The sequence below is a fragment of the Streptomyces sp. NPDC001858 genome, assembly GCF_053594615.1.
Map to the genome: position 1 here is coordinate 1 of NZ_JBSFEV010000048.1, position 55,692 is coordinate 55,692.

The window sequence follows — 55,692 nt, forward strand, 5'->3', positions numbered from 1 at the left end:
CCCGCGCCCCTGGCTGGGCTGCAGCCCACCCAGGGGCGCGGGGAACTGCGCGACCGGCCACAGTCCACCCGCACCCGACAACGCACCGTAGCCCGGTTCAACCCGCGGAGCGTTTCGCCGGGCCGCCGTTTCATTGAGGGGGAGCCGGCGGCCCGGCGAACCTCTTGCGAGGCGCTCCAGTCAATCGGCCGGAAACGCTCAGCGACAGCGCGCGCACGCTACGAATGCGGGCACTCGGTTCACACCCCGTGTGAAGACGCACCCATTACGCTGTCGGCACCGAGGCACCGGGGGGCACCCATGCAGCCCAACACTCTGCTCGACGCGATCCTGGACGAGGCGGGCATCTCGCATGCGGGTCTGGCCGCCCATGTCAACCAGGCCGGTCGGGTCCGCGGACTCGCCCTGCGGTACGAGCACACGGCGGTCGCCCGGTGGCTGAAAGGTCAGCGGCCGCGCGGGCAGGTGCCCGACCTGATCTGTGAGGTGCTCGCGGCGCGGCTGCACCGGCCGGTCACCCTCGACGACATCGGCCTGGGCGTCCCGGGCGAGCCGTCCTCCCCGCACGGCACCTCGCTCTCCGGCTTCGTCGAGCGGGCCACCGCCCTGTGGCGCTCCGACGAGCAGCAGCGCCCGCACGTCCTGGGCGCGCCCGCCGTCACCGGCACCCCGGCCGTGATGCCGGTGTGGGAGTGGGAGAACCCGCCGGAGGACGTGGACGTCTCCCGCGGCGGCCGGCATCGCGTGACCTCCGCCGACATCGACATGCTGCGCGCCGCCCGCGCCCACTACGAGCAGATGTACCGCAAGGCGGGCGGCATCGCGACCCGCAGCCGGGTCGTCGGCTTCCTCAACGCCGAGGCGGCCCCCCTGCTGCGCGGCAGCTACACCGACGAGACGGGCCGTCAACTGCACCGCGCCACCGGCGGGTTGGTGGCGGTCGCCGGGATCTGCGCCTACGACTCCGATGCGCACGGGCTGGCCCAGCGGTACTTCCATCAGGCGCTGCGGCTGGCAAAGGCCAGTGGGGACCGTGGACTTGGCGCGTATGTCATCGCCCTCCTCGTCAACCAGTCGTTGTTCATGCGGGAGTACCGGCAGGCCGTCGCCTTCGCGGAGGCGGCGTTGCGGGCGGCGGGCAAGCACATCACGCCCGCCCTCGCCTCCGACCTCTACGCGATGCAGGCCAAGGCGTACGCCCACCTCGGCGACGGCACGAGCGCCCTGTCGTGCATCCGGCGGGCCGAGACGGCCGCCGAACGCATCCTGCGCGGGCGGGAACCCGACGAGACCGGCTATGTCCAGCCGGGCCTGGTCAACGTCCAGGTGGCGGAGGCGCTGCTCAGCCTGGGCGACCTCACCGCCGCCGCGGAGCACGCCGTGGCCGCCGTCGGCACCCCGGCGCACGATCGCGGGCGGGTGCACCGGCTGGCCATGCTCAGCACGATCGAACTGCGTCAGGGCAACGCCGACAAAGCGGTGGTCACCGCGGTGCGGATGGCCGAACAGGCGCGCGGAATGGAGTCCCAGCGCCTGCGGGACAGACTGCGCGCGGTGCGCGAGCACCTGGTGCGCAGCGACTGTGCCGGCACCGCCGAGGCCGCCGAACTCATCGACGGAGCGCTGCGGGTGCCGTTGTAGACGCCGATGCTGCATAGTTCCTGCTGCGATATTGCCACTTACTCGACGGAAGGTGGCAGAACCGTGCAGTGGACGAAACAGAACGAACAAACTGTGTATGAAAACCGCTGGTTCAGCGTCAACCTGGCAGATGTGGAGCTGCCGGACGGCCGGCATCTGGACCACTTCCTGATCCGGCTGAGGCCCGTCGCGGTGGCGACCGTCGTGAACGCGGCCAACGAGGTACTCCTGCTGTGGCGACACCGTTTCATCACCGACAGCTGGGGGTGGGAACTCGCGGCGGGCGTGGTCGAGGACGGCGAGGACGTCGCCCGCGCGGCCGCCAGGGAACTCGAGGAGGAGACCGGCTGGCGACCGGGGCTGCTGCACCATCTGATGAGCGTGGAGCCGTCCAACGGGCTCACCGACGCCGTCCACCACATCTACTGGTCGGACCACGGCGAGTACGTGGGACATCCGGTGGACGACTTCGAGTCGGACCGCCGGGAGTGGGTCCCGCTCAAGCTCGTTCCCGACCTGGTCGCCCGGGGGGAGGTCCCGGCCGCCAACATGGCGGCCGCGTTGATGCTGCTGCATCACCTCAGGCTCGGCTGAAGGCCTGCCAGATCGTCACGATCAGTGCGCCGACGGCGGTGAGCGCGGCGATGGCCGGCAGCGGCCAGCGCGCGTGCTCCAACGTCACGATGCGGGGCTTGAGTTCGTCGAGCTCCTTGGCGGTCTCCTCGGTACGGTGCGTCAGCAGGGCGAGCCCGCCCTCGACTCGGGCGTACGCGACGTCGAGCCGGCGTCGTAACTCCGCGAGTTCTCCATGGACGACGGGATGCTCGGGATCGGCGGTCACGTGTCCGCTCCTTTCCGTAGTCGTCTCACATCCCTTGTAGGTGCACGATGAGTGAACTCGCCTGGTGAGCCGGTGGGGAGAGTGTGCGCGGGGCATATGCGGGCCCGGTGTGCACACGGCGTGCGAACACGGCGGGCCCGGCGCGTCCGAAGAGCGCCGGGCCCGTGCCGTTCACTGCCGGTGAGCGGTCTGAGAGTGAGCAGGACGTGCCGGTGAGCAGTGCCTGCCGGTGATCAGTACGTATAGAAGCCCGAGCCGGTCTTGCGGCCCAGCCGGCCCGCGTCCACCATGCGCTGGAGCAGCGGGGGAGCGGCGTACAGCGGCTCCTTGTACTCCTCGTACATCGAGAACGCGACCGACGCGACCGTGTCCAGGCCGATCAGGTCGGACAGCTTCAGCGGGCCCATCGGGTGGGCGCAGCCCATCTCCATGCCGTTGTCGATGTCCTCGCGGCTGGCGATGCCCGTCTCGAACATCCGGATCGCGGAGAGCAGATAGGGGATCAGCAGCGCGTTGACCACGAAGCCGGAGCGGTCCTGGGCCCGGATCGCGTGCTTGCCCAGCACCTTCTCGGCGAACAGCTGCGCCCGCCCGAGCGTGCCCTCGGAGGTGGTCAGCGCCGGGATCAGCTCGACGAGCTGCTGCACCGGGGCCGGGTTGAAGAAGTGGATGCCGACGACCTGGTCGGGCCGCGAGGTGGCGACCGCGAGCTTCACCAGCGGGATGGAGGAGGTGTTGGAGGCCAGGATCGCGTCCCGGCGGGTCACGACCTGGTCGAGGACCTGGAAGATCTCGGTCTTGACCTGCTCGTTCTCGACCACGGCCTCGACCACCAGATCGCGGTCGGCGAACTCGCCGAGATCCGTGGTGAAGCTGAGCCGCGCCAGCGTCGCGTCCCGCTCCTGCTCGGAGATCTTGCCGCGCTCGGCGGCCTTGGCCAGCGAGTTGAACAGCCGGGTCCGGCCGAACTCCAGGGCCTCGCCGGTGGTCTCGGCGACCTTCACGTCGAGTCCGGCGCGCGCGCAGACCTCGGCGATGCCCGCCCCCATCTGGCCGCAGCCGACCACTCCGACCCGCTCGATGTCGGTCACATCGTCCCTTTCGCCGCGCTGACTGAAGCTGACTGAAGTTGCCCGTCGCAGGTCCGCCGGATCCCGGTCGGCCTGCTCCGATCGTGCACGTTACTAGCAAGTATCGATGATCGATCGCCGGGGTGGGGGCATGCTGGGCCCCGAAACGATCCGTGACCGAGCGGATCCGCGGAGTATGTGGGGATGTGTGTGATGGGGCGACTGTCCCGGCGGGCCTTCGCACTGGCAGCGCTGTCGGCGTTCACCACGACGGGGGCGGCGCCCGCGCGCCCGGGGGCCGCGCCCCCGGGGCAGCGGCGCGCGACGACCGAGATGCGGGGGATGTGGCTGGCGACCGTCGGCAACCGCGACTGGCCCTCCCGGTCCGGCCTGAGCGCCGCGGCGCAGCGCGCCGAGCTGATCGCCTGGCTCGATCTGGCGGTGAGCAAGCGGCTCAACACGGTGGTCTTCCAGGTGCGGCCCACGGCCGACGCGCTGTGGCCCTCGCCCTACGAGCCGTGGTCCCAGGTGCTGACCGGCACCCAGGGCAGGTCACCGGGCTGGGACCCGCTGGGCACGGCCGTCGCGGAGGCCCATGCGCGCGGGCTGCAGCTGCACGCCTGGTTCAACCCGTACCGGGTCGCGACCCACGACGACCCGACGAAGCTCATCGCCACCCACCCCGCGCGCGTGCACCCGGACTGGGTGGTGTCGTTCGGCGGGAAGCTCTACTACAACCCCGGGCTGCCCGAGGTCCGCGCCTTCGTGCAGGACGCGATCCTCGACGCGGTGCGGAAGTACCCGGTGGACGCCGTGCACTTCGACGACTACTTCTACCCGTACCCGGTGGCCGGCCAGACCTTCGACGACGCGGCGGCGTACGACGCGCACGGCGGCGCCTTCCCCAACCGGGCCGCCTGGCGGCGCGACAACATCGACAAGCTGGTGCTGGAGACGGCCACCCGGATCAAGGCCACCCGGCCCGAGACCCAGTTCGGGATCAGCCCCTTCGGGGTGTGGCGCAACGCCTCCACCGACGCGAAGGGCTCGGACACCAAGGCGCTGCAGTCGTACGACGACATCCACGCCGACACCCGCAAGTGGGTGCGGGAGGGCTGGCTCGACTACATCGTCCCGCAGCTGTATTGGAACATCGGGCTCTCGGCCGCCGACTACGCCAAGCTCGTGCCCTGGTGGGCGGGGGTGGCCAAGGGCAGCCGCACCCGGCTGTACATCGGCGAGGCCCTCTACCGGGCCGGCGACCCGGCGCAGTCCGCGGCCTGGCAGGACCCGGCCGAACTGACCGACCACGTAGAGCTGGCCGCCGCCCACCCGGAGGTGCGCGGGCATGTCTACTTCGCGGCGAAGGACGTGCGCACGGACCGCATCGGGGCGATGGCACAGGTCATCGCCGACCACTACCAACAGCCCGCGGAGCCCCCGCGCTGATTGCGGTTCGGCAGCGCCCCTTCAGGGGCGCGGGGCGCTGACATTTGCGGCTCCGCCGCGCGGGCGCGACCAGCCACGACGGCGCCGCAGCAGAGCGACGACCGACGGCACATCGCGGCACCTCCAGCGGAGCGCCTAGCGTCGTTCCTCGGTCGCCTTGTGGCGGATCTCGGTGTCCGGGCCGGGAGAGCACACGCCCACATGCCCGTCCTCGAAGCGGACGCGGTACGGCGGGTTGCCGCCCTGGCCCAGTACCTCGACGATCTCGCCGACCTTGTCGTGTTGGCCGACCACCCTGCCGTGCTGGACAAGCTGGTCGCCCGTGGTTGCGCGCATCTGTGGGCCTCCTCACGGTCCGGATACGGCCGAACGGTCCGGATACGGCCGATGTACGGCGAGCCTAGCCACGCGCCCGCTGCGTGACGACGATGCAGAGGAGCACGGCCGCGGCGGTCAGCGGAGCGGCGGGTGTGAGGTGCTCGCCCAGCAGCAGCACCGACCACACCAGTGTGAGCAGCGGCTGGGCCAACTGCAACTGGCTGGCCCTGGGAATGCCGATCGCCGCCATGCCCCGGTACCAGACGACCAGGCCGAGGAACTGCGAGCCGACCGCGACCCACAGCAGCCCGGCCACGCTGTGCGCGGTCAGGTGGACGCTCTCATGGGCCAGGGCGAGCGCGGCGGCGGGGAGGGTGAGCGGCAGACAGCACACCAGCGCCCACCCGATGACCTGCCAGCCCGGCATGACCCGGGCCAGCCGGCCGCCCTCGGTGTAGCCGGCCGCGCACACCAGCAGCGCCCCGAACAGATACAGGTCGGCGCCGCTCAGGGCCCCGCCGCTCTGCTGCACGGTGAAGGCGGCCACGGCGACCGCGCCGGCCAGCGCCGCCGCCCAGAAGGTGCGGGAGGGGCGGGCGCCCATGCGCAGGGCGGACAGCAGCGCGGTGGTCAGCGGCAGCAGTCCGACCACCACGGCGGCGTGCGAGGTCGTCGACGTCCGCAACGCGAGCGTGGTGAGCAGGGGGAAGCCGACGACGACCCCCGCGGCCACCACGGCGAGCCCCGGCCAGTGCCGCCGGGCGGGCAGCGGCACCCGGAGGGCGAGCAGACACCCGCCCGCGATCAGGGCGGCCAGCACGCTGCGGACGGCGACCAGCGTCCAGGGGCCGAAGCCCTCCAGCCCCCAGGCGGTGGCGGGGAAGGTGAGGGAGAAGGCGACGACGCCCAGGGCGGCCTGGAGCACGCCGAGCCGACCCGGCTGCGGGTTCGCCGGCTGCGGGTGCGCAGGCCGCGGGTTCGCCGACTGCGGGTTCGCCGGCCGCGGGGTGCTGACCGCTATCGCCGGGCGTGCAGTAGCGCTACTCTGTGTCTTCATGCAAGAGCGTAGCAGTGTGGGCGAACTGGCAGAACAGCTGCGACGAGAGGTCGACCGCTACTCTCCCGGTGGAAAGCTGCCGTCGAGTCGGGCTCTGGTCGAACGGTTCCGGGTGAGTCCGGTGACCGTCTCGCGGGCGCTGGCGCAGCTGGCCGCCGAGGGGCTGGTGGTCACCCGGCCCGGCGCCGGCGCCTTCCGGGCCCGGCCGCCGCGCGCGAGCGCCGCCCCCGTCGGGGACACCTCCTGGCAGGAGGTCGCGCTCAGCGCGGACGGCTCCGGCGACTTCGTCCCGCGCTCGGTGGACGCCTCCGGGGTGACGGTGTCGCTGGCGGCCCCGCCGCCCGGCGTGATCGAGTTCAACGGCGGCTACCTCCACCCCTCGCTCCAGCCGGAGCGGGCGATGGCCGCCGCCCTGGCCCGGGCCGGACGGCGCCCCGGGGCCTGGGGACGGCCGCCCATGGAGGGCCTGCCGGAGCTGCGGGAGTGGTTCGCGCGCACCATCGGCGGCTCGGTCACCGCGGCCGAGGTGCTGGTCAGCGCGGGCGGCCAGGCGGCGCTGACCACCGCCCTGCGCGCCCTCGCCCCGCCCGGCGCACCGGTCCTCGTCGAGTCGCCGACCTACCCCGGGATGCTCGCCATCGCCCGATCGGCGGGACTGCGCCCGGTTCCGGTCCCGGTCGACGCGGACGGGGTCAAGCCCGAGCTGCTCGCCGACGCGTTCCGGGCCACCGGCGCCCGGGCCTTCGTCTGCCAGCCCCTGTTCCAGAACCCGACCGGGGCCGTCCTGGCCGCCGGCCGGCGCGGCGAGGTGCTGCGCATTGCGCGGGAGGCGGGCGCCTTCGTCGTCGAGGACGACTTCGTGCGCCGGCTCGCCCACGAGGACGCCGGTCAGCTGCCGCGTCCGCTCGCCGCCGAGGACCCGGACGGTGTCGTCGTGCACGTCGGCTCGCTGACCAAGGCGACCTCGCCGAGCTTCCGGGTCAGCGCCCTGGCCGCCCGCGGCCCGGTCCTGGACCGCCTGCGGGCCATCCAGGTCGTCGACACCTTCTTCGTGCCCCGCCCGCTCCAGGAAGCGGCGCTGGAACTCGTCGGCTCGCCCGCCTGGCCGCGCCATCTGCGGGCCGTGGCCGCCGAGCTGCGGGTCCGGCGGGACGCGATGGCCGCCGCGCTGCGGCTGCGGCTGCCCGAACTCGCCCTCCCGCACATCCCGTCCGGCGGCTACCACCTCTGGCTGCGGCTGCCCGACGGCGCGGACGACTCCGTGTTCACGGCCGCGGCCTTGCGCGCGGGCGTCGCCCTCACCCCCGGCCGCCCCTACTTCAGCGCCGAGCCCCCGGCCGCCCATGTACGGCTGAGCTTCGCGGCCGTCGCCGGGACGGAGGAGATCGCGGAGGGGGTGCGGCGGCTGCGGGCGGCGTGCGACGAGGTGTGGCCCGCAAACCGGTCGACATGAGGGACGCCGGCTTGTGAGGATCCGGCCATGAGCTCCATCGACTTCACCCCGGCCGTCGCCGAGGGGTACGAGATCTCCGCCGACCCCGCCCGGATCGACGCCGAGCGGGTGCACCGCTGGCTGTCCACCGACGCGTACTGGGCGCACGGGCGCGAGCGCGACAAGCAGGACCGGGCGATCGCCGGGTCGCTGAACTTCGGCGTCTACGACACGTCGTCGGGCGAGCAGGTCGCCTACGCGCGCGTGGTGACGGACCTCGCGACGTTCGCGTGGCTGTGCGACGTGTACGTGGACCCGGCGGTCCGGGGCAAGGGCCTCGGCACCGCCCTCGTCGCCGCGGTACGCGACCACCTGCGGCCGCACGGGCTGCGGCGCGTCCTGCTCGCCACGCACGACGCGCACGGAGTGTACGAACAGGTCGGCTTCGAGGCGCTGCAGAAGCCGGACCAATGGATGGCGCTGCTGTTTTCCGGTGACTTGTCCGGCAGATCCTGACTCGTCGGTAAGTTTTCTTCGGGCCGTCGGACAACAGCTCTTGACCTGCTCAGTCGCGCGGCTCACCATCTCCGCATGCCACTTCGGGTCACATTCGTCGCCGCCGCTCGCAGCTCCACGCTGCTCGCGGAGCGCTTCGAGGACGACCGGCCGCTGGACCAGGAGGAGTGGGGCGAGGTGGTGCGCGCGGCCGACGCCCTGGTGCCGCTCGCCGCCGCCGAACTGCGCTACTGCTCGCCGACCCGGCGCAGCCGGGCCACCGGGGACGCGCTCGGCTACGCCCCGCTCGTGCAGCTCGCCCTGCGGGAGTGCGACATGGGCCGCTGGCGCGGCTTCACGCTGGGCGAGGCGATGGCCCGCGAGCCACAGGCCGTGGACGCCTGGCTCGCCGACCCGCTGGCCACCCCGCACGGCGGCGAGTCGTTGCTGGCGTTCGTCTCCCGGGTCGGCGGCTGGCTCGACACCCGGCCGCCGGAGGACGGCTGCCGCATCGTCGCCGTCGCCGAGCCGAGCGTGATCCGGGCCGCCCTGGTGTACGTGCTCAAGGCGCCGCCCGCGACGTACTGGAACATCGACGTGCGCCCGCTGTCCACGACCACCGTCACCGGCCGGGCCGGTCGCTGGAACCTCCGCCTCGAAGGGGCCTCGGCTCAGCCCACGCGCGCGTAGTCGGTGGTGAGGAGCAGGTCCTTGGCGGGTCCGGCCACCTGCCAGACCGTCCGCCAGCGATCCGCGTCCCGGACGGTGAACTCGCCCCGGTAGCGGTCGGCCGAGCAGGGGTGGTCGGCGAGGTGCCGTCCCGTGCGCAGGTCCAGGTCGTGGAACGGGCGGCCGTCGGCGAACCGTACGTCCGCCGTGCCGGGCGTCGGCCCCGGCAGGAAGCGCAGGGTGCGCTCGGCGGGCCGGGCCGCGCCGAGCCAGACGAACGTGCCGCACTCGTGGTGCAGCAGCCCGCCGTCGTCGCTCGCGCCGAACACGGTGACCCCGTCGAAGCGGCCCTCGTCGCCGCTCGCCCGGTCCCGTACCGACCGCGTCACCCGCCAGCTCCCGGCGAGGTACGCCAGTACGTCCGGCACCGGCCGGAACTCGTCCATCCGTTCCTCGCTCCCGATGTGTTTCCGACACTTTCGCTGCTGCCCGCGCCATTGACGCGTCTCTGTCACCTACCTATCTTGCCGTTCGAAGTGCTGATCATCGTCTGATATTTCGAACAACTCGCATCATTGGGCTTCACTGAGCCGCGGAGTTATTCATGTCACGCAGCACCACCCGCACCCGCTGGAGAGTCGGTCTCGGCGCGATCGCCCTCCTGACGGCCACCACCCTCGTGCCCGTCCCCGCGCACGCCGAGGCCGTGACCGACTACGCCATCACCGTCGACCCCGCCGCCAGGGGCGCGAAGATCGACGACACGATGTACGGCGTCTTCTTCGAGGACATCAACCGGGCGGCCGACGGCGGTCTGTACGCCGAGCTCGTGCAGAACCGCTCCTTCGAGTACTCGACGGTAGACAACAAGGCGTACACCCCGCTGACCTCCTGGACGGTCGACGGCGCAGCCCAGGTCCTGAACGACACCGGACGCCTCAACGAGCGCAACCGCAACTACCTCTCCCTGGCCGCCGGTTCGGCTGTGACCAACGCCGGCTACAACACCGGTGTCCGGGTCGAGCAGGGCAAGAAGTACGACTTCTCGGTGTGGGCCCGCGCCGAGAGCGGCAGCACGCTCACCGTGAGCCTCCAGGATGCCGACGGCCACCTGGCGACCGCCCGTCAGGTGGCCGTGCGCACCGGCGGCTGGGCCCGGTACCGGACGACCTTCACCGCGACCTGCACCAGCAGCGACGGCCGCCTCACCGTGGCCTCCGCCGCCGCGGCCGCCCTCGACATGGTGTCCCTGTTCCCCCGCGACACCTACAAGCACCAGCCCAACGGCCTGCGCAAGGACCTCGCCGAGAAGATCGCCGCCCTGAAACCGGGCTTCGTCCGCTTCCCCGGCGGCTGCCTGGTCAACACCGGCTCCATGCAGGACTACAGCGAGGCCTCCGGCTACCAGCGCGCCCGCTCCTACCAGTGGAAGGACACGATCGGCCCGGTCGAGCAGCGCGCCGTCAACTCCAACTTCTGGGGCTACAACCAGAGTTACGGCCTCGGCTACTACGAGTACTTCCGCCTCTCCGAGGACATCGGCGCGATGCCGCTGCCCGTCGTCCCGGCCCTGGTGACCGGCTGCGGCCAGAACAAGGCCACCGTCGACGACGCGCTGCTCCAGCGCCACATCCAGGACACCCTCGACCTCATCGAGTTCGCCAACGGCCCGGTGACCTCCACCTGGGGCAGGAAGCGCGCCCAGATGGGCCACCCCAGGCCCTTCCGCCTCACCCACCTCGAGGTCGGCAACGAGGAGAACCTCCCGAACGAGTTCTTCGCCCGCTTCCAGGAGTTCCGGGCCGCCATCGAGGCGAAGTACCCGAACATCACCGTCATCTCCAACTCCGGCCCGGACGACGCAGGTTCGACCTTCGACACGGCCTGGCAGCTCAACAGGGACGCCCAGGTCGACATGGTCGACGAGCACTACTACAACAGCACACAGTGGTTCCTGCAGAACAACGACCGCTACGACTCCTACGACCGCAGCGGCCCGAAGGTCTTCCTCGGCGAGTACGCCTCCTGGGGCAACGCCTTCAAGAACGGCCTCGCCGAAGCGGCCTTCATGACCGGCCTGGAGCGCAACGCCGACGTCGTGAAACTCGCCTCCTACGCGCCGCTGTTCGCCAACGAGGACTATGTGCAGTGGAGCCCGGACATGGTGTGGTTCAACAACCACGCCTCCTGGAACTCGGCCAACTACGAGGTCCAGAAGCTGTTCATGACCAACGTCGGCGACCGCGTGGTGCCCTCCACGGCCACCGGAACCCCGTCCCTGACCGGCCCCATCACCGGCGCCGTCGGCCTGTCCACCTGGGCGACCAGCGCGGCCTACGACGACGTGCAGGTGACGGACGCGGACGGCGGCCCGCTGCTCAGCGACGACTTCTCCGGCGACGCCGCGCAGTGGGCCCACACGGGCGGCGGCAGCTGGTCGCTCCAGGACGGGCAGTACGTGCAGACCGACACCGCCGCCGAGAACACCATGGTCTCGGCCGGTGACACCGCCTGGCACGACTACGACCTGCACGTGAAGGCGACCAAGAAATCCGGGAAGGAAGGCTTCCTCATCGCATTCGGCGTCAAGGACACCGGCAACTTCTACTGGTGGAACCTGGGCGGCTGGAACAACACCCAGTCCGCCGTCGAGCAGGCCGTCGACGGCGGCAAGTCGACGCTGATCTCCCAGGCCGGGTCCGTCGAGACGGGCCGCGCCTACGACGTCGACGTCAAGGTGCGGGGCCGCCGGGTCACCCTCTACCTCGACGGCAAGGAGTGGGGCCGCTTCACCGACGACAAGCCGGCCGAGCCGTTCCGCCAGGTGGTCACCCAGGACAAGAAGACCGGCGACCTGATCGTCAAGGTCGTCAACGCCCAGGCCGCGGACGCCCGCACGGCCGTCGACCTCGGCGGCGCCGAGGTCGCCGCCAAGGCGAAGGTGACCACGCTGGCCGCCGCCCCGGACGCGGTGAACACGCAGACGCAGACGCCGGTCGCACCGGTGACGTCCACCTTCACCGGGGCCGCCGCGAAGTTCACGTACACCTTCCCGGCGAACTCGATCACCTTCCTGGGGATCAGACAGCGGTAACGGACCCCGGCAGGCGTGGGTGAGCGCGGCCCACGCCCGTCCGGCGTCGGAGGTTACGCACGTCGACCGCCTGGGCAAAGATCGCTGCGGGCCTCGCCCTCGGCAGATTGCATAAACGTGCATCGAAACGTATAGTCATGCCATCCAGGAGGAGGAGTCCATGGTGGTACGCGCGGCGGTGGCCGGAGCGAGCGGGTATGCGGGCGGGGAGCTGCTGCGCCTGCTCCTGACGCACCCCGAGATCGAGATCGGCGCCCTGACAGGCAACTCCAACGCGGGCCAGAAACTGGGCGCGCTCCAGCCGCACCTGCTGCCGCTGGCCGACCGGGTGCTCACCGAGACCACCCCCGAGGCCCTCGCCGGACACGACGTCGTCTTCCTCGCCCTCCCGCACGGCCAGTCCGCGGCCGTCGCCGAACAGCTCGGCCGGGAGGTCCTCGTCGTCGACATGGGCGCCGACTTCCGGCTGAAGGACGCGGCCGACTGGGAGAAGTTCTACGGCTCCGCGCACGCCGGGACCTGGCCCTACGGCCTCCCCGAACTGCCGGGCGGCCGCGCCGCGCTGGAGGGGTCCAAGCGCATCGCGGTCCCCGGTTGCTATCCCACCGCGGTGTCGCTGGCGCTGTTCCCGGCGTACACGGCGGGCCTGGCCGAGCACGAGGCCGTGATCGTCGCCGCCTCCGGCACCTCCGGCGCGGGCAAGGCCCCCAAGACGCACCTGCTGGGCTCCGAGGTCATGGGCTCCATGTCGCCGTACGGCGTCGGCGGCGGCCACCGGCACACCCCCGAGATGATCCAGAACCTCAGCGCGGCCGCCGGCGAGCACGTCTCCGTCTCCTTCACCCCCACCCTCGCGCCGATGTCCCGCGGCATCCTCGCCACCTGCAGCGCCAAGGCGCGGCCCGGCGTCACCGCCGAGTCCGTCCGCGCCGCCTACGAGAAGGCCTTCGCCGACGAGCCCTTCGTCCACCTGCTGCCCGAGGGCCGCTGGCCCGCCACGGCGTCCGTCCACGGTTCGAACGCCGTTCAGGTGCAGGTCGCCCTCGACGAGGCCGCGGGCCGGATCATCGCCGTCAGCGCCATCGACAATCTGACCAAGGGCACCGCGGGCGGCGCCCTCCAGAGCATGAACATCGCCCTCGGACTCGACGAGAGCACCGGGCTTTCCACGATCGGAGTCGCACCGTGAGCGTCACGGCAGCCAAGGGATTCACGGCGGCGGGCATCGCCGCCGGGATCAAGGAGAACGGCAACCCGGACCTGGCCCTCGTGGTCAACACCGGGCCCCGCCGCGCCGCCGCCGGCGTCTTCACCTCCAACCGCGTCAAGGCCGCGCCCGTGCTGTGGTCCGAGCAGGTCCTCAAGGGCGGTCAGGTGACCGCCGTGGTCCTCAACTCCGGCGGCGCCAACGCCTGCACGGGACCGAAGGGCTTCCAGGACACGCACGCCACCGCGGAGAAGGTCGCCGAGGTGCTCGGCCAGAACGCCGCCGAGGTCGCCGTCGCCTCCACCGGCCTCATCGGCCTGCTCCTGCCGATGGACAAGTTGCTCCCGGGCGTCGAGACCGCCGCCGCCGCCCTCAGCGCGCACGGCGGCGAGAAGGCCGCCATCGCCATCAAGACCACCGACAGCGTCCACAAGACGTCCGTCGTCGCCAAGGACGGCTGGACCGTCGGCGGCATGGCCAAGGGCGCGGGCATGCTCGCCCCCGGCCTCGCCACCATGCTGGTCGTCCTGACCACCGACGCGGACGTCGAGCCCGACCTGCTGGACCAGGCGCTGCGGGCCGCGACCCGGACGACCTTCGACCGCGTCGACTCCGACGGCTGCATGTCCACCAACGACACCGTGCTGCTGCTCGCCTCCGGCGCCGCCGGCGTCACTCCGGAGTACGCCGAGTTCGCCGAGGCCGTGCGGACCGTCTGCGACGACCTGGGACAGCAGCTGATCCGGGACGCCGAGGGCGCCAGCAAGGACATCAGGATCGAGGTCGTCAACGCCGCGAGCGAGGACGACGCCGTCGAGGTGGGCCGCTCCATCGCCCGCAACAACCTCCTCAAGTGCGCCATCCACGGCGAGGACCCCAACTGGGGCCGCGTCCTGTCCGCGATCGGCACGACCTCCGCCGCCTTCGAGCCGGACCGGCTCAACGTCGCCATCAACGGCGTCTGGGTCTGCAAGAACGGCGGGGTCGGCGAGGACCGCGACAAGGTCGACATGCGCTACCGCGAGGTCCACATCGTCGCCGACCTGGCCGCGGGCACGCAGACGGCCACCATCTGGACCAACGATCTCACCGCGGACTACGTCCACGAGAACAGCGCCTATTCGTCATGAGCACTACACGCAAGCACACCGCCCTGCCCAAGGCACAGATCCTCATCGAGGCGCTGCCCTGGCTGACCCGGCACAACGGCAAGACCGTCGTGATCAAGTTCGGCGGCAACGCCATGATCGACGAGGACCTGAAGGCCGCCTTCGCCCAGGACGTCGTCTTCCTGCACCACGCCGGCCTCAAGCCCGTCGTCGTGCACGGCGGCGGCCCGCAGATCAGCGCCGCGCTCGACCAGGCCGGCATCGTCAGCGAGTTCAAGGCCGGCCTGCGCGTCACCACCGAGGAGGCCATGGACGTCGTCCGGATGGTGCTCGCCGGGCAGGTCCAGCGCGAACTGGTCGGACTGCTCAACCAGCACGGCCCGCTCGCCGTCGGACTCACCGGCGAGGACGCGCACACCATCACCGCCACCAAGCACCGGCCGGAGATCGACGGCGAGCTGGTCGACATCGGACGGGTCGGCGAGATCACCGCGATCGACACCGGCGCCATCGAGGCGCTGCTCGCCGACGGCCGCATCCCGGTCGTCTCGTCGATCGCCCGCTCCCAGGACGACGGCCATGTCTACAACGTCAACGCCGATACCGCGGCCGCGGCCCTCGCCGCCGCGCTGGGCGCCGAGACCCTCATGGTCCTCACGGACGTCGAGGGCCTCTACGAGGACTGGCCGAACTCCGACGAGGTGATCAGCCGTCTCACCGCCTCCCAACTGGAGAAGCTGCTGCCGGACTTGAGCTCGGGCATGGTCCCCAAGATGGAGGGCTGTCTGCACGCCGTGCGGGGCGGCGTGACCACCGCCCGCGTCATCGACGGGCGGGTCCAGCACTCGATCCTGCTGGAGATCTTCACCGACGAAGGCATCGGCACGATGGTCGTGGCCGACGAGAAGCCGGACGCGACGGCGGCCGAGACCACAGCCCAGACCACAGCCCAGACCACAGCTGAGAACACAGCCGTGACCACCGCCGGGACCATGGACGCACAGGGGGAGTCGTCATGAGCAACCAGGAACTGACCGCGCGGTGGCAGAGCGCGCTCATGAACAACTACGGCACCCCGCTGCTGCCCCTGACCCACGGCGCGGGCACCCGGGTCCGGGACGCCGAGGGCAAGGAGTACCTCGACTTCGTCGGCGGCATCGCGGTCAACGCGCTCGGCCACGCCCACCCGGCCGTCGTCGACGCCGTGAGCCGGCAGATCGGCTCGCTCGGCCACATCTCCAACTTCTTCATGTCCGAGCCGACCGTGACGCTCGCCGAGCGGCTGCTCCAGCTCTTCGGCCGGGACGGCAGGGTCTTCTTCTGCAACTCGGGCGCCGAGGCCAACGAGGCCGCCTTCAAGATCGGCCGGCTGACCGGGCGGACCCACGTCGTCGCCACCGAGGGCGCCTTCCACGGCCGGACCATGGGAGCCCTCGCGCTCACCGGCCAGCCCGGCAAGCGCGACCCGTTCCTGCCGCTGCCCGGCGACGTCACCCATGTGCCGTTCGGCGACGCGCAGGCGCTGGCCGCCGCGGTCACCGAGGAGACGGCGCTCGTCATCCTCGAACCCGTGCAGGGCGAACTCGGCGTCGTCGTGCCGCCGGCCGGCTACCTCAAGGCCGCCCGCGCGATCACCGCCGCGACCGGCGCGCTGCTCGTCCTCGACGAGGTGCAGACCGGCATCGGCCGCACCGGGCACTGGTTCGAGTACCAGGCCCACGAGGGCGTCCTGCCGGACGTCGTGACGCTCGCCAAGGGTCTCGGCGGCGGGCTGCCGCTGGGCGCGACCGTCGCCTTCGGACGGGCCGCGGAACTGCTGCAGCCCGGCCACCACGGGACGACCTTCGGCGGCAACCCCGTCGCCTGCGCCGCCGGACTCGCCGTTCTCGACACCATCGAGAACGAGGGGTTGCTGGAGAACGTCAAGCGGCAGAGCGAGAAGTTGCGGGACGGAATCCAGGGCGTCGGCCACCCGTTGATCGATTATGTCCGGGGAACCGGCCTTCTCCTGGGTATCGTGCTCACCGAGCCCCTCGCGCCTCAGGTGCGGCAGGCGGCTCAGGAGGCCGGATTCCTGGTGAACGTGCCCGCCCCCGACGTCGTCCGGCTGATGCCGCCGCTGAACCTCGGCGACGACGAGGTGGAGGCGTTCCTCGGAGCGCTGCCCGGCATCCTCGACGCAGCCGGCGGGGACGGATCCGGAGAATGAGACGACGATGAGCCACGCGCAGGACCATGAGCAGCCGGGGGCGGCCGGCCCGGCCGTGCCGCAGACCCGCACCGCGCGTCACCGCCGGATCGTGGACATCCTCAACCGTCAACCGGTGCGGTCGCAGAGCCAGTTGGCGAAGCTGCTGGCCGACGACGGGCTGAGCGTCACCCAGGCGACGCTGTCGCGGGACCTGGACGAGCTGAACGCGGTGAAGATCCGCAACACCGACGGCGATCTGATCTACGCGGTGCCCAGCGAGGGGGGTTTCCGCACCCCTCGGGCGCCGCTGGGGGAGTCGGCGAAGGAGGAGCGGATGCGGCGGCTGTCGCAGGAGCTGCTGATCTCCGCGGAGGCGTCCGCGAATCTCGTGGTGCTGCGCACTCCGCCGGGGGCGGCGCAGTTTCTCGCGTCGGCGATCGACCAGGCCGAACTGCACGACATTCTCGGGACGATCGCCGGCGACGACACGTTGTTGCTGATCAGCCGGGAGGCGACGGGCGGGCAGGCCCTCGCGGAACATCTGCTGCGGTTGGCTCAGAACGGCCACTGAGCGGGCGGTCGGGGAGCGTTGCCGACTGCGGGTGCGTGGGGGCTGGTCGCTCCCCCACTCTCGGCTGCGCTCGAGCGGGGGGACCCCCATCGCGGCGGAGCCGCACAGGAGAACAGCCTCGCGCGCCCAGGTGGTTGCAGTCACCTGCGTCAGCAAGTTCAGCCGCTTGACTGCACCCAGCCCCCGCTCAGCCGAGCCGTCCCGCCAGGCCGCCCGTGCAGCGGACCTCGTCGCCCGCCGTGATGAGCAGGGCCTCCACGTCCGGCAGGGACTCCAGCCAGGCCAGGCCCTCTCGGGAACCCATGGCGAAGGCGGCCGTCGCCCAGCAGTCCGCCCAGGTCAGCTGGGGGGCGACCACCGTCACGGCGACGAGGTCGGTCACCGCGGAGTGACCCGTGCGAGGGTCGACGATATGGGTGCCGCGCTCCGCCGTGCCCGAGGTCGCGACCGCCAGTTCGTCCGCGCCCGCCGCCGAGACCACCGCGGCGAGGCCGCCCGGGCGCAGCGGGTCCGACACCCCGACCCGCCACGGCCGCTCGGGCCCGGGGACGCCCAGCAACTGCACATCCCCGCCGCCGTTGACGCTCACCCCGCTCACGCCGACCGCCGCGATCAGCCGGGCCGCGCGCTCGGCGGCCCAGCCCTTCACGATGCCGGTGGGGTCGAGGCGGCCCTGGTAGCGCATGCTGAACCAGCCGTCGCTCACCCGCTCCGCCTCGGCGCCGAGGTCGAGGACCTCGGCCACCTCGGGGTCGCACTCCTCGACGGTCAGTTCGCCGCGCATCAGCCGGGAGACCTGGCTGTCGTCGCGGTAGGTGCTGAACACCTCGTCGACCCGGTGCAGCGAGGCGATCGCCTTGTCCAGCACCGTCCGTACCGCCTCGGCCTCCCCGCCGCGGACGTCGAACGAGAAGACGGTCCCCATGACCTCTTCCGCATGACGCACCGCGGCGGGCGCCGCCGCCGACTCGGTCACGGTCTCAGCCACCGGCCTGGTCCAGCGCCGACTGCAGGGACTTCTTGTAGCCCTCGCTGGTGAAGGTCGCGCCGGAGACGGTGTCGATGTCCGCGGTGCCGGCCGCGACCGCCGCCGCGTTGAGCTTCGGGACGGAGAGCTCGGTCTTCTGGGAGCTGGTCCCGCCGGAGGGCGCCTGGACCGCCTCCGCCTTGGTGATCTTGCCGTTGGCCACGGTGATCCGGACCTGGACCGGCCCGAACTGCGTCTGCTGGACCTCGCCGGTGACGGTCTTGGCCTGCGCGGCGCCCGCGTCGGCACCGCCCGAGGCATCCCCGGAACCGGAGCCCGAGGAACCCGCCGCAGAGCCCGAACCCGAGGCCGCCTTCGCCTGGTCCAGCGCCGACTGCAGGGACTTCTTGTAGCCCTCGCTGGTGAAGGTCGCGCCGGAGACGGTGTCGATGTCCGCGGTGCCGGCCGCGACCGCCGCCGCGTTGAGCTTCGGGACCGAGTCCGCGGTCTTCTGGTCGCTGGTGCCGCCCTTGGGCGCCTGGACCGCCTCCGCCTTGGTGATCTTGCCGTTGGCGACGGTGATCCGGACCTGCACGTTGCCGTACTGCGTCTCGACCGCGTCGCCGGTGAAGGCACCGGCGGCCTGTGCGCCGCCGGACCCCTGGGAGGAGCCCGCGCTCGCGTTCGCCTTGTCGATCGCCGACTGCAGGGACTTCTTGTAGGCCTCGCTGGTGTACGTCGCCCCGGAGACCGTGTCGATGTTCGGGCTCTGCGTGGCGACCACCGCGGCGTTGAGCTTGGGAACGGCGTCCGCGGTCTTCTGGTCGCTGGTGCCGCCCTTGGGGGCCTGGACGGCCTCCGCCTTGGTGATCTTGTTCTCGACGACGGTGATGCGTACCTGCACATTGCCGTACTGCGTCTCGACCGCGTCGCCGGTCATCGTGCCGGTGACGGTCGCCGCGGTTCCGCCCTGGGCGGCTCCCTGGGCCTGCGCTCCCGCGCCCGCCGCCTGCGTACTGCCAGGGTCGGACGACGGCTTCAGCGTCAGCAACAGCACGATCCCGGACACGGTGGCGGCGGTGGCCAGTACCACGCGCCGAAGAGGGTGGCTCTTCCTCATCTCTTTCTGAGCTCCTGATTCAGGTTGAAGGCCGAGGGTCGTGCGGATTTCCCGTCGCTCACATCTCGAACGACTCGTGATGGATACGGCGGGCCGGGACTCCGGCGCCGCGCAGTGCCTCGAACACCCCTTGCGCGAAGCCGTTCGGCCCGCACATGAAGACGTCGTGGCTTTCGATGTCGGGGATCTTGCGCTGGAGGGACTCCGCCGAGATGTCGGGGCGCTCTCCGTCGGGGCTGTTGACGGCGTACATCAGCCGCGCCCCGCGCTCGTCGGCGATCTTCGCCAGCTCGTCCCACAGCGCCAGGTCCTGGGTGCTGTTGGCCCGGTAGAGGAGGGTGATGTCACCGGCCGCGCCGGGCAGCGTCTCGAACAGCGCTCGCATCGGGGTGATGCCGACCCCGCCGGCCACCAGCAGCACCTTGCCGCGGCTGCGCCGGGACGCGGTCATCGCACCGTACGGACCCTCGGCCCACACACGCGTGCCGGGCGACAGTTCGCGCAGCGCCTCGCTGTGGTCGCCGATCGCCTTGACGGTGATCCGCAGCAGGTCCGGGCGCGGGGCCGCCGACAGCGAGTACGGGTGGGAGCTGAAGCGCATCCCCGGCGAGAGGAACCGCCACCGGAAGAACTGCCCGGCCTCCGCGCCCATCCGGTGCAGCTTGCGCCCGCCGATCAGCACCGAGACGATGCCCGGCGCCTCCTCGATGACCGCCTCGACGCGCATACGGTGCCGCAGGTTCAGCCGGACCGGGGTGATGATCCGGTACCAGACGACCAGCGAGGTGACCGACCCGTACAGCACGTACCAGACGGTCTTCGCGACGGGCTCGATGGCGAAGTCGTTGCCGGTGGTGATCTGGTGCCAGAACGTCAGGAACACGGCCGCGTACGTCAGCAGATGGATGTGGTACCAGGTGTCGTACGGCATCCGCTTGCGCACGGGGCCGATCGACACCAGGCCGATGAGCACGAACAGACCGGTGCCGATGGCCGCCTTGCCCATGTCGGGCAGCTGGTTGATGGAGTCGATCGTCTGCTGGACGATGTCGCCGAGCGTCTTGCCGGCCTGCAGCGCGTAGCCCCACATGATGAGGAACACGTGCGCGAAGGTGAGGCAGAGGGTGTACCGGCCGCTCATCGCGTGCCAGCGGGCGACCCGGTCCGAGCCCACCCGGCGCTCCAGCGCCGGCACCCGCGCCATCTGCAGCACGACGAGCGCCATCAGGTACCCGGCCAGCAGGCCGGTGATCCGTCCCGCGTTGAGGATCATGCTGTCGGTGTCCGCGATGTTCGGCGTGTTGCTCCACCACAACCACAGCACGCCCGCGGCGCCCGCCCAGACGGCGAGCAGCAGCGGAACGGCCGGGGAGCGGCGCGGACGGATGCGGCGCATCGTCTGGCGGCGGGCGGCACGGCCGCCGGCGATCGTCGTGGTCACTGTTCCTCCGTGGGTACGGACCCTTGGCCCTCAGATACGGGCCGCAGTCGCGGAGTGTTCAGCCGTGGTGACCACTGTGGTGCGCGGGTTCGGGACCGGTCGACGCGGGCGTCGGCCGATTTCCTACCGGTCAGTACTTATGGATCGCCGTCGGCCCGTCGGCGGTGCCGATCGCGAGGTGCGGGCGCGCCTGCGGACGGACCCACCGCAGCATCCGCCGCATCGCGTCGACCGGCACCGACACACAACCGGCGGTCGCCCCACGGCCGTCGACATGCAGGAAGATGCCCGCCCCGCGACCGCGCACCGGATGGGCGTAGTTGAACCCGATGACCAGGGCGTAGGCGTACTGCGTCCGGTAGGTCACCAGGTGCTCGGACTCGGCGGCACGGCAGTCGGCCGGCCGCGGCTCGGTCCACCGGTTGTAGGCGCGGGAGCCGTTGTCCTGACACCACCAGGAGTCCCGGCCCACGCGACGGTACGGATACGTCGTCCCCGGCGGCGCCGCCCGGACGCCGAAGGCGAACGGGAGCGGGTACAGGCCCGTCGGCGTCGTGTCGGTGCCCTGGCGGCGCGTCTCTCCCTCGACCAGGCCGTTCGCGCCGAACCGGGCCGGCGCGGAACCGGCCCGCACCCACCGCCCGCCCCGCAGCTCCCACCAGTCGAGCCGGCCCGAGGTGGAACCGGCCGTCGGGGCCACGGCGGTGATCAGCTGGGTGCCGCCGCCCGTGTCCGCCAGCCGCGCGGGCAGCACGGCAGGCGAAGGCGGACCCGCCCCGATGCCCGGCGCCGCCCCGAGCAGCAGCAACGACGCACAGACGACGGCGGTGGCGACGGCGGTGACGACGGCACGTGGACGCATGCTCCGACGCTAGAGCGCGGCGGCGGCGCCGGCAGGCCGGGTGGTCCGACCGGGCACGGCGCCGCCACCTGGCCGCCGGTCGCTCAGACCACCGGGCCCAGTGGGTTGAGCTGGTCCGCCCGCCCCTCGAAGGCGAAGAGCAGCAGGTCGGTCATGTCGAACACATCGCTCGCGTTGCGCGCCTCGACCGGGCTGAGGAAGGGACGCCAGAAGGGATCGCGCACGATGGAGTGCCGACTGCCTTCCATCGCCCGGTGGAACACCTCGGCGACGATGCGGCCGCCGACGCCGGTCAGCTTCCCGCCGCCCTTCACCTCGGCCTCGCGCAGGATGTAGAACCACAGCGGCGCGTTCTTGGCGACCGCCTTCGCGAGCCCGGGGGAGAGCTGCGCCCCGCCGCCCTGGGCGAAGTCGGCGGCGGTCAGCGGCTCCACGTCGATCTTCCGGGCGATGAAGTGCTCGGCCATCTGCTGTCCCGTCGCGAGCCGCAGCATGGAGGCCCGGGTGAGGTTGCGGAAGGCGAGGTTCAGCTCGATCTCCGGGGGAGTCTCCCCGGCCCGCGCGCCGAAGGAGCCGAGCGGCAGTTTGGCCAGCGGATTGACCAGCAGCGTGTCGATCCGCTTGGCGACGTTGAACTGCGCCGCGGGCACCTGGAGGTCGGCCCGGTCCGGCACCGCCTCCTGGAAGGCGAACAACCGCCGGAAGTCGGCGATCCAGTTGGTGGGCAGCCGCTCGAACTCGCCCGCCTCCGGGTCCGCCGGGTCGGCGGGCGGCGGGGAGAGGATGCCGCTGGTGCCGCTGAACCGGAACAGCAGCTCCAGCGTGCCGCGGCCCCGGTCGAAGATCCGGTTCCAGTTGTAGGCGCCCCGGACCATGCTGTGGCCCAGCCGGTAGGCGGCCACGGAGAACTCGATCGGCATGGTCGGCAGGTTCTGCTCGCCGGTCGCCGGCTCGAACACCCGTCGGCCGTTGCCGAACACGTCGTCGACGATCTCGGGGTCGACGATCCGCTTCAGGAAGTCGTGGCGCAGCATCCACTGGTAGTGCTTGACGACCGTCTCGCGCGCCGACTCGAACAGGACCGCGCTCGACACGCCCTTGCCGACCAGATCGGCGACCACCCGGTTGTGGAACCGGATGAAGGCGGTGTGGATCTGGGCGACGATCAGGTTCTCGTCGTTGCGCGGGTCCGGGATCAGCGCCCGGCGCCGCTCGGACCTCAGCGAGCCCGAGCCCGTCCGCGGCAGGTCGAACCCGGCGAGGGGCAGGCCCACGATGGACGGGTCGTTCGGCACGCCCTGCGTGGTCCCGGTCTTCAGCCGGAGCCCGTCGTCCTCGTAGAACCGGCGGTCGAAGCGGTGGTCGGGGCCGAGGCCGTAGAGGGAGTCGAGGTCGAGGGCCGGGGAGCGGCCCTGGAGGAGCTGGCGCACCGTGATCTCGTCCTCGAGGCGGACCGCGGTGGCGTCCAGGGTGAGGTCGTGGTCCACGAACTGGCCGAGGTAGGTGAACCCCGCGGGGACCTCCGGCTGGTCCGGTTGGGTCGCCGCGGCGTTCGTCATCGCCTGGGCCAGCTCGGTGCGGGCGGCGCGGTCGAGCTGTTGGGCCGGGCGGGACGGCGGGCCCAGCCGGGAGAAGCGGAACTTGCGCAGGTCCGCCACGGACGAGGCGGGCTGCGCCGCCGCGGCCTCGCCGTCCCGGGACTCGGCGAGGATGCCCTCGCCGACGACGTAGAAGGAGGAACGGACATGGCGCTTGCTCTGTGGTTCACGTGCGGGTCGGAACATGAATCCCCCATGTGGTTCACGCATGCGCGAGAGCGCGCACGGATGAGCCCACGTTAGGGGACGAGGGCGGCGGAAGGGCGAATTCCGTCAATTACCCCAAGAAGCACAAGAGTTTACGGACTGTACACATGGCATATGAGCGTCAAATCGGACTCAGCGGCAACGGCAGTCCGGGCAGTCCGTCCATGCTCGTGGCGATGTGCTCCTTCTTCGCGAAGTACGCGCTGAGCGAGTCGTCGTCCTCCCGCGTGAACCGCTTCGCGTGCAGCTCGCGGTCCTCGTCGTACGTCATGAAGGGCACCGCGTACCCGCAGCTGTCCCGGACGAGTTCGGCGTGCACGACGATGATCGCGCGCAGCCCGTGCACGGTCGCGTCGATGTCGGGGAAGCGGGCGAGGAACTCCCGGAACCGGGGGTCGTCGCGGAAGACCGGCTCGCCGCGGCCGTGCACCCGGACGATGTTCGGCGGCCCCTGGAAGGCGCACCACATCAGGGTGATCCGGCCGTTCTCCCGCAGATGCGCGATGGTCTCCGCGTTGGAGCCGGCGAAGTCGAGGTAGGCCACGGTGTGCTCGTCCAGCACGACGAACGAGCCCTTGAGGCCCTTGGGGGAGAGGTTGACCGTGCCGTCCCCGGACAGCGGCGCGGTCGCGGTGAAGAAGAGGGGCTGCTCCTCGATGAACGTTCGGAGCCGGCCGTCTATGCGCTCATAGGTCTTTCCCATGTCTGACGATTGTCCGGGAAACGCGTTCACGCGTCCAAGGAAACGGCCGAATCGGTGTGGTGTGCACATGCCGCAGCGGCCGCCCCGGTCGGCGCTTCCCGGGGCGGCCGCTGCACCTGTCACGTCACTGGTTCAACGTGCAGGCGGCCAGGGACTCGAGGCCCTGCGGCTTGGTGCCCTGACGGCCGATCGAGATGGCGATGCGGTCGATCGTGGAGGCGCGCTTGCCCTCCAGCGGGCCGAGGATCGCGTTCTGCACGAAGTTCGGGCCGCCCTGGCCGACGGTGTTGACCAGCCGGGTGTTGGCCTCGGCGAGCTGCGTCTCCAGCAGCGCCAGGTTCCGGTCCACCTCGGCCTGCGCGGAGGCGGGGATCTCCGGCAGCTGCGAGGCGACGTCCGGGCAGCTGATCGTGCCGGCGGCGCCCGCGTCGGCGCCGGTGTTGCCGCCCGTGTCCTCGGCGCCGCCTGCGGGGGCGGTCTCCTCCGCGCCCGGGGTGGCCTCGACCTCGTCACCGGCTCCGGCTTCCTCGCCGGCCCCGGCCTCCTCGCCGGTGTCCGCCGCGCCGCCCGCGTCGAGGGCGCAGGGGGCGAGCGCCTCAAGGCCCTGGGGCTTGTCCGCGGTGCGGCCGATGGCGGTGGCGATGCGGTTCACGACGGCGATCCGCTTGTCCTCCAGCGGGCCGAGGATCGCGTTCTGCACGAAGTTGGCGCCGCCCTGGCCGACGGTGTCGATCAGCCGCTGGTTGGCCTCGTCGATCTGCGTCTGGAGCAGCGCGAGGTTGCGGTCCACCTCGGCCTGGGCGGTGGCCGGGATCGCGGGGAGTTGCGAGGCCACGTCCGGGCACGAGATGGTGCCGGGGCCGGCGGCGAGCGTGTTGGCGTTGGTGGTGCCGTTGCTCTTGGACGACTCCCCGGCGAGCGCGGAGTTGACGACGACCGCGCCGGACAGGGCCAGAGCGGCGGCCGCGCCGATGACGACCACGCGACGCTTGTTGTACTTCGGAAGAGCCCTGGACATGGGGATGCCTCACTTGGGTCAGGAGTGGGTTCTAACAACACGCGGCCGGCGTTCAGCGGTGAGTACGGGTAAGCGGTTGCCGTTGTTCAAGGCGTCTTCAAATCTCTTGCCGAGGCCTGTCCACCGAAGCCCGTCGAATTGACGAATCATGCAGTCCACTGCATAATCATGCATGACCTTGAGTGCAGCGGTGAGGAGCAACGCAAGTGAGCAGCAACAGCGGTGACGTACGGCTCTGGGGCGCCCGTTTCGCCGACGGTCCCGCCGAGGCCCTGGCGAAGCTGTCCGCGTCCGTCCACTTCGACTGGCGGCTCGCGCCCTACGACCTCGCCGGTTCCCGCGCCCACGCGCGTGTGCTGCACAAGGCGGGTCTGCTCACCGAGGACGAGCTCACCCGGATGATCGCCGGACTCGACCAACTCGGCGCGGACGTCGCCGACGGCTCCTTCGTCGGCACGATCGCCGACGAGGACGTCCACACCGCCCTGGAGCGCGGCCTGCTGGAGCGGCTCGGCGCCGACCTCGGCGGCAAGCTGCGTGCCGGCCGCTCCCGCAACGACCAGGTCGCGACCCTCTTCCGGATGTACCTGCGCGACCACGCCCGGATCATCGGCGGCCTGATCGCCGACCTCCAGGACGCCCTGATCGGCCTCGCCGAGGCCCACCCGGACGTGGCGATGCCCGGCCGCACCCACCTCCAGCACGCCCAGCCGGTGCTCTTCGCCCACCACGTCCTCGCCCACGCGCAGTCCCTGTCCCGGGACGCGGAGCGGCTGCGCCAGTGGGACGAGCGCACGGCCGTCTCGCCCTACGGCTCCGGCGCGCTCGCCGGCTCCTCCCTCGGCCTGGACCCGGAGGCGGTGGCCGCCGACCTCGGCTTCGAGAACGGAAGCGTCGGCAACTCCATCGACGGCACGGCGTCCCGTGACTTCGTCGCCGAGTTCGCCTTCGTCACCGCGATGATCGGCGTCAACCTCTCCCGGATCGCCGAGGAGATCATCATCTGGAACACGAAGGAGTTCTCCTTCGTGACCCTGCACGACGCGTTCTCCACGGGCTCGTCGATCATGCCGCAGAAGAAGAACCCGGACATCGCGGAGCTGGCACGCGGCAAGTCGGGCCGCCTGATCGGCAACCTGACGGGCCTCATGGCCACCCTCAAGGCCCTTCCCCTGGCCTACAACCGCGACCTCCAGGAGGACAAGGAGCCGGTCTTCGACTCCTGCGACCAGCTCGAGGTCCTGCTCCCCGCCTTCACCGGCATGATGGCCACCCTCACCGTCCACCGCGAGCGCATGGCGGAACTGGCCCCGGCCGGCTTCTCGCTCGCCACCGACATCGCCGAGTGGCTGGTCAGGCAGGGCGTGCCGTTCCGCGTCGCGCACGAGGTGGCCGGCGAGTGCGTCAAGGCGGCGGAGGCCGAGGGCAAGGAACTGGACGAACTGACCGACGACCAGTTCGCCAAGATCTCCGCGCACCTCACCCCCGAGGTCCGCACGGTCCTCAACGTCCAGGGCGCCCTGGCCTCCCGCAACGCCCGAGGCGGCACGGCCCCGAGCGCGGTCGCGACCCAACTGGCAGAGGTGAAGGCAAACGTGGCGGCCCAGCACGAATGGGCAACTGCCAAGAAGGCCTGAGGGCAGCGCCTCAAAGGGGCGCGGGCAACTGCGCGACCAGCCACTACGCACCCGCACCCGCCGAACCACCGCACAACCCGAGCTCTGAAGCGAAGGCCATCGCGGGTTACGTTGGTCGACAGCCGACCGAACGGAGCCCGCGATGCCCTTCGCCCGCCTGGCAGCGGCAACCACCCCCACCTGTCACATCGGCTTCGGCCTCGCCGCAGTAGGCCGCCCCGGCTACATCAACCTCGGCCGGGACGACGACCTGGGAGCGGACCGCAGGGTCGATTCGCTGCGCACCCGCACCCACGAACTCCTCGACGCCGCCTACGCCCAGGGCGTCCGCTACTTCGACGCGGCGCGCTCCTACGGCCGCTCGGAGGAGTTCCTCGCCGACTGGCTGAAGGCCCGCCCCGACGTCGACGACATCGTCGTCGGCAGCAAATGGGGCTACACCTACACCGCCGACTGGACGACGGACGCGGAGAAGCACGAGGTCAAGGACCACAGCCTGGCGACGTACGAGCGTCAGCGCGCCGAGTCGGCCGAACTGCTCGGCGCCCGCCTCGACCTCTACCAGATCCACTCGGTGACCCCGGACAGCCCCGCCCTCACCGACAAGGAGCTCCACGCGAGGCTGGCGGAAGCCGCCGCCCAGGGCCTCACCGTCGGCTTCTCCACGAGCGGCCCCGCCCAGGCCGACGCCATCCGCGCCGCCCTCGCCGTGACGGTCGACGGCGAGCCCCTCTTCCGCACCGTCCAGTCGACGTACAACGCGCTGGAGACCTCGGCCGGACCGGCGCTCGCCGAGGCCCATGACGCCGGGCTCACGGTGATCGTGAAGGAGGGCATGGCCAACGGGCGGCTCGCGGCGCCGCACGCGCCGGACGTGCTGAAGGCCGTGGCGGGCGAGACCTCCCTCGGCTGTGACGCCGTCGCCCTCGCCGTGATCCTGCGCCGCCCGTGGGCCGGCGTCGTCCTCTCCGGCGCCGCGACCGCCGCCCAGCTCGCCTCCAACCTGCACGCCGCCGTCGTCGATCTCGACGACGACCAGCTGGACCGGCTGGCCGGGCTCGCGGAGGACCCGCGAGCGTACTGGGAGCGGCGCGGCAGCCTGCCCTGGCACTGAGAAAAACCGGGTACGACCTGCCGATGGTGAGCCCCGCGTGCCCGTGATGAGACATGAATGTCTCACCTGGGCTATTCTTGTCTCATGGCTGTCGATCGTGACCACGTACTCCGCAGCGCCGCCGCCCTGCTGACCCGCAGACCCACCGCCACGATGGACGAGGTCGCCAAGGCGGCCGGGATCAGCCGCGCCACCCTGCACCGTCACTTCGCCGGACGCGACGCGCTGGTCCGCGCCCTGGAGGCGCTCGGCATAGCGGAGTGCGAGAGCGCCCTGGACCGGGCCCGGCTGGCGGAGGGCCCGGCCGCCGACGCCGTACGCCGACTCGTCCGCGAGGTGGAGCCGGCCGCCGCCCTGCTCGCCTTCCTCTACACCGAGAACCAGCTCTTCGAGGACGACCAGCACCAGGGCTGGACGCGGATCGACGACCGCATCGCGGCCCTGTTCCGGCGCGGCCAGGCCGACGGCGAGTTCCGCATCGACCTCACCCCGGCCTGGCTCACCGAGGCGCTCTACGGCCTGCTGGCCTCCGGTGCCTGGGCGGTCACGGAAGGCAGGGTCGCCCCCAAGGACTTCACCCACATGATCGTCGAGCTGCTGCTCGGCGGTGCGCTACGACCTTCGGCACAGCGGAGAGAGGAATCATGACCAGCGCCCTGCAGCCGGCGACCACGACCGAGGCGGTGAAGCGCCCGGATCGCTGGATCGCGCTCTCCGTCCTCGTGCTCGCCGTGCTGCTGGTGGCCGTCGACGCGACCGTCCTCGGTCTCGCGACCCCCTACATCAGCGAGGACCTGGCCCCCTCCGGCACCCAGCTCCTGTGGATCGGCGACGTCTACTCGTTCGTCATCGCCGGCCTGCTCGTCTCGATGGGCAGCCTCGGCGACCGCATCGGCCGCAAGCGGATCCTGCTCGTCGGCGCCACCGCGTTCGGCCTGATATCGGTCCTCAACGCCTATGCCACGACCCCGGAGACGATGATCGCGGCCCGGGCCCTGCTGGGCGTGGCGGGCGCGACCCTGATGCCCGCCACCCTCGCCCTGATCCGCAACCTCTTCCACGACCCGCGCGAGCGCAGCCTCGCCGTCGGCATCTGGGGCGCGACCGCCTCCGCCGGCGCCGCGGTCGGCCCGATCGTGGGCGGCTTCCTCCTCGAACACTTCTGGTGGGGCTCGGTCTTCCTCATCAACCTGCCGGTGATGGTCGTGCTCGTCGTCGTCGGCCTGAAGACGCTGCCCGAGTCCAAGAACCCCGACCCAGGCCCCTGGGACCTGCTCAGCGTGGTCTTCTCGCTGGTCGGCATGATCGCCGTCGTCTACGCGGTGAAGGAGGCCGCCAGTCACGGCCTGACCTGGGAACCGCTGACGGCGGGTCTGCTGGGCGCGGTCGCGCTGCACGGCTTCGTCCGCCGCCAGCTCACCCTGCCCAAGCCACTGCTGGACATGCGCCTGTTCCGCCGGCCCGGCTTCAGCGGCGCGGTACTGGCCGACATGCTGACCGTGCTCGGCATGTCCGGCCTGGTGTTCTTCCTCTCCCAGTACCTGCAGTTGGTCCAGGGCAGAAGGCCGCTGGAAGCCGGCCTGGCCGAACTCCCCGCGGCCGTGGGCGCGGTGGCGGCCGGCCTGATCGCGGGCCGCATGGCCCGCCGCTACTCGGTACGAGCCGTGGTCTCCGGCGGCCTCGCGGCCATCGGCCTGGCCCTGGCCGCGCTGACGACGATCGACGCGACGACCGGCTATCCGATCCTGGGAGCGGCCCTGCTGGCGGTCGGCATCGGCGCCGGCTTCTCCTTCACGGTGACCTCCGACGTCATCCTGTCGTCGGTCCCCAAGGAACAGGCGGGAGCGGCCTCGGCGGTCTCCGAGACGGCGTACGAGCTGGGCGCGGCCCTCGGCATCGCCGTACTCGGCTCGATCGTGACAGGCGTCTACCGAGGCTTCCCGTCCCCGACGGGCACACCGGAGAGCGCCCACGAATCACTGGGCGGAGCGGCGGAGGCAGCAGGCCACATGTCGCCCCCGGCAGCCGAATCCATGCTGACCTCGGCCCGAGAAGCCTTCGTGGACGGCCTGGCGCTGGCATCAGGCACAGGCGCAGCAGTCCTGCTGGCCACGGCACTCGCAGCCTGGTTCCTGCTCAGGGAGCAGCGCCTGGACAACGCCGGGTAAGGGTCGCAACCTAGGGGCGCGGGGCTGTTTCGATGTGCGGCTCCGCCGCGTGGGCGCGACCAGCCCCAACGCATCCGCACCCGACAACGCACCCGCACCGAAAACCGCCCGACCGCCGGAGGCCTACGCGGCTTTCGCCTTCGTCGCGTACATATCCACATACTCCTGCCCCGACAACCGCATGACCTCGGTCATCACCGAGTCCGTCACAGCCCGCAGCACATACCGATCCCGGTCCATCCCCTCGTACCGGGAGAACTCCATCGCCTCGCCGAACCGAACGGTGACCCGCCCCGGGCGGGGCATCCCCGCACCCCCCGGCTGCAACTTGTCCGTGCCGATCATCGCGAAGGGAACCACCGGCGCGCCGGTCATCAGCGTCAGCCGCGCGATGCCGGTACGGCCCCGGTACAGCCGGCCGTCGGGCGACCGGGTGCCCTCGGGGTAGATCCCGAAGACCTTCCCCTCCTCCAGCACCCGGCGGCCGGTCATCAGGGCGGCGACACCGCCGCGCCCGCCGTCGCGGTCGACGGGGATCATGCCGACCCCGATGAAGAACCAGGCCATGACCCGGCCCTTGAGGCTCTTGCCGGTGACGTACTCGTCCTTGCCGATGAAGAAGACCTGCCGGTCGCACACGAGCGGCAGGATCATCGAGTCGATGAACGTGAGGTGGTTGCCGGCCAGGATGACCGGGCCGTCGCCGGGGATGTGCTCCGCGCCCTCGACCCGGGGGCGGAACATCAGGCGCATGACCGGACCGAGCACTGTCTTGATCAGCGCGAAGCGGGACAACGAGCCCTCCGATGTCAAGGGAAAACGGTATGAGTATGTGCAGGTGAGGACGATACTCGCGGCCGAGGGCGTGGCGCACATCGGGTCACTCAGGTCTTACGCACTGTTGACCTACGTTTACCTGTACGGCCGTATCGTCGCCCGCCCGACACCTGCGCGGAACCCTGCGAGGCGGTGCGCGTAACCGACTGCTCACTGCCCGGCTTCCCGCCCCGAACCCGTTCAATCCGCCGCAACGAGCCGCAACGAGCCGCATCAAGCCGTAATCGGCCACATCCGGCCGCATCCCACGCCACTTCCGACGCCACGTCAGATCGCCGTGCTGCACAAGCCATCCACCGTCACCCGCGTGTTCGGACCGAGGTCTCCCGACGGTCATGTCCACGCCCCTACGATCGGCGCGCACGGACGAGCCGACGGCAGGAGGCCCCTCATGGGAACGCAGGACACGCAGGAGTCGAACCATCAGGCGAGCGTGAGCGGAACCGGACGGCGGGCGCTGCTCGGCGCGGCCGTGCTCGGTGCGGGAGGAGTCCTCGGTCTGTCGGGCACGGCGAGAGCCGCCGACGCCCGGCACGGCGGAGGCGGCGGCCTCAAGAGCCTGCCCGTCCCGACGATCATCGGGCACCGCGGCGCCAGCGGCTATCGCCCCGAGCACACCCTCGGCTCCTACCAGCTCGCCCTCGACCTGGGCGCCGACATCGTCGAGGCCGGTGACCTCGTCCCCACCAAGGACGGCCACCTGGTCTGCCGGCACGAGCCGGAGATCGGCGGCACGACGAACGTCGCCGACCACCCCGAGTTCGCGAACCGCCGGACGACCAAGCTGCTCGACGGCGTCTCCCTCACCGGCTGGTTCACCGAGGACTTCACGCTCGCCGAGCTCAAGACCCTGCGCGCGGTCGAGCGCATCCCGGACTACCGCCCGCACAACACGCTCTACAACGGTCGCTGGGAGATCCCCACCTTCGAGGAAGTCCTCAAGTGGCAGGACGAGCAGACCCGTAAGCGCGGCAAGCAGGTCTGGATCTACCCCGAGGCCAAGCACCCCACCTACTTCCGCAAGCTGGGCCTGGGCCTGGAGGAGCGGATCGCCAAGCTGCTGCACAAGTACGGCAAGGACAGGAAGAACTCGCCGGTCGTCGTCCAGTCCTTCGAGCCGACCAGCATCCAGCGCCTGAACAAGCTGGTCGACAACCCCCTGGTGGTCCTGCTGTCGGCCGCCGGCACCCGCCCCTGGGACTTCGTCGAGACGGGCGACCCGCGCACGGTCACCGACCTCGTCACCCGGGCCGGTCTGCGCGAGATCGCGGGCTACGCGAGCGGCATCGGCCCGACCCTCGACCTGGTCATCCCGAAGGACGCGAGCGGCAACCTCACCACCCCGACCACCCTGGTGAAGGACGCCCACGCGGTCGGCCTGGTCCTGCACCCGTACACCATGCGCAACGAGAACCCCTTCCTGCCCCCGGACTTCCGCAAGGGCACGGACGCGGACGGCTACGGCGACTCCCTCAGCGTCTTCCGCACCTACTTCGCGACCGGCATCGACGGCGTCTTCACGGACAACCCGGACACCGGACTGCTGGCTCGCGCGGACTTCGTCAACGGCTGAGTCCTCGTTGGAGTGACAGTCGGCCGCCCGGGCAACCAGCCGCCCGGGCGGCCGCATCGTTCGGCATATGACGTCCGACCTTCTCACCGCCCTGCGCCCGCTGCTCAGCGCGGAGGCCTCCGCCGAGGCCCATGCCACCGGCACCGAACCCGGCGACCTGGAACAGGCGGTCTGGCTCCGGCTGCTGGAGCACCTCGCCGCCGAGGGCCCGCCCCTCGACCCCCAGGGCTGGCTGCGCCGGGCCGTCCGCGCCGAGGTCCGCCGCACCCGCCGGACCACCCGCCGCGAACAGTCCTACGCGAGCGACCCGGCCGACGACGCCGACCGCGGCCCGGAGCAACTCGTCCTCACCGCGGCCCGCCATCGCGCCCTGCGCGAGGCCGTGCACCGGCTGCCCGGTCGCTGCTCCCGACTGCTCCAGGCCCTGCTCTCGCCGGAGGACCTCACCTACCGGGAGATCGCGGGGGAGTTGGGTATCTCACAGGGCAGTCTCGGCCCGGAACGCTCCAGATGTCTGGGATGTCTGCGACGTTTGCTGACTCCGGAGGTTGCGGCCGGTGAAGTGCGGGGATAGGAGTGAAGGACCACAGGCGATCAGGTGAGCGGGAGGCGTGCGCACATGGGCATGAGCGTGACCATCTCGGTGGCGAGCGAGCAGGACACCGAGCAGATCTTCAGGTTGCAGTACCTCTGCTTCCAGAGCGAAGCCGCGCTGTACGGCAACTACCGCATCGCCCCGCTCGTCCAGAGCCTCGACTCGGTCCGGCAGGAGCTCACCACCGACTGCGTCTTCGTGGCCCGGCTGGGCGACGAGGTGGTGGGCTCGGTACGCGGCAACCTCACGGAGGACGGCGCGGCGGCCATCGGCAAACTCTGCGTCCACCCGCGGCTCCAGGGCCACGGCATCGGCGCCCGGCTGCTGCGCGCGGCCGAGGAGGCGCTGGCCGAGGAGCGCGGCGCCAAGAAGTTCCGCCTCTTCACCGGCCACCGCAGCGAGGGCAGCCTCCGCCTCTACCGCCGCGTCGGCTACGAGACCGTCGGCACCTCCGAGGGCGCCGACGGCGTGCCGATGATCGTCCTGGAGAAGCAGGCGGGGGAGTACGCGGCTACCGCGTAGCGGTCGTGGGGGGCGTGGCCGTGCGGGACTTCCGCAGCCAGTACAGGGCCGACAGCGGCAGCAGCACGGGAATGAACACGTACCCCACCCCGTACTCCGACCACACGGTCGTGTCGGGGAAGGCGGACGGCTCCACCAGCGTCCACGTGCCGACGATCAGTACGCCCGCGAGTTCGGCGGCGCAGCAGAACCGCGCCGCCCTGCGGGCCGTCTCGCCGCCCCGCACCAGCGAGTACGTGATGAAGGCGTACACCACGCCGGCCAACGCCGACAGCGAGTACGCCAGCGGAGCCCGGTCGAACTCCGTCGCGATCTGGTACGCCGACCGCGACACGGCCCCGACCACCATGACCCCGTAGAACCACACCAGCAGCATCCCGGGCCCGCTGATGAGCCGGGCCGGCTTCTCCTGTGTCGCCGTCATGTCAGCCTCCCCAGATGTCGAAGAGCCGCACCTCGAGCACGGCGAGCACCACGGCGCCCGCCGCGACCGTCACCGAACCCCAGCGGGTCCGCTCGGCCAGCGACATGAACCCCGCCGCCGGAACACACGAGGACGCCCCCAGCAGATACGCCACGAAGATGGTCGTGCCCTGCTCGGGCTCCTCGCCCCGCGCCAGCTGCACGATCCCGATCACCAGCTGGACCACGGTCAGCGCCGTGACCACGGCCATCCCGATGAAGTGCCAGTCCTTCGTCGGCTGGTCACGGTAGGCGGCCCAGCCGCACCAGGCGGCGAGCAGCAACGCGGCGACGCCGGTCGCCAGCGTCAGTGCATCAAGCATGCAGCGACCTTAATACGGCGTATCCGGCGCCTCGCGATCGGCCCCGCGGCCCGACGTAGGGTCTGGACCATGACGACTCGGACGATCACCGCACAGGCCCTTCTCTTCGACAACGACGGCACCCTCGTCTCCACCCTCGCCTCGGTCCAGCGCTGCTGGAACCGGTGGGCGGCCGAGTACGGGATCACCGCCGAGGACTTCGCGCGGATCGAGCTGCACGGCCGTCCCGCCGCGGAGATAGTCGCCGACCTGCTGCCCGCCGACCTCGTCGAGGCGGCCGTCGCCCGCGTCGAACAGCTGGAGGTGGACGACGTGCCGGGCGGCGGAGTCGAACTCCTCCCCGGCACCCGGGCCTTCCTCGACGCCCTTCCCGCCGACCGCTGGGCCGTCGTCACCTCCGCCACCCGGCGGCTGGGCGAAGCCCGCCTCGAAGCGGTCGGCATCCGGCCCAAGACGCTGGTCACCGCCGACGACATCACCCACGGCAAGCCCCACCCCGAGCCCTATCTGCTCGCCGCCCGCGCACTCGGCGTCGACCCGGCGCACTGCGTCGTCTTCGAGGACGCTCCGGCGGGCCTGGCGGCCGGTCGCGCCGCGGGCATGACCACCGTGGCGTTGGCCACAACCCACCAGGCCCACGAGCTCGTCGCCGACCTGGTGGTGAACGACCTCTCGGCCTTGTCGGCGCTGGTCACCGACGGGGGAGTGGAGATCTCCGTACGCGGCTGAGGGGTGTCCGCGGACCGTCCACGGCTGTCCAGCATCCGGACAGCGCAGTCTTTGTCAGGACCGTACTTCTGCTTTACTGATGCTCATGACCACGACGAGCAGCCGCACCCTTGCGACCGAGGCGACCATGACGCCCGGTGCTCGTTGTATGTGTCGAATGTGCGCCTTCTAGAGGGCCCCCGCACCACCCGAGCTCGCGCCCCGAAGCGAGACGCCGTGGCAGGTCCGTACGCCGTGTCCGAGCCGTACGCGACCCGAGCCGCGCCCCGCGCACATGTTTCTCCCCGGTTCCCCGCCACAGCGAGAACCGTGTCGCGTCCCTGACAGCCTGCACCCGTGCGCCCGGGCACACCCACGCCCGCGCACTCGACAGTGACGGAAATCCACGTGATCACCACCACGGGCCTGACCAAGGTCTACCGCTCGCGCGGCCGTGCGGTCACCGCCCTCGACGGCGTCGACCTGCACGTCCGCGAAGGCGAGGTGTACGGCGTCATCGGCCAGTCCGGCGCCGGCAAGTCCTCGCTCATCCGCTGCATCAACCTCCTGGAACGCCCCACGGCCGGCACGGTCACCGTCGCCGGCCAGGACCTCACCGCGCTCGCCGGGCGCGGACCGCGGGCCGGCAAGGAGCTGCGGGAGGCGCGCAGCCGGATCGGCATGGTCTTCCAGCACTTCAACCTGCTGTCCTCGCGGACCGTGCAGGACAACGTCGAACTGCCCCTGGAGATCCTTGGCGTCTCTGGGAAGGAACGTTCCCGCAAGGCGCTGGGGCTGCTCGACCTGGTCGGCCTCGCCGACAAGGCGAAGTCCTACCCCGCCCAGCTCTCCGGCGGTCAGAAGCAGCGCGTCGGCATCGCCCGCGCCCTGGCCGGCGACCCGAAGGTGCTGCTCTCCGACGAGGCCACCAGCGCCCTCGACCCGGAGACCACCCGCTCCATCCTCCAGCTGCTGCGCGACCTGAACCGGCAGCTGGGCCTGACCGTGCTGCTCATCACCCACGAGATGGACGTGGTGAAGTCGATCTGCGACTCCGCCGCGCTCATGGAGAACGGCCACGTCGTCGAGTCCGGCACGGTCAGCGAACTGCTCGCCACCCCCGGCTCCGAACTGGCCGCCGCCCTCTTCCCGGTCGGCGGCGAGGCCACCGGAGCCGACCGCACGGTCATCGACGTCACCTTCCACGGCGAGGCCGCCACCCAGCCCGTCATCTCCCAGCTGTCGCGCACCTACAACATCGACATCTCGATCCTCGGCGCGGCCATCGACACCGTCGGCGGCCTCCAGGTCGGCCGGATGCGCATCGAACTGCCCGGCCGCTACGAGGACAACGTCGTGCCGATCGGCTTCCTGCGCGAACAGGGCCTGCAGATCGACGTCGTGGGCGAGTCCCTGCTGGTGAACGAAGGTGCCAAGTGACCTGGTCCGAAATGCAGCCCCTGCTGTCCCAGGCGTGTTGGGACACCCTCTACATGGTCGGCTGGTCCACGCTGATCGCCGTCGTCGGCGGCCTCCCGCTCGGCATCCTGCTGGTCCTGACCGACCGCGGCGGCCTGCTGCAGAATACCGTCGCCAACAAGGTGATCGGGCAGACCGTGAACATCGCCCGCTCGATGCCGTTCATCATCCTGATGGTCGCGCTGATGAACTTCACCCGCACCATCACCGGGACGACCATCGGCCGTGACGCCGCGATCGTGCCGCTCGCCATCGGGGCCATCCCGTTCTTCGCCCGCCTGGTCGAGACGGCCGTCCGCGAAGTGGACGGCGGGCTCGTCGAGGCCGTGCAGTCGATGGGCGGCAACACCTGGACGATCGTCCGCAAGGTCCTCGTCCCCGAGTCCCTGCCCTCGCTCATCGCCGGCACCACGACCACGATCGTCGCGCTCATCGGCTACTCCGCCATGGCCGGGACGGTCGGCGCCGGCGGCCTCGGCGACATCGCCATCCGCTACGGCTACCAGCGCTTCGAGACCGAGCTGATGTGGATCACGGTGGCGATCCTCGCCGTCGTCATCTCGCTCATCCAGTTCGCCGGCGACTACGCGGCCCGCTCCCTGCACCGCCGCGGCGGCAGCTCCGGCGCCGCCCCGAAGCTCCGCCTCCTGAAGGCCAAGGAGCCCGCGGCGGCCGACGTGAGCAAGGTCGCCTGAGCCCGCCCCGGGCCCCCAGGCGCACCCCCGAGACACCCCCCTCCCAGACTCCCCGCCCACCCACCGCGGGGACGCACCACCTCAGGAAAGGCACTTTTCGTGCGTAACACCGCCAAGATCACCACCGCCGTCCTCGCCGCCGGAGCCCTCACCCTCGGACTCAGCGCCTGCGGCTCGGACAAGGACTCCGCCTCCGCCTCCGACACCAGCGGCCCGCTGGTCGTCGCCGCGAGTCCGACCCCGCACGCCGAGATCCTGAACTTCGTCAAGGACAACCTCGCGAAGAAGGCGGGACTCGACCTGGAGGTCAAGGAGTTCACCGACTACGTCACGCCGAACACGGCGACGGAGGACGGCTCGGTCGACGCCAACTACTTCCAGAACCAGCCGTACCTCGACGACTTCAACAAGAAGAACGGCACCCACATCGTGCCCGTCGTCACGGTCCACCTGGAGCCGCTCGGCCTCTACTCCCACAAGGTCAAGAGCGCCGACGCGCTGAAGAGCGGCGCGACGATCGCCGTCCCGAACGACAGCGTCAACGAGGCCCGCGCCCTCAAGCTGCTCGCCGCGAACAAGCTCATCACCCTCAAGGACGGCGTGGGCAACGACGCGACCCCCGCGGACATCACCGCCAACCCCAAGAAGTTCGAGTTCAAGGAGCTGGAGGCGGCCCAGACCCCGCGCTCCCTGGACGACGTGGACGCCGCCGTCATCAACGGCAACTACGCGATCGAGGCCGAACTGAAGCCCGCGTCGGACGCCCTCGTCCTGGAGTCCGCCACGGACAACCCGTACGGCAACTTCCTCGCGGTCAAGGACGGCAACGAGGACGACCCGCGGGTGCAGAAGCTCGCCGAGCTGCTCACCTCCGCCGAGGTCAAGAAGTTCATCCAGGACACGTACGACGGCTCGGTCATCCCCTCGTTCTGAACCCCGTGACCGTCCGGGGGACCCGCCTCACGCCCGGGGTCCGCACTTCACTCGGTGCGGACCCCGTGGTGTGGTTCCGCGCCGACATGCTGCATGCTGGGCAGTTCAGCGAGCCCTGACGGGCCGGCAGGTCTCATCCGAGATTTCGAAGGTTACGGAGCGGCGCATGACAAGCACCTTCCCCACCATCTCCATCAGCACGGAGCGGTTGGGCTTGCGCCCCCTCGACGAGGACGACGTGCCCGCGCTGGCCGACATGATGAACGACGAGCAGGTCGCGGCCTGGACCGCCGTGCCCCAGCCCTACGACCGGGCGGCCGCCCGCCGCTGGATCACCGAGCGCGCGCCCGCCGAACGCATCTCCGGCCGCGGCCTCGACCTCGCCGTCACCGAGTTCCTCACCCAGCGCCTGGTCGGCGTCGTCCAGCTGGCCAAGACCAACTGGCACGTCCGCTCCACCGAGATGTCGTACATCATCGCCCCCTGGGCGCGCGGCGAGGGCTACGCCTCTGAGGCGGCGCTGGCCACCGCCCAGTGGCTGTTCACCGACCAGAAGTTCGAGCGCGTCGAGCTGCGCACTGCCGCCGACAACACCGCCTCCCAGCAGGTCGCACAGAAGATCGGGTGCATCAGCGAGGGCGTCCTGCGCAACGCGTGCATAGCGCGCGCCCGCGCCGAGGACGGCACCTGGAACGAGGTGCGCACCGACTACATCGTCTGGAGCCTCCTCCCGGAGGACGTCGAGGGCGCCGGCGAGCACTTCGCGGAGAGCGGCGGCTTCACGTCCTACACCGACTGGAACTGACCCGGGGCCCGGCGCCGGGGCCCTTGCCCGGACCTGCCGACCAGGTACCCTCACGGAGCCCGCTACCTGCGTGAACCCCCGGGGGGACTGACGACGATGGCCGACCGCGTCACGGTGATCGGCTGGGACGGCTCGCCGCTGACCGCCGCGGCCCGCTCCGCCCTGGGCGCCGCCACCCTCGTGGCCGGAGCCGCCCACCATCTGACGCTGCCCGAGGTCCCGCCCGGCGCGGAACGCATCCGGCTCGGCAGCGTCTCCCTCGCCGCCCGCCGCATCGCCGGCCACCGCGGCACCGCCGTCGTCGTCGCCGACGGCGACCCGGGCTTCTTCGGCGTCGTGCGGACCCTGCGCGCACCCGAGTTCGGCCTGGAGGTGGAGGTCGTCCCGGCCGTCTCCGCCGTCGCCGCGGCCTTCGCCCGGGCCGGCATGCCCTGGGACGACGCCCAGGTGGTCGTCGCCCACCGACGCACCCTGCGTCGCGCGGTCAACGTGTGCCGCGCCCACACCAAGGTCGCCGTCCTCACCTCCCCGGGCGCCGGACCGGCGGAGCTCGGCCTGCTCATGGAGGGCGTGCACCGCACCTTCGTGGTCTGCGAGGAACTCGGCACCACCCGCGAACAGGTCAGGATCACCACCTCCGACAAGGCCGCCGACCACATCTGGCGCGACCCCAACGTCGTCATCGTCATCGGCGGCCCCACCGGGCCGGTCGTCTCCGGCGACACCGGCTGGATCGCCGGCCGCGCCCCGGACACCGGCCCGCGCGGCTGGGCCCTGCCCGCCGAGGCCTACGGCGGCGGCCTCGGCGAGGGCGAGTCGGAGCTGCTGCGCGCCGCCCAACTCGCCCGTCTCGGCCCGCGCGTCGGCGATCTCGTCTGGGACATCGGCTGCGGCAGCGGCGCCTTCGCCACCGAGGCCGCGCGGGCGGGCGCCGCCGTGATCGCCGTCGACCGGCAGCTGGAGGCGTGCGCCCGCACCGACGCCGCCGCGCGCCGCTACGGCGTCCAGCTCCAGATCGTCCGCGGCGCCGCCCCGCACGTGCTGGAGAACCTGCCCGAACCGGACGTCGTCCGGGTCGGCGGCGGGGGAGCGGCCGTGGTCTCCGCGGTCGCCGACCGCCGCCCGCAGCGCATCGTCGCCCACGCGGCCACCCGCGACGCCGCCGAACGCGTGGGCCGCGACCTGTCCGAGCACGGCTACCGAGTCGAATGCGCGCTCGTCCAGTCCGTCGAACTCGACACACGGGCCTGGACGGAGACGGAACGCAGCGTCGCGTTCCTGCTCAGCGGCGCTCTCCCGGACCGCACGGCGTGACCCGGTTCGCCTCCCCGTGATCCTGTTGTCGTACCGCGCGCGGTAGGCTGGCCGATCGTCGTACCGCTTCCGTTCGCCCGGCACTTCGTCGGTCAATGTCCGGAAAACACATCCCTTTTGGGCTACGTGTGGTACGGCAGTACCGGAGGGCGCGCAACGTGGCGCAGTCCACAGCGGAGCGTCGCGGATCAAGCTGTCGCGACGCGACGACGGCCGGGACAATGCCACTGAATGGCTTTGTCGCTTTTTCGGGCGGGTCGTTCGTGCCGCTGGGCACGGACGCTCGTTCTTCACTACGGGGCGGTCGGTGCGCCGCTCCGGGTGAGCGGGTCGTAGGAGCACTAACCGATGGGCGAGGGGTTACGCATGACCGACACCGGCCAGGTCCCGGCCGAGGGGCTGCCGGAGAGCGCAGGCATGGTGGAGCAGCCGGGCGCCCCCGCGCACGGTGCGTACACCTACCTCTCCGACACCACCGCCGAGGACGAAGACCTGTTGCTGCTGCCGGGCGCGCAGAGCGCCTGGGGCAACGAGGTGGCGCCGCCCGCGCCCGAACCGGTGGTCGAGACGGTGGTGCACGAGCCGGGCCCGCACGAGACGGCGGGCCGCGACAGCGGCTCGGTCGACCTCAGCGCCGTCCGCCTGCCCAGCCCGTCGGCGCCCCAGGCGGCCCCGCGCCGCCCGCTGCACCTGGGCCCGCCGATCCCCGACGCCTCCGCCAGCCCGGTCCGCTCCCTGGCCGACCGCGGCCCCGCGGACGCGCCGGTACGCCAGCCCGCCGCGCCCGCGTCCGGCCCCGAGTACCTCGATGTGTCGGCACTGCGCGAGATGCCCCCGCAGGGCGCGTCGCCCTGGGGCGCCGCACAGGCCACGGCGCAGACCACGGTCCAGGGGCCGGTCGCCTCCGGGGTGGCGACCGCGGAAACGGTTGCTCCGGCGCCGGCCCAGCCGGTGGACGTGGCCCAGGCCGTGGTGGCCCGCGTGGCGACCGAGGCGACGGAGGCGATCGCCGCGACCGCCCCACAGGGCCAGGACGACGCGTACGGCGCGCCGACCCCGCCCGAACCCGTGGCAGCCGCCCCCTACGGAGTCGTCGACCCCGGTCAGTTGCTCGGCGCCGCGATGATGGCGGAGGCTGAGGAGACTCCCGAAGCTCCGGTCGCGGACCCCGGACCGCTCATGGCCGAGGTGCCCGTCCCCGGTGCGGACCAGCCGGCGGAGGTCCCGGCAGCGCCGACCCCCGCAGCGCCGACGGACACCCCGCAGGCACCGGAAGCCCCGGAGGCCGTGCAGGTGATCGAGCCTGCCCCGGCCGAGGTGGTCGAGGCGGTCGAGCTGATCGAGGCAGTCGAGACCACGGAGGCGGCACCGGAGGAGGTGCTGGAGGTCCCCGAGGAGCCGCAGCCGCAGCCTCAGGAGCAGGTCGCCGAGGAGCCCGCGGCGGAGGCGATTCCGGTCGTCGACGTCGTTCCCGAGGCGATGGCCACCCCGGAGCCGCCCGCGCAGCCCGTGATGGAACCGACCGCCCCCGTGGCCGTCGTCGCCGAGCCCGCCGCCCCCGAAGCCGTCCAGTTCGTCGAGGCCGCCGCCCCCGAAGCCGTCCAGTTCGTCGAGGCCGCTCCCCAGCAGCCGGAACCGGAGCCCGAGCCGGAACTCGTCGTCCAGCCGATCCCGGACGTCCAGCCCGAGCCGGAGCCGACCCCCGCCGTGGTCCTCATGGCACCGGAACCGGAACCGGAACCCGAGCCGCAGCCGGAGCCCCCGACCGTGATGCCGGAGACGGCGGAAGCGGTGGAGATGCCCGTCGAGGCGCCCTTCGTGGCCCCCGAGCCCCTGCCGGCACCCCTCGCGGACGCAGTCCCGGCCCCGCAGCCGCAGCAGGAGCTGCTGCCCCAACAGCCTCTGCCTCAAAGCGACTTGCCCCCGGAGCCCCTCCAGCCCGCAGAACCCGCCCCCGAGGCGCACGTCGAGCCGCATGCCGAGCCGCATGCCGAGCCGCATGTCGAGGCCCCCATCGAGGCGCCCGGCGCGGAAGTTCTGCCCCCCGCCGTCACCCCGGACCCCCAGCCGGACCAGCCGGCCGCCCCGGAGCCGCTGGTCGAGCAGCCGCCGGCCGAGGAGCCCATGGCGGCCGAAGAGCCCGTGGCGGCCGAGGAGCCCCTCGGCCAGTTCGTGCAGGTCGAAGGCACGGTGCCCACCACTCCGCACCTCGCCCCGACCCCGCCGCACCCGCTGGTGCTCCCCACGCAGCAGCAGCCGACTCCCGAGGCGGAGGCGGAGGCGGAGGCGGCGGCCCTGCCGGAGGTGGCGCCGGTCGCGATCCCGGGCCCGGAGCAGCAGGCCGACATCGCTCCCGACGTCGTCGACTCCGAGGTCGGCTCCGCTGTGGACGCCGACGCCGACGCCGACGCCGACGCCGCCGTCGACGCCGATGTCGCACAGAGCCCGGAGGACCTGGAGACCAGGGCCGCCGACCAGGAGGAGACCCCGGCCGCCGTGGAAGAAGTCAGAGAGTCCACCGGCCCCGCCGCGCCCGCGTACGACGACGCCGAGCGCGAGGCGGTCCTGAAGGTCATGCGGGAACGCCGGGACATCCGCAACGGCTTCCGCGGCGACCCCATCCCGCACGAGGTGCTGCTGCGCGTCCTGGAGGCGGCCCACCACGCGCCCTCCGTCGGCCACTCGCAGCCCTGGGACTTCGTCGTCATCCGCTCGGCCGATACCCGGCGCGCGATGCACGAACTGGCCATGCGGCAGCGCGACGCCTACGCGAAGTCCCTGCCCAAGGGCCGGGCGAAGCAGTTCAAGGAACTGAAGATCGAGGCCATCCTCGACACCCCGGTGAACATCGTCGTCACCGCCGATCCGACCCGCGGCGGCCGGCACACCCTGGGCCGGCACACCCAGCCGCAGATGGCGCCGTATTCCTCCGCGCTCGCGGTCGAGAACCTGTGGCTCGCGGCCCGCGCCGAGGGCCTCGGCGTCGGCTGGGTCAGCTTCTTCGACGAGCGGGAGATGGTCCGCGCGCTGGGCCTGCCCGACCACCTCGAAGTGGTCGCCTACCTGTGCGTCGGCTACGTCGACGAGTTCCCGGACGAGCCCGAGCTGATGCAGGCGGGCTGGGCCAAGCGCCGCCCGCTGTCCTGGGTCGTCCACGAGGAGACGTACGGCCGTCGCGCCCTGCCCGGCGAGGACCCGCACGATCTGCTCGCCGAGACCGTCGCCAGCGTCCGCCCGCTGGACGCCAAGGCGCTCGGCGAGGCCTGGGAGCGGCAGAAGCGCATGACGAAGCCGCCGGGCTCGCTCGGCATGCTGGAGATCATCTCCGCGCAGCTGTCCGGTTTGTCCCGGCAGTGCCCGCCGCCGATCCCGGAGCCCGCGGCCGTCGCGATCTTCGCAGGCGACCACGGTGTGCACGCCCAGGGCGTCACCCCCTGGCCGCAGGAGGTGACGGCCCAGATGGTCGCCAACTTCCTCGGCGGCGGAGCGGTCTGCAACGCCTTCGCGACCCAGGTGGGCGCCGAGGTCTGCGTGGTGGACGTCGGCGTCGCGGCCGAGCTGCCCGGCACCCCCGGGCTGCTGCCCCGCAAGGTCCGCGCGGGCACGTCCGACATGACCACCGGTCCCGCGATGACCCGCGAGGAGGCCAAGCAGGCCATCGAGGTCGGCATCGAGACCGCCCGCGACCTGGTGGCGGCCGGCAACAAGGCGCTGCTCACCGGCGAGATGGGCATCGCCAACACGACCGCGTCCGCGGCCCTCATCTCGGTCTTCACGGGCGCCGACCCGGGCGAGGTCACCGGCCGCGGCACCGGCATCAACGACGAGACGCTGGCCCGCAAGACCGAGGTCGTCCGCCGCGCGCTGGACCTCCACCAGCCGGACCCGGCCGACCCGATCGGCGTCCTGGCGGCGGTCGGCGGCTTCGAGCACGCGGCGCTGGTCGGCCTGCTCCTCGGCGGGGCCTCGCTGCGCACGCCCGTCATCCTGGACGGCGTCAGCGCCGGCGCCGCCGCCCTGGTGGCCCGTGCGATCGCCCCCGAGGTCCTCGCGGCCTGCATCGCGGGCCACCGCAGTGCCGAGCCGGGCCATGTGGCCGCCCTGAACAAGCTGGGCCTGCGCCCCCTGGTCGACCTCGACCTCCGCCTCGGCGAGGGCACCGGCGCGCTGCTGGCCCTGCCGCTGGTGCAGAGCACGGCCAGGGCGATGCACGAGGTGGCCACGTTCGACTCGGCCGGGGTCACCGAGAAGTAGTACGGCACCGGGGTCGGCGGGCATGCGCTCCTGCGTGCCCCCCGGCCCCGCCGTACGCTGAAGCCACCTCTAAAATCCGCACGTCAGGGCCGCTCCAGAGCCGCAGCGCCCACCCTCTGCCCGTTCGAGGAGCCGCACCTCATGGCCGAACACCCCGCCTACCCCGTAGGCCTGCGCCTCACCGGCCGCAGAGTCGTCGTCCTCGGCGGCGGCCAGGTCGCCCAGCGCCGCCTCCCCGCGCTGATCGCAGCGGGCGCGGACATCCACCTCGTGTCCCCCGAAGCCACCCCCTCCGTCGAGGCGATGGCGGACGCGGGCGAGATCGCCTGGTCGCGGCGTCCCTACGCCGACGGCGACCTCGCGGACGCCTGGTACGCCCTGATCGCCACCGGCGACACGGAGGCCAACGTCTCGGCCTCGGCCGAGGCCGAACGCCGTCGCGTCTGGTGCGTCCGCTCCGACGACGCCGACGCGGCCACCGCCTGGACCCCGGCGACCGGCCACAGCGAGGGCGTCACGGTCGCCGTCCTCACCACGGACGCCCGCGGCCGCGACCCCCGCCACACCGCGGCCATCCGCGACGCGGTCGTCGAGGGCCTGCGCGACGGCACCCTGGTCGCCCCCCACCACCGCACCCGGACCCCCGGCGTCGCGCTGGTCGGCGGCGGCCCCGGCGACCCCGACCTGATCACCGTCCGCGGCCGCCGCCTCCTCGCCGAGGCGGACGTCGTCATCGCCGACCGGCTCGGCCCGCGCGACCTCCTCGCCGAACTCCCGCCGCACGTCGAGGTGATCGACGCGGCGAAGATCCCCTACGGCCGTTACATGGCGCAGGAGGCCATCAACAACGCGCTGATCGAGCACGCCAAGCAGGGCAAGTCGGTCGTCCGGCTCAAGGGCGGCGACCCGTATGTGTTCGGCCGTGGCATGGAGGAGCTCCAGGCGCTGGCCGAGGCCGGCATCGCCTGCACGGTCGTCCCGGGCATCTCCAGCTCGATCTCGGTGCCGGGCGCGGCCGGCATCCCGGTCACCCACCGGGGCGTCGCCCATGAGTTCACCGTGGTCAGCGGCCATGTCGCCCCCGACGACGAGCGTTCCCTGGTCGACTGGGCGTCCCTCGCGAAGCTCACCGGCACGCTGGTGATCCTGATGGGCGTCGACAAGATCGGGAAGATCGCCGAGACGCTCGTCGCGCACGGCAAGTCGCCCGACACCCCGGTCGCGCTCGTCCAGGAGGGCACGACCGCCGCCCAGCGCCGGGTCGACGCGACGCTCGCGACGGTCGCCGACACGGTCCGCGACCAGGAGGTCAGGCCGCCGGCCGTCATCGTCGTCGGCGCGGTCGTCGCCGTCGGCGCGCGGACGGCCGAGTGACGCCCTCCGAGTAACCGCGGGTAACACAACCGTTCCGAGCCGTTGGCACCACACCCAGGACAAGGCAGTATCACCCTGTGGCCGATCTCATCACCGTTGAGGACCCCGACGACCCGCGCCTGCGCGACTACACCGGCCTGACCGACGTCGAGCTGCGCCGCAAGCGCGAGCCCGCCGAGGGCCTGTTCATCGCCGAGGGCGAGAAGGTCATCCGCCGGGCCAAGAACGCCGGGTACGAGATGCGCTCCATGCTGCTCTCCGCCAAGTGGGTCGACGTCATGCGCGACGTCATCGACGAGCTCCCGGCGCCGGTCTACGCCGTCAGCCCGGAGCTCGCCGAACGCGTCACCGGCTACCACGTCCACCGCGGCGCGCTGGCCTCGATGCAGCGCAAGCCGCTGCCGACCGCCGCCGAACTCCTGCAGACCGCCCGCCGGGTCGTCGTCATGGAGTCGGTCAACGACCACACCAACATCGGCGCGATCTTCCGCTCGGCGGCCGCCCTCGGCATGGACGCCGTCCTGCTCTCCCCGGACTGCGCCGACCCTCTCTACCGCCGCAGCGTGAAGGTGTCGATGGGCGCGGTCTTCTCGGTCCCCTACGCCCGGCTGGACAGCTGGCCGAAAAGCCTCGACTCGGTCCGCGAGGCCGGGCTCACCCTCCTCGCCCTCACCCCGGACGAGAAGGCCCGCAGCCTCGACGAGGCGGCCCCGCACCGGATGGACCGCGTGGCCCTCATGCTCGGAGCCGAGGGCGACGGCCTCTCCACCCAGGCACTGGTCGCCGCCGACGAATGGGTCCGCATCCCGATGTCCCACGGCGTCGACTCCCTCAACGTGGGAGCCGCGGCAGCGGTCGCCTTCTACGCCGTGGCGACGGGCCGCCCACAGCCCTAACCGGGGCCCGCCCGGCCCTCCGGCCGCACAGGCTGCTGCTGCTCGTGCTGGACGACCCGGCCGCCGTCCCCGCCCAGTCCGCGCGCGGGGCCCTCGCAGCCCTGGACGACGGCGATGCCGAGCGCCACGAACAGCGTCACGACGACGAAGACGAACAGCCGCTGCCGCAGCAGCCGCGGGTTGGCGGGCCGCCGTCCGGTCCCCGTGGTTCTCGGCCCCGGACGCCCACGGCGGGGCGCCGGCCGGCTGCCCGTGCCGGGACGGGTGTTGCGCGAACCGGGCGCCGGCCGGGCCCCGGACCGCGACGACGACGCACTGCCACCGCGCGAGGCGCCGGCCCCGCGAGCGGGCGCCCCGCCCCGGGACGGAACCGAACCGCGCGAGGACGGCACCCCGTTCCGCGGCGGCGGGGTGCCCGGTCCGCCCGGCTGGCGCATGGTGCGCTCCGGGTAACCGCCTTCGGAGAGCCGTCCCGTGGGACGATCGGCCTCCGCCGCCCGCGGAACCGGGGGACGCGAGTCCGCCAGCCCCTGGGCCTCGCGGGTCGCGATCTCCTTCAGCCGCAGCGAGAGATCGAGCGTGCTCGGCCGCTCCTCGGGGTCCTTCGCCAGACAGGCCCGCACCAGCGGCGCCAGCGCGTCCGGCACCCCGTGCAACTGCGGCTCCTCGTGCACCACCCGGTACAGCATCACCTCGGAACTGCCGTGCCCGAAGGGCGAGTCGGAGGTCGAGGCGTAGGCGAGCGTGGCCCCCAGCGAGAACACGTCGGTGGCCGGGGTGACCAGCGCCCCCCGCACCTGCTCCGGCGCGAGGAACCCGGGGGAGCCGACCGCCGTGCCGACATGCGTCAGCGTGGAAGCGCCCGTCGCCCAGGCGATGCCGAAGTCGATGATCCGCGGGCCCTTGGGGGAGAGCAGGATGTTGGACGGCTTCAGGTCCCGGTGCACGACCCCGGCCTCATGGACCGCGACGAGCCCCTCCGACAGCGCGGCCCCGATCGAGGCGAGCTCGGCGGCCCCGAGCGGCCCGTCGTCGTTGACCTTGTCGTGCAGCGAAGGACCGGGCACGTACTGGGTGGCGAACCACGGCCGGTCGGCGTCCAGATCCGCCGCGACCAGCCGCGCCGTGCACCCGCCCCGGATCCGCCGGGCGGCCGACACCTCGCGCGCGAACCGCGACCGGAACTCCTGGTCCTCCGCCAGATCGGGCCGGATCACCTTCAGCGCGACCCGCTGCCCCTTCTTGTCGGACCCCAGATAGACGACGCCCATCCCGCCCGCGCCGAGCCGTCGGTGAAGCCTGAACGAGCCGACGACGCGCGGGTCCTCGCGCCTCAGGCGCATCATCGCCATGTTCATCCCCGCTGCCCGGTCCGTGTGACGTGGCACAGCTTACGTTTCCACGGCCGTTCGCGCGCAGAGGCCGCGCCCTCTCGTACCGATCGATTGTCAGTGCCCGGTGGGAGACTTGAAGGGTGGTCAGAAGCCCTGCGAACAGGCGTGCTTTGGCGGCTTTGTGACCTCAACCACCTGTCACAGAAGGGGGATTGAACCCGTGAAGGGTGACCGCGTGGAGATAGTCGTCGACGCCGGCGACACGACCCGCACCTACGAGGTGACGGCGAGCAGAGCAGGCCGCCGAGTGGAGTCGGCGGTACGAAGAGGGGTGGTGGAAGTGAGCGAAGTCACCAGAACCGGCACGCCGGTCCGCACGGCCCGCTTCATGGCGAACAGGGTCCTCGCCCTGGTCGAGCACCCCGTCCCTCGCGAGGACAGCTCGGAGAAACCGGCCCGGACCGGACACCCCTTCCGGGAAGACCCCGAGACCTAGGACGTCGTCTCCACCCTGGGGAGTACGCAGCAGGTCATGGCTCATCCTCCGGGAGGCCCGGCAATCGGTACGAGGGCATGACGTCCCGCGCCCGCCGCCCGCCTAGATTTGAGGTCAAGCGGCGGGTGCAGCACTCGTCCCCCGAGGTCAGACACCCGCCGCTGCCAACGACAACTGATCAGGTCAGGAGAGGGACCATGGCCCTTACGGCACCGCGGAGCACGATGCGCACGCAGGGAGGCACCGCGCACTCCCGCCGCGCGGGCCGCCGCCACCCCCTGGTGGCGACCGTGATGGCCCTTCCCCTGGCGGTCCTGCTCCTCGTCGTCTTCGACGGCTGGGAGACAGTGGCCCTACAGGCGTCGTCCGTGGGAGTGATGCTGGGGCGCTGAGCGGCGACCCCAGGCCCGGAAGAGCGGTCCGGGCGGGGACATCCACCCATGAAACCCCGTGGGGACGGGGGTGCGGCGGACGGCAAAAAATGCAGGCGCAGCTGGGGAGCTGCGCCTGCATTGCTTTTCCCGGGGCTTTTCCCCGGGCCTTTCCCCGGCGGACGACTCCGGCGACCCCCTGCGTACCCTCGCGAGGAGAGCCGTCAGCCGCCGCCCAGGGAGCCCCGTGACCGCACATCCCCTGCTCACCGAGCTCGCCTTCCGCGCCGGAGCCCGGGCCCATGAATCCGCCGCGGCCTGCTCCTGCGGCGCGGCCACCCTCGCGGACCGTCCCGACGCCACCGTCGTCCGGCACGCCGACACCGTCGCGAAGGCCCACGCGCCCGACACCGACCCGGCCGACCTCGCCCCGCGCCTGCTCACGGCCGTCCGCCTCCCCGAAGTCCTCCTGCCGCCGCTCACGCCGGCGCCGACCCGGCTGCACGGCCGGCTGGTCACCTTCTGGCCGTACGGCGCCCCGGTGGACCCGGACGATCCGGACGCGGCCCCCTGGGAAGCCGCGGCCGCCCTGCTCGCCCGCCTCCACCGCACCCCCGCCCCGACCGCGCTCCCGCCGATGCGCGGGCCCGCCAAGGCCGCCCACGCCGTGGCCCGGCTGCGCGCCGCCGGCTCACACCCGGCCGTCGCGCCCGTCCTGAGCGCCTGGCGCGAGCTCCCCGCGTGGGCCCGCGCGGAGGCTCCCATGCCCGACGCCGCCACGCTCTGTCACGGCGACCTCCACCTCGGCCAGCTCGTCCGCCGTCCCGCCCCCGACGGCCCCTGGCGGCTGATCGACGTCGACGACCTCGGCGTCGGCGTGCCGGCCTGGGACCTCGCCCGCCCCGCCGCCTGGTACGCCTGCGGCCTGCTCCCGCCCGAGCAGTGGACCCGCTTCCTGGCCGCCTACCGGGCCGCGGGCGGCCCCGCCGTCCCCGCGTCCGGCGACCCCTGGCCCGCCCTGGACGTCCCGGCGCGCGCACTCACCGTGCAGGGGGCGGCACGTGCTGTCACCAAGTCGGTCGCGGAGGACCGGCCGTTGGACGAGGTCGAGCAGTGCCTGGTCGACGCCTGTGCCCGAATGGGTTTCGTCCCCCCGCAGTTCACGGCAAGCTTCGCGAAGTAGGGTGCAACCGACCGCAGCCGGACAGTGTCTGTCCTGGCGGTACGCGAAACAGCACCGACCGGCGAGGAGTTGAGCCGAACCATGCAGTGCCCGAAGTGTCACGCTCCGATGCACACCTACAACCGCAATGGCGTCCAGATCGAACAGTGCAGCAACTGCCGTGGGATATTCCTCGACTACGGCGAGCTGGAGGCGCTGACCCGGCTGGAGGGCCAGTGGAGCCAGCAGGCGCCGCCGCCCCCGGCCGCCCCGCAGGCGTACCCGGCCGCCCCGGTCGCTCCCGCCTGGGGCGCCCCGCACGGCGGGCACCACGGGGGCCATCACGGCAGCCACCACCGCAACAAGAGCTTCGGCCGCATGCTGTTCTCCAGCTGACCGGACCGGCCGGACAACGGAAAGAGCCCCCGACCGCGAAGGCGGCCGGGGGCTCTCGGCGTGTGGACGATACTGGGATTGAACCAGTGACCTCTTCCGTGTCAGGGAAGCGCTCTCCCGCTGAGCTAATCGTCCGGGAGGGGTGGTGCGTGCTGCGTGCGCGATACTGGGATTGAACCAGTGACCTCTTCCGTGTCAGGGAAGCGCTCTCCCGCTGAGCTAATCGCGCGGGGACCCGATGAACCGGATCAGTGGACGATACTGGGATTGAACCAGTGACCTCTTCCGTGTCAGGGAAGCGCTCTCCCGCTGAGCTAATCGTCCTTGGAGGTGGAGACGGGATTTGAACCCGTGTAGACGGCTTTGCAGGCCGTTGCCTCGCCTCTCGGCCACTCCACCAGGAGTGCGGGGGTTCGGGAAGATCCCCCACTTCCTGCGAGCGGACGACCAGGTTCGAACTGGCGACCTCAACCTTGGCAAGGTTGCGCTCTACCAACTGAGCTACGTCCGCTTGTCGTTTCCGCTCGGCTTGCGCGTCGCGGCGACGTGTTGAACTCTAGCGGATTCCCGGGCCAGCACAAAAACGCGTTTGTGCAGCGTGCTGCGCTGCGTCCGCTCGCGGACCTGGTCAGGCCCCCCGGCCGGGACATTGCGGGACATGGTCCCGTCACCTCCGGGACACCCGCCATAGACTCGACAACGTGCCCGACCTCCCACCTCTCGCCCGTTTCGGCGCCCGCGTCGCCACCGGCCTCCTCGATGTGACCAGCGATCCCGCGGCCCTCGACGGCACCGGTTTCTGGGCCGTCTGCGCCGACTTCGAGGGCCGCCTGGTGTGCGCCCGCTTCGCCGACGTGCGCGAGGAGCCCGTGCCCGCTCCGGCGCCGGGCGCGTGGCGGGGGCCGGCGGCCGGTGACTGGACGTCGTCGCTCGATCGCGTCGGGTACACGGCGGGCGTCCGCCGCATCCGCGAGCACATCGCGGCCGGCGAGGTGTATCAGGCCAATCTCTGCCGCGTGCTGACCGCGCCCGTGGCGGCCGACGCCGACGTGGACGCGCTCACCGCCCTGCTGGCCCGCGGCAACCCGGCGCCCTACGCAGGAACGATTCGCCTTCCCGCGCACGGCATCGAGACGGCCACCGCCTCCCCCGAACTCTTCCTGCGCCGCGAGGGGCGGATCGTCGAGTCCGGGCCCATCAAGGGCACCGGACGCACGGAGGCGGACCTCCTCGCCAAGGACTACGCCGAGAACGTGATGATCGTGGACCTCGTCCGCAACGACCTCGGGCGGGTCTGCGCCACCGGCAGCGTGAGCGTCCCCGACCTCTGCGCCGTCGAGAAGCACCCGGGTCTGGTCCACCTCGTCTCCACGGTCCGCGGCGAACTGCCCGACGGCGCCGGCTGGCCGGAACTGCTCGACGCCGCCTTCCCGCCCGGCTCGGTCACCGGCGCCCCCAAGTCCAGCGCCCTGCGGATCATCGAAGCCCTGGAGACGGCGCCGCGCGGCCCGTACTGCGGCGGCATCGGCTGGGTCGACGCCGACCGCGGCACGGGCGAGCTGGCCGTCGGCATACGCACCTTCTGGATCGACCGCGCCGCCGCGGACGCCGCCGTGCTGCGCTTCGGCACCGGCGCGGGCATCACCTGGGGCTCCGACCCCGAGGCCGAATGGGAGGAGACCGAGCTGAAGGCCTCCCGACTCCTCGCGGTAGCGTCGGGAGCCTACGAGGTCACGGCCTCGTACCAGGCCGAGGGAGAGGGACTGACGTGAAGATCTGGCTCGACGGCGGGCTGCAGGACACCGAGTCCGCCCGTGTCTCCGTCTTCGACCACGGACTCACCGTGGGCGACGGCATCTTCGAGACCGTGAAGGCGACGGACGGCCGCACGTTCGCGCTCACCCGCCACCTCGACCGGCTGACCCGCTCCGCGCGCGGCCTCGGCCTGCCCGACCCCGACCACGACGAGGTCCGCCGCGCCTGCGCCGCCGTCATCGAGGCCAACCCGATGCCGCTCGGCCGCCTGCGCATCACCTACACCGGCGGCCACGGCCCCCTCGGCTCCGACCGCGGCGAACACGGGCCCACCCTCGTCGTCGCCCTCGGCGAGACCACCCGGCGCGCCGACTCCACGGCCGTCATCACGGTCCCCTGGACCCGCAACGAACGCGGCGCGCTCACCGGCCTGAAGACGACCTCGTACGCCGAGAACGTCGTCGCCCTGGCCCGCGCCCACGAACACGGCGCCAGCGAGGCGCTGTTCGGCAACACGGTCGGACAGCTCTGCGAGGGCACCGGCTCCAACGTGTTCGTCGTCCTGGACGGCGAGATCCACACCCCGCCGCTCGCCTCCGGCTGCCTCGCGGGCATCACGCGCGCGCTGGCCGTCGAATGGACCGGCGCCCGGGAGACCGACCTGCCGCTGGACGTGCTGGAGCGGGCCGACGAGGTCTTCCTCACCTCCACCCTGCGCGACGTCCAGGCCGTCCACCGCGTCGACGACCGTGAACTCCCGGGCGCGCCGGGGCCGGTGACCGCCAAGGCGATGCGGATCTTCGCCGAGCGGTCCGGGGACGATCTGGACCCGTAGTACCCGTAGTACCCGCAATACGTGCTGCGGCAAGCAGAAAACGGGCTGACTTCGGCTCGTACGACGGGTAGAAACCCCCTGATGACCACGACACTGCGGCCGACCGAGCCGCTCCAGCGCGCCGCCGACGGAGCCCTGTCCCGCCACTACCAGGTGTGCGTGAACAGTCGCCCCGTCGGCGGGGTCCGCCTCTCCACCGATGCCGTCTTCGGGCCCACCGTCGCCCGCATCGAGGAGCTGCACATCGAGGAGCCGGACCGCGGCCGGGGCCGGGGCACGGTGGCCGCCCTCGCCGCCGAGGAAGTGGTCCGGGGCTGGGGCTGCGCACAGATCGAGATCAGGGTGCCCGGCGAGGCCGGCCCCGCCCTGCGGCTCGCCACGGCCCTCGGCTACGTCCACCGCAACCGCGGAATGGAGAAGCGACTCGGCACCGAGCAGCCCGCCCTGCCCGAGGGCAGCCGGGGCCGCCCCCTGACGGAGGCCGAGTTCGGCCCCTGGAAGGAGTACCACCTCGAGGGATACGCACAGACCTGGATCGAACGCGGCGTCCCCGAGACGAGGGCCCGGGAGAGGGCCCGAGCGGACTACGCGCGCTTGCTCCCCCAGGACCTGGCGACCGAGAACGCGCTGCTCAGCGTCCTCGAACACGAGGGCACCCCGGTCGGCACCCTGTGGCTCGCCCTCAGGGACGACACCGGGTTCGTCTACAACGTCGAGACCTACGACGACCAGCGCGGCCGGGGACACGGCCGCTCCCTGATGCTGCTGGCGGAGGCCCAGACGGCGGCCGCGGGCAGACCGGCGCTGGGCCTGAACGTCTTCGCGGGCAACACACCCGCCGAGCGGCTCTACGAGTCACTGGGATACGCGACGGTCGGCTACTCGATGTACAAGCCCCTGCTGTGAGGCCGCCGGGCCGCCGCCCGACGGCCCGGGGCCCTGCCGCTGACCTCGCCCCTACTGCTGCTCGGCGAGCAGCCGGTCGGCGATCTCCTCGACGCGCTCGCGCAGCCCCTCCTGGCTCTTGCCGCCGTCGAGGCGCTCGCCGCCGATGACATAGGTCGGGGTGCCGGTGACGCCGATCGCCTTCCCCTCGGCCTGGTCGGCGTCCACGATCAGGATGTGCCGGCCGTCGATCAGGGCGGTGTCGAACTCCTCGGCGTCGAGCCCGAGTTCGCCGGCGATCTCGACCAGGAAGGGTTCGCCCTTAAGGCCCAGCTCCTCGACCCGGCCCAGCACGGCCTCGACATACGGCCACCCCTTGCCCTGCTCCAAGGCCTCCTCGGCGGCCTGCGCGGCGGCGAAGGCGTGCTTGTGCTTCTCCAGCGGGAAGTGCCGCAGTCGCAGCTCCAGCCGGTCGCCGTAGCGCTCACGCAGGGCGCGCAGGTCGTCCAGGGCGCCACGGCAGTCCGGACACTGCAGCTCGCACCAGACGTCGAGCACGATGGCTGGACGGGCGGGGGAGGAGGGGACGGCGGGGGAGGAGGGGGACGAGTCGCTCATGACGTCAGTCTTCCAGTCCCCGCCCGGCCGCCCCAATCCGGACGGCTTCGACCGCACCCCGAGGAGTCCCTCGGGCGACCCCGAGGGACGCGTTCGTGCGGCACCTGCGGAGGAGCCGACCCGGAGATGTCCCTGATGTCCGCCCGGAGCATGGCCCGCGAGCGGTGCGCAGGTGCAGGATGGAAGGGGCGAAGCGCGCGCCTGACGGCTGAGGCGCCGCGTCGGTCGCAAACCTGCCCGAGACAGCCACGCCTGGAGGAACCGGATGATTGCCGAGACCGTCTGTTCCGCCGTCGCCGCGGCCGGCCTGGGCATCGCGGTGGTCACGGCCTACCGCAAGCGCTACCTGGCGGCCGCCCGCATCGCGGCCTACGCCCTCGTGCCGCTCGGCCTCGTGATGACCGGCCTCGTCGAATGGGTCGCCGACACCGCGTTCAGTCCCACTGCCTGGGCGGGCTTCGCCGTGCTCGGCGGGGCCTGGGCCCTCTTCGCCACCACCCGCGCCGTGGAGCGTCGCCGCGGCGGCACCCGCAGAGAGCGCAAGGCGGCGGCCCGCTCGGCACAGGCCGATGCGGTGGCCCCCACCGCCTCGGCGCCCTCCCTGGGCCAGGCCTCCCGCCCGGCGTCCCGCCCCGCGGCGGCGCCCCGGGCGACCGGCGGCTCCGAAGACTTCAGCGACATCGAGGCCATCCTCAAGAAGCACGGGATATGAACCGCGACTCGTGAAGTGTGGCTGGTGAAGCGTGGCTAGTGAAGCGTGATCGGTGAGGCGGGGAGGGTGACGCGGGCCGGGTGAGGCGGCCTGGGATTGAAACGACACAGTCGGCCTGCCCGTGCGCGGAAGTGATCACGCCTGAAACCGACGTCACGGAATCCGGCGAACACCCGCTCATTCCGTGCGTGTTGATCGCGCGAGGGGTGTCACCTGCGTCATCATCGCCCGCGAGATGCTGGACACGACACAGAGCGACGCCGCGCCGCCCAAGGACGAGCCGCGTGGATGCCTCTTCGCCCTTTCCCAGCCACCGCTGATGATCTTCCTTGCGGTGATCGGGTGTCTGCTGCTCATGGCTTCACTGCATGATCTGCTG

The 55,692-nt window shown here is 71.9% G+C and carries 54 protein-coding genes and 5 tRNA genes (1 of these 59 only partly in view); 37 read left to right on the plus strand and 22 right to left on the minus strand.

Features of this window, described 5'->3' with window-relative positions:
- Positions 1-300: 300 nt before the first annotated feature.
- Positions 301-1,641: a transcriptional regulator gene (locus ACWCPF_RS39765; RefSeq protein ID WP_451050022.1), complete on the plus strand. Its 1,341-nt coding sequence runs from the start codon at positions 301-303 to the stop codon at positions 1,639-1,641.
- 63 nt (positions 1,642-1,704) lie between these two features.
- On the plus strand, positions 1,705-2,235 hold the full coding sequence (locus ACWCPF_RS39770) for an NUDIX hydrolase (RefSeq protein ID WP_451050023.1): 531 nt from the start codon (positions 1,705-1,707) through the stop codon (positions 2,233-2,235).
- Here the strand turns inward: ACWCPF_RS39770 and ACWCPF_RS39775 are convergent.
- Positions 2,222-2,482: a hypothetical protein gene (locus ACWCPF_RS39775; protein WP_451050024.1), complete on the minus strand. Its 261-nt coding sequence runs from the start codon at positions 2,480-2,482 to the stop codon at positions 2,222-2,224. The two genes, ACWCPF_RS39770 and ACWCPF_RS39775, sit on opposite strands and share 14 nt — an antisense overlap.
- A gap of 233 nt (positions 2,483-2,715) precedes the next feature.
- The gene (locus tag ACWCPF_RS39780; RefSeq protein WP_451050025.1) at positions 2,716-3,573 is read right to left on the minus strand and encodes a 3-hydroxybutyryl-CoA dehydrogenase; all 858 of its coding nucleotides are present in this window, start codon (positions 3,571-3,573) and stop codon (positions 2,716-2,718) included.
- A gap of 192 nt (positions 3,574-3,765) precedes the next feature.
- On the opposite strand from ACWCPF_RS39780, the gene ACWCPF_RS39785 reads away from it, so the two are divergent.
- Positions 3,766-5,001 (plus strand): glycoside hydrolase family 10 protein, encoded by a 1,236-nt coding sequence (locus tag ACWCPF_RS39785; RefSeq protein WP_451050026.1) that lies wholly within the window; start codon positions 3,766-3,768, stop codon positions 4,999-5,001.
- Positions 5,002-5,136: 135 nt separating this feature from the next.
- Here ACWCPF_RS39785 and ACWCPF_RS39790 read toward each other — a convergent pair whose 3' ends face one another.
- Positions 5,137-5,337 (minus strand): DUF1918 domain-containing protein, encoded by a 201-nt coding sequence (locus ACWCPF_RS39790; RefSeq protein ID WP_451050027.1) that lies wholly within the window; start codon positions 5,335-5,337, stop codon positions 5,137-5,139.
- Positions 5,338-5,401: 64 nt separating this feature from the next.
- Positions 5,402-6,376, minus strand: coding sequence for a DMT family transporter (locus tag ACWCPF_RS39795; protein ID WP_451050028.1), 975 nt, complete (start codon positions 6,374-6,376; stop codon positions 5,402-5,404).
- Between ACWCPF_RS39795 and ACWCPF_RS39800 the strand changes: the two genes are divergently transcribed.
- The 3 genes from ACWCPF_RS39800 (at position 6,375) to ACWCPF_RS39810 (ending at position 8,993) form a co-directional block, all read left to right on the plus strand.
- Positions 6,375-7,829 carry an aminotransferase-like domain-containing protein gene (locus ACWCPF_RS39800; RefSeq protein ID WP_451050029.1) on the plus strand — a complete coding sequence of 485 codons (1,455 nt, stop codon included), beginning with the start codon at positions 6,375-6,377 and terminating at the stop codon, positions 7,827-7,829. The genes ACWCPF_RS39795 and ACWCPF_RS39800 overlap by 2 nt on opposite strands.
- 27 nt (positions 7,830-7,856) lie before the next feature.
- Entirely contained in the window at positions 7,857-8,324 is a 468-nt protein-coding gene (locus ACWCPF_RS39805; protein WP_451050030.1) for a GNAT family N-acetyltransferase, read from the plus strand.
- A 75-nt stretch (positions 8,325-8,399) separates the two neighbouring features.
- Entirely contained in the window at positions 8,400-8,993 is a 594-nt protein-coding gene (locus tag ACWCPF_RS39810) for a histidine phosphatase family protein (RefSeq protein ID WP_363172805.1), read from the plus strand.
- On the opposite strand, the gene ACWCPF_RS39815 is transcribed toward ACWCPF_RS39810, so the two are convergent.
- Positions 8,975-9,418, minus strand: coding sequence for a DUF6314 family protein (locus ACWCPF_RS39815; RefSeq protein ID WP_451050031.1), 444 nt, complete (start codon positions 9,416-9,418; stop codon positions 8,975-8,977). The genes ACWCPF_RS39810 and ACWCPF_RS39815 overlap by 19 nt on opposite strands.
- Positions 9,419-9,576: 158 nt before the next feature.
- Here ACWCPF_RS39815 and ACWCPF_RS39820 point away from each other — a divergent pair, with 158 nt between their 5' ends.
- From ACWCPF_RS39820 to ACWCPF_RS39845, 6 genes are all read left to right on the plus strand, one after another.
- Positions 9,577-12,066, plus strand: a complete 2,490-nt coding sequence (locus ACWCPF_RS39820) for an alpha-L-arabinofuranosidase C-terminal domain-containing protein (protein ID WP_451050032.1) — start codon at positions 9,577-9,579, stop codon at positions 12,064-12,066.
- A 160-nt stretch (positions 12,067-12,226) separates the two neighbouring features.
- Positions 12,227-13,255 carry an N-acetyl-gamma-glutamyl-phosphate reductase gene (argC, locus tag ACWCPF_RS39825; protein ID WP_451050033.1) on the plus strand — a complete coding sequence of 343 codons (1,029 nt, stop codon included), beginning with the start codon at positions 12,227-12,229 and terminating at the stop codon, positions 13,253-13,255.
- Positions 13,252-14,403, plus strand: coding sequence for a bifunctional glutamate N-acetyltransferase/amino-acid acetyltransferase ArgJ (gene argJ / locus ACWCPF_RS39830; RefSeq protein WP_451050034.1), 1,152 nt, complete (start codon positions 13,252-13,254; stop codon positions 14,401-14,403). The genes argC and argJ overlap by 4 nt, the downstream gene beginning before the upstream one ends.
- The gene (argB, locus tag ACWCPF_RS39835; RefSeq protein ID WP_451050035.1) at positions 14,400-15,401 is read left to right on the plus strand and encodes an acetylglutamate kinase; all 1,002 of its coding nucleotides are present in this window, start codon (positions 14,400-14,402) and stop codon (positions 15,399-15,401) included. Before argJ ends, argB begins: the two co-directional genes overlap by 4 nt.
- Positions 15,398-16,591 (plus strand): acetylornithine transaminase, encoded by a 1,194-nt coding sequence (locus tag ACWCPF_RS39840; protein WP_451050036.1) that lies wholly within the window; start codon positions 15,398-15,400, stop codon positions 16,589-16,591. The genes argB and ACWCPF_RS39840 overlap by 4 nt, the downstream gene beginning before the upstream one ends.
- A gap of 7 nt (positions 16,592-16,598) precedes the next feature.
- Entirely contained in the window at positions 16,599-17,144 is a 546-nt protein-coding gene (locus ACWCPF_RS39845; protein ID WP_451050037.1) for an arginine repressor, read from the plus strand.
- Between the two features lie 187 nt (positions 17,145-17,331).
- On the opposite strand, the gene ACWCPF_RS39850 is transcribed toward ACWCPF_RS39845, so the two are convergent.
- From ACWCPF_RS39850 to ACWCPF_RS39880, 7 genes are all read right to left on the minus strand, one after another.
- On the minus strand, positions 17,332-18,069 hold the full coding sequence (locus ACWCPF_RS39850) for an FAD:protein FMN transferase (protein WP_451050070.1): 738 nt from the start codon (positions 18,067-18,069) through the stop codon (positions 17,332-17,334).
- A 55-nt stretch (positions 18,070-18,124) separates the two neighbouring features.
- Complete coding sequence (locus ACWCPF_RS39855; protein ID WP_451050038.1) at positions 18,125-19,231, minus strand: FMN-binding protein; 1,107 nt, start codon at positions 19,229-19,231, stop codon at positions 18,125-18,127.
- A gap of 58 nt (positions 19,232-19,289) precedes the next feature.
- Positions 19,290-20,672, minus strand: a complete 1,383-nt coding sequence (locus tag ACWCPF_RS39860) for a ferredoxin reductase family protein (protein WP_451050039.1) — start codon at positions 20,670-20,672, stop codon at positions 19,290-19,292.
- A gap of 130 nt (positions 20,673-20,802) precedes the next feature.
- The gene (locus tag ACWCPF_RS39865) at positions 20,803-21,534 is read right to left on the minus strand and encodes a L,D-transpeptidase family protein (RefSeq protein WP_451050040.1); all 732 of its coding nucleotides are present in this window, start codon (positions 21,532-21,534) and stop codon (positions 20,803-20,805) included.
- An 83-nt stretch (positions 21,535-21,617) separates the two neighbouring features.
- The gene (locus ACWCPF_RS39870) at positions 21,618-23,318 is read right to left on the minus strand and encodes a peroxidase family protein (RefSeq protein WP_451050041.1); all 1,701 of its coding nucleotides are present in this window, start codon (positions 23,316-23,318) and stop codon (positions 21,618-21,620) included.
- Positions 23,319-23,460: 142 nt separating this feature from the next.
- Complete coding sequence (locus ACWCPF_RS39875; protein WP_451050042.1) at positions 23,461-24,042, minus strand: pyridoxamine 5'-phosphate oxidase family protein; 582 nt, start codon at positions 24,040-24,042, stop codon at positions 23,461-23,463.
- A 124-nt stretch (positions 24,043-24,166) separates the two neighbouring features.
- Positions 24,167-25,060 carry a hypothetical protein gene (locus ACWCPF_RS39880; RefSeq protein ID WP_451050043.1) on the minus strand — a complete coding sequence of 298 codons (894 nt, stop codon included), beginning with the start codon at positions 25,058-25,060 and terminating at the stop codon, positions 24,167-24,169.
- A 206-nt stretch (positions 25,061-25,266) separates the two neighbouring features.
- On the opposite strand from ACWCPF_RS39880, the gene argH reads away from it, so the two are divergent.
- From argH to ACWCPF_RS39900, 4 genes are all read left to right on the plus strand, one after another.
- Positions 25,267-26,697 (plus strand): argininosuccinate lyase, encoded by a 1,431-nt coding sequence (gene argH, locus ACWCPF_RS39885; protein ID WP_451050044.1) that lies wholly within the window; start codon positions 25,267-25,269, stop codon positions 26,695-26,697.
- 142 nt (positions 26,698-26,839) lie between these two features.
- Positions 26,840-27,811, plus strand: coding sequence for an aldo/keto reductase (locus tag ACWCPF_RS39890; protein ID WP_451050045.1), 972 nt, complete (start codon positions 26,840-26,842; stop codon positions 27,809-27,811).
- 84 nt (positions 27,812-27,895) lie between these two features.
- On the plus strand, positions 27,896-28,459 hold the full coding sequence (locus ACWCPF_RS39895; protein WP_451050046.1) for a TetR/AcrR family transcriptional regulator: 564 nt from the start codon (positions 27,896-27,898) through the stop codon (positions 28,457-28,459).
- Entirely contained in the window at positions 28,456-29,979 is a 1,524-nt protein-coding gene (locus tag ACWCPF_RS39900) for an MFS transporter (RefSeq protein WP_451050047.1), read from the plus strand. The genes ACWCPF_RS39895 and ACWCPF_RS39900 overlap by 4 nt, the downstream gene beginning before the upstream one ends.
- Before the next feature lie 123 nt (positions 29,980-30,102).
- Here ACWCPF_RS39900 and ACWCPF_RS39905 read toward each other — a convergent pair whose 3' ends face one another.
- Positions 30,103-30,774, minus strand: a complete 672-nt coding sequence (locus tag ACWCPF_RS39905) for a lysophospholipid acyltransferase family protein (protein ID WP_451050071.1) — start codon at positions 30,772-30,774, stop codon at positions 30,103-30,105.
- A 433-nt stretch (positions 30,775-31,207) separates the two neighbouring features.
- On the opposite strand from ACWCPF_RS39905, the gene ACWCPF_RS39910 reads away from it, so the two are divergent.
- The 3 genes from ACWCPF_RS39910 (at position 31,208) to ACWCPF_RS39920 (ending at position 33,506) form a co-directional block, all read left to right on the plus strand.
- On the plus strand, positions 31,208-32,389 hold the full coding sequence (locus ACWCPF_RS39910; protein ID WP_451050048.1) for a glycerophosphodiester phosphodiesterase: 1,182 nt from the start codon (positions 31,208-31,210) through the stop codon (positions 32,387-32,389).
- Positions 32,390-32,456: 67 nt separating this feature from the next.
- Positions 32,457-32,963, plus strand: coding sequence for an RNA polymerase sigma factor (locus ACWCPF_RS39915; RefSeq protein ID WP_451050049.1), 507 nt, complete (start codon positions 32,457-32,459; stop codon positions 32,961-32,963).
- 45 nt (positions 32,964-33,008) lie between these two features.
- Positions 33,009-33,506 (plus strand): GNAT family N-acetyltransferase, encoded by a 498-nt coding sequence (locus ACWCPF_RS39920; protein WP_451050050.1) that lies wholly within the window; start codon positions 33,009-33,011, stop codon positions 33,504-33,506.
- Here the strand turns inward: ACWCPF_RS39920 and ACWCPF_RS39925 are convergent.
- Entirely contained in the window at positions 33,496-33,930 is a 435-nt protein-coding gene (locus ACWCPF_RS39925; RefSeq protein ID WP_451050051.1) for a hypothetical protein, read from the minus strand. The genes ACWCPF_RS39920 and ACWCPF_RS39925 overlap by 11 nt on opposite strands.
- Position 33,931: 1 nt before the next feature.
- Entirely contained in the window at positions 33,932-34,291 is a 360-nt protein-coding gene (locus tag ACWCPF_RS39930) for a hypothetical protein (RefSeq protein WP_451050052.1), read from the minus strand.
- A 69-nt stretch (positions 34,292-34,360) separates the two neighbouring features.
- On the opposite strand from ACWCPF_RS39930, the gene ACWCPF_RS39935 reads away from it, so the two are divergent.
- The 9 genes from ACWCPF_RS39935 (at position 34,361) to ACWCPF_RS39975 (ending at position 46,749) form a co-directional block, all read left to right on the plus strand.
- On the plus strand, positions 34,361-35,020 hold the full coding sequence (locus tag ACWCPF_RS39935; protein ID WP_451050053.1) for an HAD-IA family hydrolase: 660 nt from the start codon (positions 34,361-34,363) through the stop codon (positions 35,018-35,020).
- A 387-nt stretch (positions 35,021-35,407) separates the two neighbouring features.
- On the plus strand, positions 35,408-36,439 hold the full coding sequence (locus ACWCPF_RS39940; RefSeq protein ID WP_451050054.1) for a methionine ABC transporter ATP-binding protein: 1,032 nt from the start codon (positions 35,408-35,410) through the stop codon (positions 36,437-36,439).
- On the plus strand, positions 36,436-37,173 hold the full coding sequence (locus tag ACWCPF_RS39945) for a methionine ABC transporter permease (RefSeq protein WP_451050055.1): 738 nt from the start codon (positions 36,436-36,438) through the stop codon (positions 37,171-37,173). Before ACWCPF_RS39940 ends, ACWCPF_RS39945 begins: the two co-directional genes overlap by 4 nt.
- A 99-nt stretch (positions 37,174-37,272) precedes the next feature.
- Positions 37,273-38,106, plus strand: a complete 834-nt coding sequence (locus tag ACWCPF_RS39950) for a MetQ/NlpA family ABC transporter substrate-binding protein (protein ID WP_451050056.1) — start codon at positions 37,273-37,275, stop codon at positions 38,104-38,106.
- A 166-nt stretch (positions 38,107-38,272) separates the two neighbouring features.
- Positions 38,273-38,911: a GNAT family N-acetyltransferase gene (locus tag ACWCPF_RS39955; RefSeq protein WP_451050057.1), complete on the plus strand. Its 639-nt coding sequence runs from the start codon at positions 38,273-38,275 to the stop codon at positions 38,909-38,911.
- A gap of 96 nt (positions 38,912-39,007) precedes the next feature.
- Entirely contained in the window at positions 39,008-40,225 is a 1,218-nt protein-coding gene (cbiE, locus tag ACWCPF_RS39960) for a precorrin-6y C5,15-methyltransferase (decarboxylating) subunit CbiE (protein WP_451050058.1), read from the plus strand.
- A gap of 366 nt (positions 40,226-40,591) precedes the next feature.
- Entirely contained in the window at positions 40,592-44,479 is a 3,888-nt protein-coding gene (gene cobT / locus ACWCPF_RS39965) for a nicotinate-nucleotide--dimethylbenzimidazole phosphoribosyltransferase (RefSeq protein ID WP_451050059.1), read from the plus strand.
- Positions 44,480-44,620: 141 nt separating this feature from the next.
- Entirely contained in the window at positions 44,621-45,853 is a 1,233-nt protein-coding gene (gene cobA / locus ACWCPF_RS39970) for a uroporphyrinogen-III C-methyltransferase (protein WP_451050060.1), read from the plus strand.
- A gap of 77 nt (positions 45,854-45,930) precedes the next feature.
- Positions 45,931-46,749 carry a TrmH family RNA methyltransferase gene (locus tag ACWCPF_RS39975; protein ID WP_451050061.1) on the plus strand — a complete coding sequence of 273 codons (819 nt, stop codon included), beginning with the start codon at positions 45,931-45,933 and terminating at the stop codon, positions 46,747-46,749.
- On the opposite strand, the gene ACWCPF_RS39980 is transcribed toward ACWCPF_RS39975, so the two are convergent.
- The gene (locus tag ACWCPF_RS39980; protein ID WP_451050072.1) at positions 46,746-48,107 is read right to left on the minus strand and encodes a serine/threonine-protein kinase; all 1,362 of its coding nucleotides are present in this window, start codon (positions 48,105-48,107) and stop codon (positions 46,746-46,748) included. The two genes, ACWCPF_RS39975 and ACWCPF_RS39980, sit on opposite strands and share 4 nt — an antisense overlap.
- Positions 48,108-48,303: 196 nt before the next feature.
- On the opposite strand from ACWCPF_RS39980, the gene ACWCPF_RS39985 reads away from it, so the two are divergent.
- The 4 genes from ACWCPF_RS39985 to ACWCPF_RS40000 all read left to right on the plus strand — a co-directional run bounded on the left by ACWCPF_RS39985 (position 48,304) and on the right by ACWCPF_RS40000 (position 50,508).
- Entirely contained in the window at positions 48,304-48,579 is a 276-nt protein-coding gene (locus ACWCPF_RS39985) for a hypothetical protein (RefSeq protein ID WP_351907959.1), read from the plus strand.
- Between the two features lie 197 nt (positions 48,580-48,776).
- On the plus strand, positions 48,777-48,971 hold the full coding sequence (locus tag ACWCPF_RS39990) for a hypothetical protein (RefSeq protein WP_451050062.1): 195 nt from the start codon (positions 48,777-48,779) through the stop codon (positions 48,969-48,971).
- A 226-nt stretch (positions 48,972-49,197) separates the two neighbouring features.
- Positions 49,198-50,133, plus strand: coding sequence for a phosphotransferase family protein (locus ACWCPF_RS39995; protein WP_451050063.1), 936 nt, complete (start codon positions 49,198-49,200; stop codon positions 50,131-50,133).
- Positions 50,134-50,214: 81 nt separating this feature from the next.
- Positions 50,215-50,508: a TFIIB-type zinc ribbon-containing protein gene (locus ACWCPF_RS40000; RefSeq protein ID WP_358807418.1), complete on the plus strand. Its 294-nt coding sequence runs from the start codon at positions 50,215-50,217 to the stop codon at positions 50,506-50,508.
- 63 nt (positions 50,509-50,571) lie between these two features.
- Here the strand turns inward: ACWCPF_RS40000 and ACWCPF_RS40005 are convergent.
- The 5 genes from ACWCPF_RS40005 to ACWCPF_RS40025 form a co-directional block, all read right to left on the minus strand.
- Positions 50,572-50,643, minus strand: a tRNA-Val gene (locus ACWCPF_RS40005).
- A gap of 22 nt (positions 50,644-50,665) precedes the next feature.
- A tRNA-Val gene (locus ACWCPF_RS40010) sits at positions 50,666-50,737 on the minus strand.
- A gap of 23 nt (positions 50,738-50,760) precedes the next feature.
- Positions 50,761-50,832, minus strand: a tRNA-Val gene (locus tag ACWCPF_RS40015).
- 1 nt (position 50,833) lies between these two features.
- A tRNA-Cys gene (locus ACWCPF_RS40020) sits at positions 50,834-50,907 on the minus strand.
- Between the two features lie 39 nt (positions 50,908-50,946).
- Positions 50,947-51,019 (minus strand) — tRNA-Gly (locus ACWCPF_RS40025).
- Positions 51,020-51,209: 190 nt separating this feature from the next.
- On the opposite strand from ACWCPF_RS40025, the gene ACWCPF_RS40030 reads away from it, so the two are divergent.
- The 3 genes from ACWCPF_RS40030 (at position 51,210) to ACWCPF_RS40040 (ending at position 54,004) form a co-directional block, all read left to right on the plus strand.
- Positions 51,210-52,280: a chorismate-binding protein gene (locus tag ACWCPF_RS40030; protein ID WP_451050064.1), complete on the plus strand. Its 1,071-nt coding sequence runs from the start codon at positions 51,210-51,212 to the stop codon at positions 52,278-52,280.
- Entirely contained in the window at positions 52,277-53,098 is an 822-nt protein-coding gene (locus ACWCPF_RS40035) for an aminotransferase class IV (protein WP_451050065.1), read from the plus strand. Before ACWCPF_RS40030 ends, ACWCPF_RS40035 begins: the two co-directional genes overlap by 4 nt.
- A gap of 81 nt (positions 53,099-53,179) precedes the next feature.
- Entirely contained in the window at positions 53,180-54,004 is an 825-nt protein-coding gene (locus tag ACWCPF_RS40040) for a GNAT family N-acetyltransferase (protein WP_451050066.1), read from the plus strand.
- Between the two features lie 51 nt (positions 54,005-54,055).
- Here the strand turns inward: ACWCPF_RS40040 and ACWCPF_RS40045 are convergent, their stop codons facing one another.
- Positions 54,056-54,601: a DsbA family protein gene (locus ACWCPF_RS40045; RefSeq protein WP_451050067.1), complete on the minus strand. Its 546-nt coding sequence runs from the start codon at positions 54,599-54,601 to the stop codon at positions 54,056-54,058.
- Positions 54,602-54,866: 265 nt separating this feature from the next.
- Between ACWCPF_RS40045 and ACWCPF_RS40050 the strand changes: the two genes are divergently transcribed.
- Together ACWCPF_RS40050 and ACWCPF_RS40055 are read left to right on the plus strand one after the other, a co-directional pair.
- The gene (locus ACWCPF_RS40050; protein ID WP_451050068.1) at positions 54,867-55,313 is read left to right on the plus strand and encodes a hypothetical protein; all 447 of its coding nucleotides are present in this window, start codon (positions 54,867-54,869) and stop codon (positions 55,311-55,313) included.
- 184 nt (positions 55,314-55,497) lie between these two features.
- On the plus strand, positions 55,498-55,692 hold the 5' portion of the coding sequence (locus tag ACWCPF_RS40055) for a hypothetical protein (RefSeq protein WP_093774321.1). It continues 9 nt past the right edge of the window; only the first 195 of its 204 coding nucleotides appear in the window; the start codon lies at positions 55,498-55,500; its stop codon lies off the right edge, out of view.

Bases quoted from the DNA above. Each gene is read 5' to 3' on its own strand.
- ACWCPF_RS39765 (WP_451050022.1), top strand. From the start codon at position 301: ATGCAGCCCAACACTCTGCTCGACGCGATCCTGGACGAGGCGGGCATC.
- ACWCPF_RS39785 (WP_451050026.1), top strand. From the start codon at position 3,766: ATGGGGCGACTGTCCCGGCGGGCCTTCGCACTGGCAGCGCTGTCGGCG.
- ACWCPF_RS39790 (WP_451050027.1), bottom strand. From the start codon at position 5,337: ATGCGCGCAACCACGGGCGACCAGCTTGTCCAGCACGGCAGGGTGGTC.
- ACWCPF_RS39800 (WP_451050029.1), top strand. From the start codon at position 6,375: ATGCAAGAGCGTAGCAGTGTGGGCGAACTGGCAGAACAGCTGCGACGA.
- ACWCPF_RS39795 (WP_451050028.1), bottom strand. From the start codon at position 6,376: ATGAAGACACAGAGTAGCGCTACTGCACGCCCGGCGATAGCGGTCAGC.
- ACWCPF_RS39805 (WP_451050030.1), top strand. From the start codon at position 7,857: ATGAGCTCCATCGACTTCACCCCGGCCGTCGCCGAGGGGTACGAGATC.
- ACWCPF_RS39810 (WP_363172805.1), top strand. From the start codon at position 8,400: ATGCCACTTCGGGTCACATTCGTCGCCGCCGCTCGCAGCTCCACGCTG.
- ACWCPF_RS39815 (WP_451050031.1), bottom strand. From the start codon at position 9,418: ATGGACGAGTTCCGGCCGGTGCCGGACGTACTGGCGTACCTCGCCGGG.
- ACWCPF_RS39820 (WP_451050032.1), top strand. From the start codon at position 9,577: ATGTCACGCAGCACCACCCGCACCCGCTGGAGAGTCGGTCTCGGCGCG.
- argC (WP_451050033.1), top strand. From the start codon at position 12,227: ATGGTGGTACGCGCGGCGGTGGCCGGAGCGAGCGGGTATGCGGGCGGG.
- argB (WP_451050035.1), top strand. From the start codon at position 14,400: ATGAGCACTACACGCAAGCACACCGCCCTGCCCAAGGCACAGATCCTC.
- ACWCPF_RS39840 (WP_451050036.1), top strand. From the start codon at position 15,398: ATGAGCAACCAGGAACTGACCGCGCGGTGGCAGAGCGCGCTCATGAAC.
- ACWCPF_RS39845 (WP_451050037.1), top strand. From the start codon at position 16,599: ATGAGCCACGCGCAGGACCATGAGCAGCCGGGGGCGGCCGGCCCGGCC.
- ACWCPF_RS39850 (WP_451050070.1), bottom strand. From the start codon at position 18,069: ATGGGGACCGTCTTCTCGTTCGACGTCCGCGGCGGGGAGGCCGAGGCG.
- ACWCPF_RS39855 (WP_451050038.1), bottom strand. From the start codon at position 19,231: ATGAGGAAGAGCCACCCTCTTCGGCGCGTGGTACTGGCCACCGCCGCC.
- ACWCPF_RS39865 (WP_451050040.1), bottom strand. From the start codon at position 21,534: ATGCGTCCACGTGCCGTCGTCACCGCCGTCGCCACCGCCGTCGTCTGT.
- ACWCPF_RS39870 (WP_451050041.1), bottom strand. From the start codon at position 23,318: ATGTTCCGACCCGCACGTGAACCACAGAGCAAGCGCCATGTCCGTTCC.
- ACWCPF_RS39875 (WP_451050042.1), bottom strand. From the start codon at position 24,042: ATGGGAAAGACCTATGAGCGCATAGACGGCCGGCTCCGAACGTTCATC.
- ACWCPF_RS39880 (WP_451050043.1), bottom strand. From the start codon at position 25,060: ATGTCCAGGGCTCTTCCGAAGTACAACAAGCGTCGCGTGGTCGTCATC.
- ACWCPF_RS39890 (WP_451050045.1), top strand. From the start codon at position 26,840: ATGCCCTTCGCCCGCCTGGCAGCGGCAACCACCCCCACCTGTCACATC.
- ACWCPF_RS39895 (WP_451050046.1), top strand. From the start codon at position 27,896: ATGGCTGTCGATCGTGACCACGTACTCCGCAGCGCCGCCGCCCTGCTG.
- ACWCPF_RS39900 (WP_451050047.1), top strand. From the start codon at position 28,456: ATGACCAGCGCCCTGCAGCCGGCGACCACGACCGAGGCGGTGAAGCGC.
- ACWCPF_RS39910 (WP_451050048.1), top strand. From the start codon at position 31,208: ATGGGAACGCAGGACACGCAGGAGTCGAACCATCAGGCGAGCGTGAGC.
- ACWCPF_RS39915 (WP_451050049.1), top strand. From the start codon at position 32,457: ATGACGTCCGACCTTCTCACCGCCCTGCGCCCGCTGCTCAGCGCGGAG.
- ACWCPF_RS39920 (WP_451050050.1), top strand. From the start codon at position 33,009: ATGGGCATGAGCGTGACCATCTCGGTGGCGAGCGAGCAGGACACCGAG.
- ACWCPF_RS39925 (WP_451050051.1), bottom strand. From the start codon at position 33,930: ATGACGGCGACACAGGAGAAGCCGGCCCGGCTCATCAGCGGGCCCGGG.
- ACWCPF_RS39930 (WP_451050052.1), bottom strand. From the start codon at position 34,291: ATGCTTGATGCACTGACGCTGGCGACCGGCGTCGCCGCGTTGCTGCTC.
- ACWCPF_RS39935 (WP_451050053.1), top strand. From the start codon at position 34,361: ATGACGACTCGGACGATCACCGCACAGGCCCTTCTCTTCGACAACGAC.
- ACWCPF_RS39955 (WP_451050057.1), top strand. From the start codon at position 38,273: ATGACAAGCACCTTCCCCACCATCTCCATCAGCACGGAGCGGTTGGGC.
- cbiE (WP_451050058.1), top strand. From the start codon at position 39,008: ATGGCCGACCGCGTCACGGTGATCGGCTGGGACGGCTCGCCGCTGACC.
- cobT (WP_451050059.1), top strand. From the start codon at position 40,592: ATGACCGACACCGGCCAGGTCCCGGCCGAGGGGCTGCCGGAGAGCGCA.
- cobA (WP_451050060.1), top strand. From the start codon at position 44,621: ATGGCCGAACACCCCGCCTACCCCGTAGGCCTGCGCCTCACCGGCCGC.
- ACWCPF_RS39980 (WP_451050072.1), bottom strand. From the start codon at position 48,107: ATGAACATGGCGATGATGCGCCTGAGGCGCGAGGACCCGCGCGTCGTC.
- ACWCPF_RS39990 (WP_451050062.1), top strand. From the start codon at position 48,777: ATGGCCCTTACGGCACCGCGGAGCACGATGCGCACGCAGGGAGGCACC.
- ACWCPF_RS40000 (WP_358807418.1), top strand. From the start codon at position 50,215: ATGCAGTGCCCGAAGTGTCACGCTCCGATGCACACCTACAACCGCAAT.
- ACWCPF_RS40040 (WP_451050066.1), top strand. From the start codon at position 53,180: ATGACCACGACACTGCGGCCGACCGAGCCGCTCCAGCGCGCCGCCGAC.
- ACWCPF_RS40045 (WP_451050067.1), bottom strand. From the start codon at position 54,601: ATGAGCGACTCGTCCCCCTCCTCCCCCGCCGTCCCCTCCTCCCCCGCC.
- ACWCPF_RS40050 (WP_451050068.1), top strand. From the start codon at position 54,867: ATGATTGCCGAGACCGTCTGTTCCGCCGTCGCCGCGGCCGGCCTGGGC.